This window comes from Thiosulfatihalobacter marinus (assembly GCF_016019955.1).
In the GTDB taxonomy this organism is placed as follows: Bacteria; Pseudomonadota; Alphaproteobacteria; order Rhodobacterales; family Rhodobacteraceae; genus Shimia; species Shimia marinus_A.
The window spans coordinates 456,387-513,173 of the sequence record NZ_JAECRZ010000001.1 but is presented as its reverse complement, the minus strand read 5'-3'; the positions used below and the strand labels follow the sequence as shown (position 1 = coordinate 513,173).

Here is a 56,787-nt window from a genome sequence, read left to right as displayed (position 1 = left end):
TTCACCGCCTCATAGCGCAGCCCGGTCGGCGTCAGACGGCCCACCAGCACCGTGCAGGCGCCGCAATCGCCTTCGGCACAGCCTTCCTTGGTGCCCGTCAAACGCCGGTCGATGCGCAGAAAATCTAACAGCGTGTCCCCGGCCCCGACGGCCTGAACCGCTACGTCACGCCCATTCAGAAGAAACCGGATTTCGTCGCGCGTCTGCATCTCACCCTCACTGCTTGTCACGGGCGCAATGGCCTGTCCTGACACTGTAGTTCAGGGACCGCCTTCAATGAAATGGGGGTTTTCGCTAATCTATTTCAACAAATCCTTGAAAAACGCCGGTGCATTCTGCGCTTATGATACATTTAGTGGCGTTTTGGCGCGTGATGCGGAAAGGACGACATGCCTTATCTTGAAAGCCTCCGGGTGTTCGTGCGCGTGGTCGAGCTTGGGTCCATCACATCCGGTGGGCGGGATCTGCGGCTGACTCCGGCCGTCGCCTCCAACCGGGTCAAGGAACTCGAGCAACGTTTGGGCGTGCGCCTGTTCAACCGGACCACACGCAATCTCAGCCCGACGGAAGTGGGCAAGGTGTTCTATGATCACGCGCGCAAGGTGATCGATGCGCTGGAAGAGGCCGAGGCCGTGGTTGCCGGGTTTTCCGATACACCGCGCGGCACGATTCGGGTCACGGCGCCGCTGGGGATCGGGCGGCGGATCGTGGCGCCGCTGATTCCTCAATTTACCGCCGCCTATCCGCTTGTGGACATCCGGCTGCGCCTGTCGGACCGCAAGGTTGACCTGTTCGAGGACGGGTTGGACGTGGCCTTTGTTCTGGGCGAACTGAAGGATTCCAATCTCAAGCTGCGCAAGATCGCCGATTGCAGACGGGTGCTTGTCGCCGCCCCCGCCTACCTGGAGCACGCCGGAACCCCCCGGCGTCCCGAAGATCTGCTGCGCGGGCACAACTGTCTTCTGCTGCGCTTCCCCCGCTCACCCGAATATTTCTGGACTCTGCAAACCGAGACCGGCCCGCGCAAGATCGAGGCGGCGGGACGCTTTGATGCGGATGATGGCGATGTTTTGACCGAATGGGCGCTGGACGGCGCCGGCATCGCCAACAAGCCCAGGTTCGACGTGGTGCGCCATCTGGCAACCGGCGCATTGGTGGAGGTGTTGCCGGATACCCCGCCGGTTCCGGCCAGCTTTGGCTGCCTTTACCCGCACCGGAAATTTCAGGATCCCAAGATCCGTCTGTTCGTCGATCACATGACCGCCGAGGCGCGCAAGCGGATGGAGGCATTGGCGCAAGGCTGACGCGCGCCGGGCCAACGCCGAAAGGATTACCCTGTCTGCTCGCCTTTGCTGCGCAGATCCGCCGAAAAAATTGTGCTGGTCGCGCGCCCCTTGTGTTTTGAGGCGTAAAGCGCCGTATCCGCATCGGCCATCAACTGTTCGATGCTCACCTCATGCGCGGCCTCGCCGTTGTAGATCGAGATACCAACGCTGGCCGAAATCTTGCAGGTCGCATCGCCAAAGGGCATCGGCGCCTCGACCTCCGAAATGATGCGTTCCGCGATACGTTCCAGGATCTCTGGCTTTGTAATGCCGCGAAACACCAGTACGAATTCATCCCCGCCCACGCGCGCCACACAATCGTCATCGCGGCTTGAATCCACCAATACACGCGCGACACATTGCAAAACGTGATCGCCCGCCGCGTGGCCCATCGTGTCGTTCACCGCCTTGAAGAAATCCAGGTCGATCTGCATCAGGCCAAAGGGCTGCCGTTCCTGCAACAGGCGTGGCAGGATATGTTCCAGCGCGCGCCGGTTCTTCAAACCGGTCAGGGTATCCGTAAAGGCCTGTTCCTCGGCCGCGATCATGGCGCCCTGCAAACGTTGATTGAGCTTGCGCGACGCCTCCATCGCGGCGGATTTCGCCTCGACCAGATACAACATCTCCACGGTCAGGTCCGTGGCCGCGAAATCCGCCGAAGTCAGCGCATAGTCGCGCACCGCATCTATGATCGATATCCCGAAACTCAGGTTCACCACGGCCCCGTCGATGGCGGGCAACGGGCACAGAACCCCCTTGAGCCCTGTCTGCGGTTCACCCCGCGTCTTCAGATGCAGCTTGACCCCCGCCACCGCCATCAACTGCGGCATCGAAGACACCGCCCGCGGGCGGCACAGCTCGAACAACTCCAGGAACCGCTGGCCTTCCAGGGGCCTGTCGCCATGCAGTTTCCGGGCGGTCGGTCCGGCATGGATGATATGCCCCGTACCGTCCAAAACCACATGCATCGGACACAGCGTATCCAGCAGCCCGGTCAATTCGTCGATGCAGGCCATGGGCTACCCGACCCTTGCACCCAGATCGAAACTGCGCCCGCTGGCAAAGGCGGTTTCGATCAGGGTAATGTCTATCACCTCCTGCCCCGGCCCGCCCCCACGATGCTCCAGGAACACGAGCGCGCCATAATCGTCGGCCAATGCGCGCAAGACACCCACCATCACATGGCCAAAGCCGGGTCGGTCGTGCCGACAGTTAAGGCTGAACCTGTTGGGTGCGTGTTCGCGCAGGTCAAGTTCGGGAAGGCGCAGATCCTCCACCGCCAGGCGCGCGCGGTCCGGGAGATCGTCCAGTGAATGCAGGAATTCCACAAATGTGACACCGCCGAACCGCAGCAATCTGCGCAACGCCTCGACATTGGGGTGGGACACCAGATAGGTGCCGATATCCTCCAGAACGGTTTCCTGCGGCGCGCCGATCACGTTGGATGCCGACGCGATAAGGCGGTCGGTCACGTCATCGTCATAATGCAGCATCGCCTCGAATTCCACGGTCTCGACCTCGGCCTGCCGGATGACCTCGGCCCAGCGGGGGTGCCCATAGCTGTCTTGAACAAAGACCTGGATTGCCCTGTTGATAAGCCCATGCATGCCGGGTTCCCTCACGTTTCAGGCAGTATGAACAGAGGGAGCTTAAGAAAACACCAACGCAATCAGTTCTGCGGAGAAATCTCGGTCTCGCCGATCCACAGGGACTTGCGGCTGGAGGGCGCAACGCGGTATTCACCTCGCAGAACAGCGGCAACCTGGGCCTGGTCAAGAACCCCCGCGCCATAATCTCCGATATATTGCCCAACCACCAGCCGCCCTGCGGTGACACGCACGCCAACCGCTTCGTACCCGATGTCGCGTCCCGGCAGCAACAGCACGCCTTCGGTGCCGGGACGGGCGGGATCGAAATCCTCCAGCACCAGAACACATCCCGGATCGGGACGGGCCCGACACAGATCCAGCCACTCTTCCACCCGGTATCCCGGCAAATTCGCCAGCATGTCCAGGCGCAGGGTCTCCCCCTGCGGCACCACCCTGATCAGCGCATGAAGCGCGCCGGCCCGGGCGTCCAGCACCGCCGCCTCGGTGGCCGGCGCCGCCGGCTCCGGCGCGGTTCGTGCCGCGGTAATGGCCGCACGCAACACGTCCCCGCGATCGCCTTCGACCTGCGAAAGCCTTTGCAGCGCCGCTTCTCCCGCTTTGCCCCAGTCATGCGCCATTTCCCACAGCGCGGCCTTGTCGGGGCCAACCCGCCCGTCCAGAAGGCGCGCCGCCTGCGAGTTTGCCGAAATCGACTCGACATTCAGAACGGGCGTCATCCAGATCGCACTGACCAGCAGGATGGCTCCCGCGATCCGCACATTCGCCCGGCGGATGCGTTCCATCCATGGTCCGCGCAAGATCACGGCGCCGCCGTAGCACAGCCCGTACAGCATGACAAAACCCGCAACCGCCACGGACAAAAGCCGCGCCGGCGTCCATCCGTGATCGCCCACGCGCAGCCAGATCGCATAGGCCGCCAGCCCCCCAATGACCGGCAACAGCAAGGCCAGCATCGCGGTTGCGCCCCGCATCCAGCCGATCCGCACCGCATCCGAATCGCGCTTGTCCAACGCCACGCTGACCAAAGAGATCATCCCCAGGGCGACAGCCAGCAACGTCGCCGCGGGGCTGAGATCGCCAAACAGCGCGCCCTGATCACGAAGCACAAAGGCGACGACGAAAACCACGACGACCCCCAGCATGACCGGCACCAACAGGCGCAACAGCCGCAACACCAGAAAGGGTGACACATAGGCCCGCATTTCGTGCACCACGGCCAGACCCAGGCCCAGCATCAGCCCGCTCAGACCGAACGGAACCGGGTCGAAATTCAGCAGGTCCTCAATCAGGGTCAAACCCACGATCTGCAAAAGCGCGTCCGACAGGAACACCACCCCCCAGAACACGGCGACAAACAGCCAGGCGGTGCTGTAGCGCACGACAATACCCCAGGCCGCGTCAAACAGCCGGGAATAGCTGCGCAGCTTGCCGGTATCCTCCAGCGCCACGGCCAGAAACGGCGTTCCAACAAACAACAGGACGCCCCAGGCCAGGATCAGATGCCCCGCCCCGACGAAAGCCTGCAAGCTGTCAAAGCGCAGGCTGGCCCAGCCCAGCAATGCGGCCGCAGGCAGCGCCAGGACCGTCGCAATCGCCGCCCCGCGGCGCAGGTTGGCCGGGCCGCACAGGGCCAGAAGAACGCTGAAAAAACCCGCGACGGCGCTGACAACCGTTACAAACACATGCGGGTTTGTCAGAACATCCTGGGCCTTCTCGATCAGCACCCACATGGCAAGCCCGGCCAGAGCACCAATCAGCGCCATTTCCGCCCGTCCCACCAGCGTCTGGCGATCCTTTGCCCGCATCTGACTCTCCCGCACCTGTTGCCGGGCAGTCTAGGCGCGTTTCACCTGAAAGAACAATGCCCTCCGACCTTTTCAGAAATCGGTGGGGGCGCCGCCCTCCTGCTTGCGGCGCGCCACGAAAGCCGCCAGTTCCTCGCGTATGGCCGCGTCCATCGGCGGTGCTTCGTAATCGTCCAGGATCTGCCGGTACAGGTGATGCGCACGCTCCGGGGTCCACACGCCACCCGCAGCATCCCAGGCCTCGTAATTGCGCCAGTCACTGACAAACGGCTGGTAAAAGGCCGTCGTATAACGGTCCTGGGTGTGTTGAATGCCAAAGAAATGCCCCGCGCCGCCAACCTCGCGAATGGCATCCAGCGCAATTTCATCCGGCCCCGTGGCGCAAAGCTCGGGCTCCATATAGCGCTGGATCATCTGAAGGATTTCGCAATCCATGATGAATTTTTCCGGGCTGGCGATCAGCCCGCCCTCCAGCCAGCCCGCGGCGTGATACACCATGTTGGCGCCCGCCTGTACGGCCGACCAAAGTGAATTCGACGTTTCCCACATCGCCTGCCCGTCCGGCACATTGGCCGCGCAAACACCGCTGGCGCGCATCGGCAATCCGTAAAACCGCGCCATCTGCCCGGTCATCTGCGTGGCTCGCATATACTCTGGCGTGCCAAAGGCCGGGGCGCCGCTTTTCATGTCCACATTGCTGGTGAACGTGCCAATCGCACAGGCCGCGCCGGGGCGGATGTACTGGGCCAGCGCAATGGCGCAAAGCCCTTCGGCCAGCGATTGGGCAACCGCCCCCGCCATCGTCACCGGCGCCATCGCGCCGGCAAGCGTGAACGGGGTGACAACCAGCCCCTGATTGCGCCGCGCCATGCGGATCCAGCCATCCATCATCGGCTCGTCATGCTTGAGCGGCGATGTCGAGTTGATATTGGTATAAAGCTTCGGGCTGGCCTCGAATTCCTCATGGCTCCAGCCACCCGAAATCCGCACCATCTCCATCGCATCCTCGACCCGCTCGGCGCCCAGGCTATAGGTATGGGCCACCTTGTCGGTCAGGGTAAGTTTGTCATACAACACGTCCAGATGCCGGATCGAGGCATGGATGTCCTGTGGTTCCACCGGATAGCCGCCGGCAAAATGGATACAGTTGAAATACTGCGTCAGCCTGAGAAGGTTTGCGCATTGCTCGCGCGTGCCAGGCACCTTGCGCCCCAGCGACAGATCCCAATAGTTCGGCGGTGAAGAGACATTGCCGAACAAGATGTGATTGTCGCCCATGACCAGGCGGTGATCCGGGTTGCGCGGCGTCAGGGTCCAGCTGGACGGGGCCTTGCCGACCATCTCCATCACGAAATCGCGCCCCATGCGCACGCGGTCGCCCTCTACGTTGCACCCGGCCTGTTTGAGGAGGGCGCGCGCCTCGGCATTGAAGAATTCTATGCCGATCTCCTCCAGGATGCGCATGGCCCCGTCATGAATTCGGGCCACACCCTCTTCGCTCAGCGGTTCGGTCGGGCGGTCGATATTGACCGGCAAACGCCAGGGCATCTGTTCAATCGCCCCGGCCTTCTTGCGCCGCGCGGCGTTTCCGGCCCGTCCGCCACCGCGCCGTTTGCGTGTCGCCGTTTCTGCCATGTCGCTCTCCCGTCCGCTTTTGCCGATCAGGAAAACCCAATCCTGCCGTCGAATCTGCGCCTTTCCGACAGTTCTTGTCGTTTTCGGTGACAATCCCATGCTCCGCGCGTTCCCGACGGCACCCACATGCCCCGGCAGGACACGGTGCCTCACGCCGCGAACAAGGCTTCAATGATCGCACATTGGGGCATGTCGCCCTTTGCGCATTGCTCGGCCATTCCCGCCAGAACCCGTTCCATTTCCTTCAGGTGCCGGATTTTCTGCTGTACCGAGCGCAGATGGCCGGTGGTCATTTCATGCACCTTGCTGCAACTCACGCCATTCTGATCCACCATGTCCAGCATGGCGCGTATTTCCTGGATGTTGAACCCAAGCTCCCGGCAGCGCTTGATAAACCCAAGCCGCAGCAGATGGTCGTGCCGGTATTGCCGGTTTCCACCGGGGGTCCGGTCCGGGGTCGGCATCAGTCCGATCCGCTCGTAATATCGGATTGTTTCGATGTTCACCCCGGTTTCGCGCGACATGGCGCCGATCGGATAGCCTCGCGCATTCGTGATCCCGGCCATTTCTGAAACTCCTTGCACCTGTAGCGACTACAGACAGTACACCGGGTAGCAAGGGTGAACAATGCAGGACACGGTCATGTCGATGGAAGAGACCACCACTCACGAACCGAACGGCGACATGGCCGCGAAAGCCGCGACAGCCGGCGGACTGCTGGGCGCGCTGGCCATGACATCCTGTTGTATCCTGCCGCTCGTTCTGGTCAGCTTTGGCGTCGGCGGCGTCTGGATCGCTCAGCTTACCGCGCTTTATGCCTACAAATGGTTCACGTTCTCGATGGCCGTCCTGTTCATCGGATACGGCTTTTACCGCGTGGCCAAGGCCGAAAAAGCCTCCTGTGGCGAGGGCGCGATATGTGCCAGACCGGTGAACCGCAAGCTGATGCGCGGATCGCTTTGGGGCGCCAGCATCGTCACCGCGATCGCCATGATCTTCCCCTACCTCACGCCATACATCCTGTCTTACTGAAAAAAGGTGTCGCCATGAAACGAATGATCCTGACCATCGCCGCCGGACTGGCCGCGACAACAAGCTGGGCCGCAGAACAGGTTATCACGGTCGAAGTGAGCGGACTGACTTGTCCAAGCTGCCCCTATATTGCCGCCGACGCCATCAAGGCGGTGGAGTCGGCGGAAATTCTGAACGTCGATTTCAACTCCGGCGACGAAAGCGCGCGCTATACCGTCCGGTTCGACGACGCGGTCACAACCGCCCAGGCGGTGGCAACCGCATCCGACAGCTATGGATACAGCGGCACGATCGTCACCGACGACAATTCCTGACCTCATCCGCGATCTTTTCGCCCCCCGGAATCCGCCACCATCCAACGATCCAGCCCCCGCGCGGCCGTTCAGAACCTTCGCGTCGCGATTGGACCTGTCGTCCACCGGCCACCACCGGGCACTTGCCCCCAAGGAAAGAAGTCTCCATGCCAGATGGATCCCCAAACAACGCCGCGGGCTATGATCTTGCGGTTCTTGGCGCAGGCTCGGCGGGGTTTTCGGCCGCAATCACGGCGGCACAAGGTGGCGCGCGCGTGGCCCTGATCGGGCATGGCACCATCGGCGGCACATGCGTCAACGTCGGCTGCGTGCCCTCCAAGACCATGATCCGGGCAATGGACATCATGCACGCCCCCCGCGCAGCTCACCGCTTTGACGGGATAAAGGTCACGGCGCAGATCACCGACTGGCCTGCCCTGATACGCCAGAAACAGGCGCTGGTGGATGACCTGAGAGCCGCGAAATACAGCGAGGTTCTGCCGCAGCATAGCGGCATCACCTATATTGAAGGCGCGGCGCGTTTCACCAAGACCGGCGCCTTGCGTGTCAACGGCACCCCCCTTGACGCGAACAGGATCATCATCGCCACCGGGTCGCGGCCCTACATGCCGGCCATTCCCGGCCTGGCCGAAACCGCCTGCCACGACAGCAGCTCGATCCTTCAGCTTCAGCGCCGTCCGGACTCGCTGATCGTCCTCGGTGGCGGATATATCGGTGTCGAACTGGCGCAGGTCTTCGCTCGGGCCGGCACCAAAGTGACCCTCCTGACCCGCCGGGGCCTGATCCCCGAAGCAGAGCCCGAGATCGCCACGGCCCTGACACAGGCCTTCAGGCAAGAGGGCATCGCCGTCGAAACGGTGCAAAGCTATGACCGTGTCGCACAACGCCCGGATGGTGTGGCGCTCAGCGTGACTGCGGACGGGCAGGCGCGCATCGTCAAGGCCCAACACATCCTGGTCGCGGCCGGGCGCGTCCCGAATACCGACCAGCTGGGCCTCGCGCACGCGGGCATCCGCACTGATGCGCGGGGCGGCATCGTGGTGGACGACAGGATGCGGACAAGCCGGGCCACTGTCTATGCCGCAGGCGATGTCACCGGTCGCGATCAGTTTGTCTATATGGCGGCTTACGGCGCCAGGCTTGCCGCGACGAATGCCCTGAACGGCGACACCCTGATCTATGACAATTCGACAATGCCGGCGGTGGTTTTCAGCGATCCGCAAGTGGCCAGTGTCGGGCTGACAGAAGCGGGCGCGCGGGCTGCCGGCCACCAGACCCGCTGCTCGGTGCTGCCGCTCGATGCGGTGCCCAGGGCACTGGCGGCACGCGACACGCGCGGGCTGGTCAAGCTTGTGGCCGACGCATCCAGCAAACGGCTGCTGGGGGCGCATATCCTTGCGCCCGAAGGCGCGGACAGCATCCAAACCGCCGCAATGGCCCTGAAGGCCGGCATGACCTACGAGGATCTCGGCGCCATGATCTTTCCCTATCTCACCACGGTCGAAGCGTTGAAACTCGCCGCCCAGACCTTTGACAAGGACATGGCCACTCTCAGCTGCTGCGCCGGGTGACAGATCGGGTTGGCCCTCGCCGCCGATCTCGCCCTTCACCAGCCAGGTCGGCTGACAACCCACCGCGCATGACCCGTCGCCAAGCATGGCCCGGAATTGTGCGCCCCGGGGGCCCGGCCCCTAGCGGCGCGCGGCCCCGGCCAGTTGCGCTTCAAAGGCCGCCAGGGTCGCATCGCTGACATGATGCTCGATCCCTTCCGCGTCCCGTTCCGCCGTTTCCGCATCGATCCCCAAACTGATCAGGAAAGTCACCACGATCCTGTGCCGGTGGCGACAGGCGTTGGCCAGCGCCTGGCCGGTTTCGGTCAGGAAAACCGCACGATACGGCTCGCGCCGGACCAGCCCCGCGGCTTTCAGGCGGGAAATGTTCTTGGTCACTGTCGGCGGCTTGACGCCCAGACGCTCGGCAATATCCACCGGCCGCGCCTCTCCCCTCGTCTCGATCAGTTCCGCGATCAGTTCGACATAATCTTCCGCCACTTCACTTCCATGTGCCTGACGTACGGTCGCAAACCCGTCTGCCTGGGTTTCCGGGGCGCGGATGTCAGGCGCAAGCGCGCCGGACGAGGATGAAATTCGGCTCGACATGGCCCAACAATGGCCGATGATTTACCGATTGACAACTTGATCCCATCCGGCAGATATATTAGCCACGTCTAACTTTCTGTCAGGAGGCTATCGTGCGCCGCTCTTTCCTTGCCCTGGTGGCAACCCTGCTGCTAGGAGCCGGTCTCGCCGGCGGGTCCGGCACCGCGCTTGCGACCCCCGCAAAAGAAGCCCCCTGGCTGCCCGAAGCGGCCAGCTACCGGCTGACCCTGTTTCTGGGCAACCTTGCGCCGCCACCTTGGGAAGACATCGAAACCGCCTGGTCCGAGCCTTATCGCGGCTCCGAATTCACACAAGGCGCGCTGACCTGGCTGGACTCGCAAAGCGAACTGGCAACAGCCCCCCTGACAGCCGCGATCGGGCGCAAGGACCGCCAGGCGGTTTTCGCCGAAGCGACCCGCCTGGTCGCGCGACGCATCGAGGAAACCCTGGACCGCGCCCTGTCGTCCGAAACCCCCGCCGACGCACAGCGGGCGGTCGCCATGGCGCGCCAGCTTTATCGCGCTTTTGCCGATCACATCTCCGCCGCCGACCCCGACGGCGCGCGCGCGCTCGGACGCGCCTGGCTGGAACTGGCCAGCGCAACCGGGTCAACCGGAGTGCTTGGCGCAGGCGCTGTCGCGCCCGACCGCGATACGATGGAAACGGCACGCGCGGTCATCTCGGACTATCTTGGCGCCAATTATCTTGTCGACAGCTTCGCACCGCGCGCCCGGCTGAGCGCCATCCCGGAATCCGTTGCCCGTAGCGGCGCCGATGTTGACATCCCCAACACGCTGCCCCCCGGTTCGGATATCTTCGATCAGGATCCGCTGCCGAAACTGGTGCTGAACTTCGAGGAACAGGGCATCGACGAGGCCGATCTGCCGCTGATCGCCTATGGCGACATGCTGTTTGACAGCCCCGAGATTTTCAGCGGCCCGGCGCGGGAACTCGGAATCTCCTGCTCCACCTGTCACAACCGGTCCGACATCAACCAGCGGTTCTTCATCCCCGGCGCCAGCCACCAGCCCGGCGCGGTGGATGTTGACGGCGCGTTCTTCAACCCGATGTTCAACGACCGGCGCAATGATCCCATCGACATCCCGTCCTTGCGCGGGCTGCGCTTTACCGGGCCCTATGGCCGTGACGGGCGCTTTGCCAGCCTGCGCGACTTTACCCGCAACGTGATCGTCAATGAATTCGCCGGGGACGAGCCGACACCATTCATGCTTGATGCCATTGTCGCCTACATGACCGAATTCGATTTCCTGCCGAACGCGATGCTGACAGGCGACGGGCAACTGACCGCCGCCGCACCCGATGCGGCCCGGCGCGGCGCGGCCATCTTCAACCGCCCCCTTGCGGGGCTGGGCGGCGCCTCCTGCGCCAGCTGCCATGTTCCCGGCGCCAATTTCCTTGACCGCAAGGCGCATGACATCGGCTCGGTGCAACCAGCCTATGACGGCGCGCGCGCCGGGGCGCTGGACACCCCGACACTGCTTGGCACGGTCTATACCGCCCCCTATTTTCACGACGGTTCCCTGCCGACCCTGGCTGCCGTAGTGGCATGGTTCGACGACACAAAGGCACTGGGCCTGACCGCGACGGAACGGGCTGACCTTACCGCCTATCTCGAAACCGTCGGGGCCGCGGATGCGCCTTACGAAGTGTTTGACGACGAAAATACGCCTTTCCGACTGGCATTTTCGGAACTGACCACATTTGCCTCCACCCTGGATACGCTGTTGCCCCGTAAGGACACCCGCCACATCCTGCTGCTGACCGATACCGTGGCCAGCGATCTGGCCGCGGATGCCAGCACCATGGGCAACCTTGCAGTCCGGCCCGAAATCTATGCGCTGGCCGACCGGCTGGCCCAGGTCGGGACAGCCGTGCGCATGGGGGACTGGACAGCCGCCAATGCACATTGGGCCACTTTCAAAAGCGACGCTGACGCCATTCAAGCAAAGGCATTCTGAGATGAACACCAATCCGACCCGCCGCCGTTTTCTGGCCCTGTCCGCCGCCGCCACCGCGCTGCTTGCCCTTCCCGTTCGCGCGCAAGGCGACATCCTGCGCCTGGCCTTCATCCCACAGGAAAACCCGCAAAAACTTCTGGGAGATATCGGAGAGATCACCGGCTGGCTGTCCCGGGCAACCGGCGTGACGGTCAAAGGTTTCGTAACGATCGACCATGCCGCCGCGGTCGAAGCCCTGCGCAACGGCGACGCGGATATTTCGTTCATGGGCGCGCTGCCCTTTGCCCTGGCCGAGGCCGAAATCGGCGCCGTACCCCTCTTGTCCGAAGTCTACCGTGGTGCCCCAAACTATACCGGGCGCATATTTGTCCGCCGCGACAGCGGCATCAAGACATTGGCCGATCTGCGCGGGCGCGACATCGCGTTTGCCGATCCGATCTCGGAATCCGGCTACCTGTACCCGTTGGCGGAATTCGAAAAAGCCGGGCTGATCGACGGACCGGGCAACGCGCGGGCCTTCTTTGGCCGCATGTTCTTTGCCGGCGGCTACCAACAGGCGATGCAGGCCATGGCCGAAGGGCTGGTGGATGCAGCCGGCGCCAGCCAATACGCGGACCTGCTGCTGTCGCCCGCCCAACAGGCGGAAGTGACCTGGATTGCGGAAAGCGACACGATCCCAAGCCACGTGGTGATCGCCCGCCCCGGTCTCGACCCCGCCCTGCAAGCGCGGTTCGTCGCCGCGATGCTGCGCCTCAATGAACAGGAAAACCGCCACCGGCTGCAATATCTCTATGGGCCGGACGGTTATGTCGCCGCCGATCCGGCCGCCTATGACGGCGTACGCGCCATGGCCCGGCGCTACGGGTTGATGAAATGATACCGGCTGTCCAGATCGACGATCTTGCCTTCTCGCACCCCGGCGACACCACACCAACCATTGACGGGTTGTCACTGACGATTCCCACAGGCGAGTCGGTCGCGATCCTGGGGCCTTCGGGCGCGGGCAAGACAACCCTTCTGACGCTGCTTGACGGACGGCTGCGCCGCTGGCAGGGCCGGGTTTCAATTCTGGGCCTTGCCCTTGATCCCGATGCGCCGCCGCCACTTTCCCGCCGCGCCGACAGCGGGTTCATCTTCCAGGAATTCGCGCTTGTCGAACGCTCGACCGTGCTGCGCAACGTGCTGAACGGGCGTCTTGGGCGCATGGGCGTCTTGCGCGCCCTGCTGGGGCGTCCCTCGGCGCATGATCTGTCCGTGGCACGGGCCGCGATGACCGATTGCGGCATCGCGGATCTGGCCAATCGCCGGGTGGACAGCCTCAGCGGCGGGCAACGCCAGCGGGTCGCCATTGCGCGCTGCCTTGCGCAAGAGCCGCGCCTGATCCTCGCCGACGAACCGATCAGCAATCTGGACCCGGCCCGCGCAACCGAGATCCTGACGCTTTTGACACACGCCGCGCGCAAACGCGGCGCAACCACCATCTTCACCTCGCACCAGCCGGACCTGGCCCGCCGCTTTGCCGACCGGATCGTGGGGCTACGCAACGGACGCATCGTTGTCGCCGCCGCGACGGCGGACCTCACAGAAGACGCGACCGCAGCGCTATACGAGCTGAACGACGCGGCGCGCGCGCCTCAGCTCCAGGTGATCAGTTGATGGGCCGGCGCGGATATGGCGGCTACGCGGCCGGCGCTCTTGTTGCCGGTGCCGTGCTCTGGTCACTGGTCACAAGCGATATGGACCCGTCGCGCCTCTTGTCGGCCGGTCCCCGAATTGCCGATTTCCTGGGACGCATGCTGCCCCCTGACCCATCGGTGATGAAGGAAATCATCCAGGGCAGCGCCGAAACATTGCGCATCGCCATTCTGGGCACGCTGGGTGCGGTGATCCTGTCGCTTCCGCTGGCCATTCTGGCCTCTGAAACCATGGTCCCGGCGGCCGTGCACCGTCCGGTCCGAATGGTCCTGGCCCTGATCCGCGCGATTCCGCTCATTCTTGTCGCCATGTTGATGGTCGGCGCCGTCGGGCTTGGCCCGCTGCCCGGCATCATCGCGATCGCCTTTCATGCCACCGGAATGCTGGCGAAATTCTATGCCGAGGCGGTAGACGGCGTGTCGCGCGCGCCCATCGCCGCACTTGAAAGCGCCGGCGCTGGCCCCCTGCTGCGACTGCGCCACGCGATCTGGCCACAGGTGGCCCCGGTCATTGCGCGGGACACGATCTTTCGCTTCGAACTCAACCTGCGCGAGTCACTGATACTGGGCATCGTCGGCGCCGGCGGGATCGGGTTCTACATTCAAACATATGTGCGATCATTCCAGTACGACAAGGCGGCCAGCGTCACGATTGCGGTGATCGTCATGGTGATCGCGATCGAAACCCTCAACGTCGCGCTGCGCCGCCGGTTCTCCTAGGGGGCGCCCGCAACCCAGCGAACCAAAAGACATCGCAAACCCGCCCCTTGCCCCGTCACTGCGGGCGCGCGCGCCATGGCCGGGTCTGGCCTCAAATCCCTGTCCGCCACTTGGATCCGGCACATTCCCGGCAGAAAATCACCCCGCTCCCGGCATCCTGCCGCCGTAACCATCCGCCATGATGGTCGCCGCAAACCAATCAGGACTTGCCAGGAAAGGAGCCGTCCCATGCCGTATGTCACCCCATCCCAACCGCGCCCCACGCCCAGGCCCCAGGCGCAAAAAGACCCGCAAGGCAACAATCAGCCTCCCCCGTCCAAGCCGATCTTTTCCGACTGGGCGATGATCTGACAATCCCCTTGCCCGGATCGCTCAGCACGCTACCCTCGGGGCCATGTCCGATCCCGTTTCCTCGATCCGCAATCTTGGCCCCGCCTACGAAGCCGCCTGCGCGCGCGCCGGAATACACACGGCACGGCAATTGCGCGATCTCGGGGCCGACGAAACCTATGCCCGCCTGCTGAAAACCGGCATGAAACCGCACTTCATCGGCTATTACGTTCTTGTGATGGGGCTTCAGGGCCGCCCCTGGAACGACTGCAAGGGCACCGAAAAAACCGCGCTTCGCAAACGCTTCGACGCCATCAAGGCCCGCGCCCACGACAAAGGCCGCTCCGATCTCGAAGCGGCCCTCGACAGGATCGGCGTCATCGAAAAACGCCCCTGATTTTCTTTTGGCCCCAAATATCCCGGGGGTGCGGGGGCTGGCCCCCGCCCGGACCGGATCGCATCAGGCGATCCGAAACCGTTTAGCCGACCAGTTCCAGGCCCGAGAAGAAATACCCGATTTCCACCGCGGCCGTTTCCGGCGCATCCGACCCGTGCACCGAGTTCTCGCCAACCGATTCCGCGAATTCCGCGCGGATGGTGCCGGGGGCGGCATCGGCCGGGTTGGTCGCGCCCATCACTTCGCGGTTCTTGGAAATGGCGTTCTCGCCTTCCAGAACCTGCGCCACGATCGGGGCAGACGCCATGAACTCGCACAGCTCGTCATAGAAGGGACGGTCCTTGTGCACCGCATAGAACACACCCGCCTGTTCCTTGGTCAGGTGGATCCGCTTCTGCGCGACGATACGCAGGCCCGCATCCTCGAACTTGGCATTGATCTTGCCCGTCAGGTTGCGGCGGGTTGCATCGGGTTTGATGATCGAAAAGGTGCGTTCCAGCGCCATGAGTCATTCTCCTGAAAATCGGACGCCCTTCGCGGCGGCCTGTGTTCGAATTGGCGCTCCGATAGCATGGTGCGTGCGCCATGAAAAGCGGTGATTGACGCGCGCGCCCGGATCGGCGACACCGCCCCTCATGTTGCGCATTGAAGACATCTCCTATTCCGTCGCGGGCCGCCCGCTGATCGTGAACGCCTCCGCGACCGTGCCCACCGGGCACAAGGTTGGCCTCGTCGGGCGTAATGGTACCGGCAAGACCACCTTGTTCCGCCTGATCCGGGGCGAGCTGGCGCTGGAAACCGGCACCATCACCCTGCCCCAAAGGGCCCGTATCGGCGGCGTCGCCCAGGAAGTGCCCTCCTCGAACGTCTCCCTGCTTGATACGGTGCTGGCCGCCGATACCGAACGCGCCACCCTTCTGCGAGAGGCCGACACCGCCACCGATCCGGCGCGCATCGCCGATATCCAGACCCGGCTTGCCGATATCGATGCCTGGTCGGCCGAGGCCCGCGCCTCGTCGATCCTCAGGGGGCTGGGCTTTGACTTTGCCGATCAATCCCGCCCCTGCTCGGATTTTTCGGGGGGCTGGCGGATGCGTGTCGCCCTGGCGGCCGTGCTGTTCTCCCAGCCCGATCTGCTGCTTCTGGACGAACCCACCAACTATCTCGATCTCGAAGGCGCGCTCTGGCTGGAAAACTACCTGGCCAGATATCCTCATACCGTCCTGATCATCAGCCACGACCGCGGCCTGCTGAACCGTGCCGTCGGCGCCATCCTGCACCTCGAAGACAAGAAGCTCACCTTCTACCAGGGCCCCTACGACCAGTTCGCCCGCCAGCGCGCCGAAAAACTGGCCCAGGCCGAGGCAATGGCCCGCAAACAGGACGCCCGCCGCGCCCATCTGCAATCCTACGTGGACCGCTTCCGCTACAAGGCCGACAAGGCCAAACAGGCCCAGTCCCGCCTCAAGGCGCTGGCCAGGATGCAGCCCATCACCTCCCCGCAAGAGGCCGCGCTGCGCGCCTTTGCCTTTCCCTCCCCCGAAGAGCTTTCGCCCCCGATCATCAATCTCGAAGCCGCTTCCACCGGCTATGACGGCACACCGGTGCTCAAACGCATGAACCTGCGCATCGATCAGGATGACAGGATTGCGCTTCTGGGCAAGAACGGGCAGGGAAAATCCACACTTTCCAAACTCTTGTCGAACCGTCTTGATCTGATCGAAGGGCGCATGACCCGCTCGGGCAAGCTGCGCATCGGCTATTTCGCCCAGCATCAGGTGGACGAGCTGCATGTCGATGAAACGCCACTCGATCACCTGCGCCGCGAACGCCCCGCCAAAACCCCGGCTCAGCTGCGTGCGATCCTCGCGGGCTTTGGCATGGGTGCGGAACAGGCCGATACCCTTGTGGCCAAGCTGTCCGGTGGCCAAAAGGCGCGGCTGTCGCTGCTGCTGGCCACGCTGGACGCGCCGCATCTGCTGATCCTCGATGAACCCACCAACCACCTCGATATCGAAAGCCGCGAAGCCCTGGTCGAGGCGCTCACCGCCTATTCCGGCGCCGTGATCCTAGTCAGCCACGACATGCACCTGCTCAGCATGACCGCAGATCGCCTGTGGCTGGTCGCGGACGGCACCGTCACGCCGTATCAGGGTGATCTGGAAAGCTATCGCGCCGAATTGCTGCAAGGCGACCGGCCAAAACCCAAGGACAAGCCCAAGCCCGCCAAACGCGCAACGCGCGAGGATCTGCTGGCCTTGCGCACCGAGCTGCGCAAATGCGAACAGCGCGTGGAAAAGCTGGGCGACATGGCCGAGAAACTGTCGCAAAAACTGGCCGACCCCACGCTCTACGAAGACGGCAAGATCGGCGAAATGGAAGTCTGGCAACGCAAATACGCCGAAGTGCGCGACGCCCAGGACCGGGCCGAGGATCTGTGGATGCGAGCGCTGGAAAAGCTGGAGACCGCCGAGGGCGCTTGACCTATTTCGTCAGGTTCCCTGGGCCAAGCGACACCGGATCGGCGCTGACCACGATGGATGCCCCGCGCCGGGCCAGACCCATCTTCGCACACACGCTTTCGGATGCCCCGTTGCCCGGCTGCACCCCGGTCATGAACCGGCCATACCCGAATTTTGCGGCCATCTCGTTCATTGCCCACGCCCCCAGGATCAGCGCCAGCTTCTCGCCGCGCCGGTCGGGCGCGGTGGCCAGCATCCCCCACCACGCCTGATCGCCGCAAAGCGGGTGTTCGCGATGGGCATAGGCCGAAGACGCGGCACAGGACACCACGCGCCCCTGCCCGTCCAGCGCAACAAAACAGACCGACGGTTGCAGCAATCCGCGCAAGACATCGCTGCACATCGGCAAAACCCCACAGTCCAGCGCCATGTCCGCCAACGACTCCAGGACCGACCCGGGCGTTCGCGCGTCCACCTGAACCAGCCGAAGATCGCGCGGCATTGCCTGCGTTTCAATGATCCGGCGCGCCGCGTCCCCGTCGCCCTCCCATTTGGCATAATGCAGCGGTGTCAGCCCCTGTTCCTTCAGGGTACGGGCCATCTGCGGCACCGCGTCATCCGGCACTGCGGTGCAGCTTGAATTGCCCTGCACCCGCGCCAGCGCCACCATATCGTCAAGGGTCTCGTCATCCAGGCTGGTGATCCCGACGACGCGCCCGTAATAGCTGTAGCGCGGCCAGGGCGCCAATATGTCCCGCAACGCCCGCCCCCGGCGCAAAATCGCGCGCTGCGCGTCGCTGCCAAAATAGATACAAGTCTCCGGCACGCCCGCCTCCCCGCGATTACATCCCGGCAACGCTAACAGGGTTTTCCGCCTGCCTGTCAACAATCCCGGGCCGCGGCCGGCGGCAAACAGGATGCCGCTGTCATGCCGCATGTTGACATTTCTCCCGCCCCATGATCGCAACGGGGCATGGACAGCCCCGCTCTCATCACCGCTTTTGTCACGCTTTTCGTGATCATCGATCCGATCGGGCTGATGCCGCTATTCGTGGCGCTGACCCAGGGTGTACCAGCCCATAAACGCCGCGCCATCGCGCTACGCGCCTGTATCACGGCCTTTTCCGTGCTGGCGCTCTTTGCCTTCCTGGGCGAGGCGGTGCTGGGCTTTGTCGGCATCTCCATGCCCGCCTTTCGCATCGCCGGTGGCGCGCTGTTGTTCCTGACCGCGCTCGACATGCTGTTTGAACGGCGCACCAAGCGGCGCGAGGACCGGGCCGAAGAAGATGAACATCCCGATCCCTCGGTCTTCCCCCTGGCCATCCCGCTGATCGCCGGGCCGGGCTCGATCGCGACGGTGATCCTGCTGGCCGGGCAGCATCCCGGCCTGTCCGCCACTTTCCTTGTGCTTGGCGTGGCCCTTGCGGTGCTGGGGGTGGTGCTGGGCTTTTTCCTGCTGGCCGGTCCGTTTGAACGGATTCTCGGGCGCACGGGCATCACCGTGGTCACGCGGCTTCTGGGCATGTTGCTGGCCGCGCTGGCGGTGCAATTCATCCTCGAAGGTCTGCGCGACTTCGGATTTGCCGGTTAGCCCTTCCCGACGCCCCCGACCCGCCATATATAAATCCCATGAGCAGCATCGAAATCGGCAATCTCGCCTACCTCGTCCTGCTGACCAGCGCGGTCGGCTTCTGGTTCTTCGTCAGCAATCGCGAAACCCTGGGCAAGACTTTGCAACAGGCGGTTCTGTGGGGATTGATCATCCTCGGAATGATTGCCGCCGTCGGCCTGTGGGACGATATCCGCGCCACCGTGCGCCCCACGCAGGCAGTGTTTTCCGAGGCCGGCCGGATCGAGATCCCGCGCGGTCCCGACGGGCATTACCGGCTGACGCTGGACATCAATGAAACCCCGATCACCTTTATCGTCGATACCGGGGCCTCCGATATCGTGCTCAGCAAACAGGACGCGCGCAAGGTGGGGTTCGATCCCGAAAACCTGCCCTATTACGGGCGTGCGATCACGGCAAACGGCGAGGTGCGCACCGCCCCGGTGCGCCTTGAGTCGGTCACGCTGCAAGGGATCCGGGATCGCAACGTTCCCGCCCGTATCAATGGCGGCGCGTTGCAGCAATCCCTGCTGGGCATGGCCTATCTCCAGCGTTATGAGCAGATCACGATCACCGGCAACCGGATGATCCTGACACGCTGACGGCACCCGGGCAAAGGCGGTACCGCCTTTTCCGGCCCTTTTTCACAGATCGTTAATTGGGTGTGCCGCTACTACTTTCCTGAGGCTCACCGCCGCTGCCGTCGCCGCTTTCCTGAGCCTCACCGCCGCTGCCGTCGCCGCTTTCCTGAGCCTCACCGCCGCTACCGTCGCCGCTTTCCTGAGCCTCACCGCCGCTACCGTCGCCGCTTTCCTGAGCCTCACCGCCGCTACCGTCGCCGCTTTCCTGAGGCTCACCGCCACCGTGGCCCTTCCCTTTGTCGATCCCCTTGCCCTGGCTCTTGCCACGCCCCTTGCCTTCTCCTGGCTTGTCTTCGCCATGTCCAAGGCCACGGCCACGCCCGTTGCGGCCAATGCCTTCGGCGGCGTCGCGTCCCCAGGGGCTCGCATCGGCGGGCGCGGCGCCCAATGTCGCGATTACCGGAGCCGCGTAAACCGCGGTACTCGCGGCCAGCAACTTGCGCAGCAAATGCCGCCGTGTCGGATTTTTGGTCGTCCTGTCCGCCATGTTTCTCTTCCTCCTCTGTCGTGAAACGGTATCATGAATACGCATTAAAATACAGCGACACGTCGAGGAGCAGCCCTTGAACGATCCCTCTTTGGCCCGCATCGATCAATACGGCCGGCCCTCAAAATGGTTCATGGATTACGATCCCGCCTATCTGGATGCTCTGGTGGCCGATCTGAAATCCATCGAACTGATCTTTCAGATCGAATTCGGCCTTCAGATTTTCCTGACCTACGGCACGCTCCTGGGCGCCATCCGCGAGGGCGACCTGATCGGACATGATTACGATATCGATGTGTCCTATATCAGCCGCGCCGACACGCCCCAGGGTATCCTGGATGAGCGCGCCCGCATCTTCAATCTGTTCGACCGCGCCGGCCGGGTCGGCGGCAAGCCAACGCTGGGCCGGTTCATGATGCTCTCGATCCCCGGCCTGTCGGGCGGGCATGATCACGGGATCGAAGTCTTCACCAGCTTCGTGCGTGACGGGCGCTATTATGGCTATACCTCGGCGCCCGGAACCCTGCCCGCCAACGCGGTCGAACCGTTTCGCACGGCCCGTTTGCGCGGGGTCGAATTCTGCGTGCCCGGACGCGCCGAAGACGTGCTGGATGTGATCATCGCTCCGGACTGGCGCATCCCGCGCCTGCCCGCCGATTTCGCCGATCCCGCCCGCAAACACCCCTGTTTCGAGTTTCTCTACCCCAGGGCAGAGCGCAGCAGGCCCAGGTCTTCCAGCTGATCCAGCGCGCGCAGGACATCCGTCACCGGCGGCTGGTCCAGGTCGAACAGATCCTGCATCTGACCGGCAATCGCCGCCGCATCCTGCGTGCCGTCACACAGCAGCAGCACCGCCGCCGCGCTTGGGTTGAGATAATGGGTCACGCCCGCGCTGTCGCGCACCTTTGCCCCCGCCGGTGTGGTCTCGACCTCCAGCGCCTCGGCCATCGCCGGTGCCGGCACCGGCGCGCTCATGTCTCTGCCTTCATTTGCCATGCGCCGCTCTCCTCGGACCAATATTGTGCGCTGCATCCGGCATCCACCAGCGCCTTCCACTGGCCGCGCGCCTGCTGAACCGCCTCCGGATCATGACCGTCAAACAGGATGCAAACCCGCTGCGTGGCGTTCACTTCGTCGGGCGCCACCTCGGCCCCGTCCACCGCCATCACGCATTCGGCCCCGTTGGCACGTTCAGGACCGGTGGTCAGCAACACCGGCTGCAAGGCGTCATGCGCCCCCCCCGCCAGCCCGTGCGGCAGAAAACTGTCCGGCCCCTGAAGCCACAATTTCCTGTCCAGCAAGTCCATGCGCCGGGGATCGCGCCCGCGCACCACAATGGCCCAGCCCGCGCCGCGCGCCTTGTCGATCAGGCGCGCCAGGGTCTCTTCCAGCGGCGCGCGTGTCAGGTGATAGAAATACGCCGCGCCCAACGCCCCTACTCCGCCGCTTCGAACTGATCCGCCACCAGCCGGTTCAGCGCCATCACGCCCCAGCCCGTCGCGCCCTTGGGGGCAAAGGCGGTGTCTGTCTTGACGCTGGCCACACCGGCAATATCAAGGTGAATCCACGGCACACCCTCCTGCACGAACCGGTGCAGGAACTCGGCCGCCGTGACCGATCCGGCGGGGCGCCCGCCCGTGTTCTTCAGATCGGCGATCCGCGATTTCAGCTGGTCCGCATAGGCCCGGCCCAACGGCATCCGCCACGCGCCTTCACCCTCGGCGGACGCGGCCCGCAGGAACTGGTTGCAGAACTGTTCGTCGTTGGAGAACACACCGGCATTCTCATGGCCCAGCCCGATGATGATCGCGCCGGTCAGGGTGGCCAGATCCACCATCGCCGCCGGGCGAAACCGTTCCTGGGCATAATGCATCACGTCACACAGCACCAACCGCCCCTCGGCATCGGTGTTGATCACCTCGATCGTGTCACCCTTCATCGAGGTGACAACGTCGCCCGGACGGGTGGCCCGCCCCGAGGGCATGTTCTCGACCAGCCCGACCAGACCCACGACATTCGCCCTGGCCTTGCGCAGCGCCAGCGCGCGCATTGCCCCCGCCACGACACCGGCGCCGCCCATGTCCATGGTCATGTCTTCCATGCCCGCCGCCGGTTTGAGCGAAATGCCGCCGGTGTCAAACACCACGCCCTTGCCCACCAGCGCCAGCGGCGCGGCGTCCCTGTCGCCGCCGTTCCATTGCATCACCACCACCTTGGACGGGCTGTCCGATCCCTCGCCCACCGACAACAGCGCGCCCATGCCCAGCTCGGCCAGGGCACCTTCCTCCAGCACCTCCACTTCCAGCCCGATCCCGCGCATGGCCTCCAGCCGGGCGGCGAATTCGGTCGTGGTCAGCACATTGGCCGGCTCATTCACCAGATCGCGGGTGAAAAACACGCCCTGCGCCACCGCCAGAAGCGGCGCGGCGGCGGCCTCGATCTCGGCGGATTTGCTGACCATCATGCGCACCGCGCGCCCGTCCTCTGGTGTCTTGGCGGTCTTGTGATCGTCAAACCCATAGTCGCGCAACGCCAAACCCATAGCGATTTCAGCGGCTTTGGGATGATTGCCCGCCAACACCAGCATCGGCTCCCGGCCCCGCTGCATGGCCAGCGTGGCGCCGGCCTTGCGCGCCTCGTCCACGCTGCACCGGCGCGGCAGGACCACCACGTCCACCGCCCGCGCCGCCATGCCTGCCGGCCAGGCCAGCGTGCGCAGATCTCCGGTCTTCAACCCGTCCTCGGCCTCGCGCATCCGCGCAATCGCGCCGCGCGTCAGCCGGTTCACACGCCGCGCCTCCTGGCCCAGGTTGCCCTCATCGGGCACCAGTACGCACACCCGCCCCGCGGCGGCGGCAATGGCATCCAGATCACAGTCTTCAAAGCGAATGGTCACAGGTTCCGACACGTCTTGAACTCCCCAATATCTGCCCCAGTCCTATCGCGCGCCCCCCGGCTTGGCCAGATAGCAGTTTTCCCAGTGATCCAATTCCTCTAATGTCCGCTAAAAGAAGAGTTGGGGGATTCTTGGGCGGTGCGCAGATTCGACAGATATATCCTGTCGCAGCTCCTGACTTTGTTTGGCTTTTTCGCACTGGTTCTGGTGTCGGTCTATTGGGTCAATCAGGCGGTGATACTGTTCGACACGCTGATCGCCAGCGGTCAGAACATGACGGTGTTTCTGGAACTGACGATCCTCAGCCTGCCCAACGTGATCCGGCTTGTGCTGCCCATGGCCGCTTTTGCCGCCACCGTCTATGTCATCAACCGCCTCAGCAATGAAAGCGAACTGACCGTGATGCAGGCCACCGGCTTCAGCCCCTGGCGGCTGGCGCGTCCGGTTGTGTATTTCGGCTTTGTCGTGGCGCTGATGATGTCGGTTCTGACCCAGTTTCTCGTGCCACTCAGCCTGGTGCAGCTCAGCGAGCGCCAAAAGGAGATCACCGAAAACGTCACCGCCCGCCTGCTGACCGAGGGCACCTTTCTGCACCCGTCCTCGGGCGTCACCTTTTACATCCGGGAAATTACCCCCGAAGGTGTGCTGCGCGATGTCTTCCTGTCGGATCGCCGCTCGCCGTCGCGCACCACGACCTATACCGCCGAAGAGGCCTATCTGGTTCAGGACGCCTCCGGGCCAAAGCTGGTGATGGTCAACGGCCTGGCGCAGGTGCACGACTCGCGCACCAACAAGCTGGTCACAACCAATTTCTCGGATTTTTCCCATGATATCGGCGGCCTGGTAAACCGCGACGCCCCCCAGAGGCGCGCAGTCAAGCACTTGTCCACCCTGTCCCTGCTGACGAACAGCCGCGACGTGGCCCAGGAACTGCTGGTCGGACGCGGATGGGTGCTTTACGAAGGCCACGGTCGCTTTGCCCAGGCATTGATGCCGATCGTGTTCTCGCTGATCGGCTTTGCCATGCTCCTTGTGGGCGGATTCAGCCGGTTTGGTGTCTGGCGCCAGATCCTGTTCGCCTTCGTGCTTCTGGTGCTGCTGGAAATGGTGAAAAGCGCCGTTACCGAACCGGTCCGCAACAATGCCGATCTGTGGCCGCTGATCTATCTGCCCGCACTGATCGGGACGGCGCTTGGCGCCCTGGTTCTGCGGCTGGCGGCGCGCCCGCTGCAATGGCGCCGAAAGGTGGCCATATGACCATTCATTTCTACTTCGCGCGCAAGTTCTGCTGGATTTTCCTCGGCATCCTGGCGGTATTTTTCGTGCTCATGGCGCTGGTCGACCTGATGGAACAGCTGCGCCGCTTCGATGTCGAAGAAGTCGGGTTTTCCTCGGTGGTGCTGTTGACCATCCTGAAAACCCCCGAGGGTCTGTATCAGTTGTTGCCGCTGATCGTGATCCTGTCCACGATCGCGCTGTTCATCACGCTGGCGCGCACATCCGAACTTGTCGTGGTGCGCGCCGCCGGGCGTTCGGCCATTCTGGCGCTGCTGTCGCCGGTAACGGTGGCGTTGTTTCTGGGGATCTTCGCGGTGACAACGCTCAATCCGATCGTCGCCGCCACAACGGTGCGCTATGACGAGATGTCCGAAAGCATGCGCGCCGAAGGGCGCAGCGCCCTGTCGCTCTCCTCCGAAGGTCTCTGGCTGCGTCAGGGCAGCGCGCGGGGCCAGGCGGTGATCTATGCCGCCCAGACCAATGCCGATGCCACCGTGTTCCTGGATGTCACCATTGTCAGTTACCCGCGCGACGGCGGCCCCAAGACCCGGATCGAGGCCGAAAGCGCCCGCCTGGTGGAAGGCGCCTGGGAACTGACCAACGCCAAGTCATGGCCTCTGGTGAACGGACTCAACTCCGAAGCCGCCGCCCAGAGCCACAACCTGTTGCGCCTGGAAAGCTCCCTGACCCCGGAACGCATCCGCGACCGGTTCGGCACCCCGGCGGCGATCCCGATCTGGCAACTGCCGGAATTCATCGAGGAACTGAAAGTCGCCGGTTTTTCGGCCCGCCGCCATATCGTGTGGCTGAACATGGAACTGGCCCAGCCGCTGTTCCTGGTGGCCATGGTGCTGATCGCCTCGGCCTTTACCATGCGTCACACGCGGTTCGGCAATACCGGCATCGCAGTGCTGGCTTCGGTACTGATCGGCTTTGCGCTTTATTTCGTGCGCAACTTTGCCCAGATCCTTGGGGAAAGCGGCCAGATTTCGGTGCTGCTGGCCGCCTGGGCGCCGCCTGTGGCAAGTGTCATGTTGGCTCTTGGATTATTGTTGCATATGGAGGACGGATGACCGCTGCCGCCCGAGTCCTTTCCGCGCTTCTTGTGCTGCTCGCAACCACCCTGCCGGCGCTGGCCCAATCCGTGCCGGCCCAGGGCAATATCATGCTTGTCGCGGATCGCGTCTATGTCACCGGCGAGGACAAACTGACCGCCGAAGGCAACGTCGAGGCGCTGATGGACGGGTCGCGCCTGCTGGCCTCGCGGATCGACTATGACGTTCGCGCCAACAAGATCACGCTGACCGGCCCGATCCGCATCGTGCAAGGGTCCGAAACCACAATCATCGCCGACTGGGCCGAGCTGGACAGCGAGTTTCAGAACGGAATCCTGCGCAGTGCCCGCATGGTGCTCGATCAGCAGGTCCAGCTGGCCGCCAATCAACTGGATCGTGTCGACGGACGCTACAATATCCTGACAAAGGCCACCGCCTCCTCCTGCCGCATCTGCAACGTTAACCAGGCGCCGCTCTGGCAGATTCGCGCGCGCCGGGTTGTGCATGATCAACAGGAACGCCAGCTATACTTTGACCACGCCCAGCTTCTGATCCGCGACGTTCCGGTGCTCTACTTTCCGTATCTGCGCCTGCCCGACCCGACCCTGGATCGCGCCACCGGCTTTCTGATCCCCACGATCCGCACCACATCTCAGCTCAGCTACGGGATCAAGGCCCCCTATTTCATCACCATGGGCCAAAGCCGCGACCTGACGCTGACTCCCTATGTTTCGTCGGAAACGAAGACGATGGAGTTCCGCTATCGCCAGGCTTTCCGCAAAGGGCGGCTCAATATCGAAGGCGCGGTTTCGGACGATACCATCCTGCCCGGCGAAACCCGCGCCTACACATTCGTCAACGGCTGGTTCGACCTGCCCCGCGATTACAAGCTGACCTTCGATCTCAAGGCCGTCACTGACGACGGCTACCTGACCGATTACGATTACTCCGACGACGACCGCCTGGTCAGCTTCATCACCGCCGCCAGGGCCAAACGCGATGAAAACACGATACTCACCCTTCGCCACTACAAATCGCTGCGCGCCGGAGAAGACAACGCCACCCTGCCCACCATGGTGGCCGCCGCGGAAACCGAGCGGCGCTATTTTCCCTCCCTGATCGGCGGCGAACTGCGCTCCAACCTGGAAATCCACAAGCACGTTCGGGAATCGGATGCCGATGTCGACGGGCGCGATGTCGGTCGGGTCAATGCCAACCTGCAATGGCGCCGCAACTGGACACTCACGGGTGGCTTGCGCGCCGGTGTCACCGGTGAACTGGCCTTTGATGCCTATCGCACCGAGAATGACAGCACGGTCGATGATTTCGCCACCCAGATTACCCCCACATTCGCGGCGCATTTCCGCTACCCGATGAGCAGGAGCGGCGCCGACGGGGCCACCTATCTTCTCGAACCCGTGGCTCAGATCGGCTTTTCCGGGGGCGACAATCTTGACGTTGCCAATGACGAAAGCACCCGCGTTGAATTTGACGAGGGCAATCTTCTGTCCCTGTCGCGCTTTCCCTCCTATGACCGCCGCGAGCGCGGGCTGAGCGGCGCGGTCGGCCTGAACTGGGCACGCTACGCCCCCGACAGCTGGCAGGGCAACTTTACCATCGGGCAGGTGTATCATCAGGACGTGCAAGCCGATTTCACGCAATCCTCGGGCCTTTCCGGGCGCGAGTCCGATATTCTTCTGGCTGGCCAGATCAAGACCAGAAACGGCCTCAACCTCTCGGCGCGCACCCTGTTCGACATGAATAGCGGCGTCGACAAGGCCGCGGCCCGCATCGGCTGGAACAACAAGGATCTGTGGCTCGATGCCAGCTATGTCTGGCTGGCCCCGGACGCGGCCGAAAATCGCACATCGGTCCTGTCGGAATGGGCGCTGGACAGCCGCTACCGGATGAGCCGCCACTGGACCGGCCTGCTGGACTGGCGCTATGACGCGGGCAGCGGACGTACCGCCGAGGCCGGTCTGGGGCTGGAGTACCGCAATGAATGCGTCAAAGTCGAACTTTCGGTCTCGCGCCGCTTCTCTACTTCCACTACGGTGCAATCCAGCACCGATTTCGGTCTGACAGTGGCCCTGCTGGGCTTTTCGGTCAATGCCGGTGACAAAAGCTATGCCCGCACATGCGGCAAAACGTGACGATGAGCAGAATGACACGCATCCGACCCACGCGCTTCCTTTCCGGCCTCGCCGCCGGGGCCCTTGCCCTCATGGCCGCCAACGCGGCCCTGTCCCAAAGCGCCTTTTCGCCGGCCATCACCGTGAATGACCGCGTCATCACCTATTACGAGATCGAACAGCGCGCCCTGCTTCTGGCGATCATGAGCACGCCGGGCGACGTGCGCGATCTGGCCCGCGAACAGCTGATCGATGACCGGCTGAAACTCGAAGCTGCCGAAATCGCCGGTATCACGCCCAGCGAGGACGGCGTCCAGGCCGGAATCGCCGAACTGGCCCAAAGGGTCAATCTCCCGCCCGAGGAATTCATCCAGGCGCTCGCCGCCGAAGGTATCGACGAAGAAACCATGCGCGATTTCACCTATTCGGGCATCTCCTGGCGCGGTGTCGTCCAATCGCGGTTCGGCGCCCAGGTGCAGATCAGCGAAGAGGAAATCGACCGCGCCATCATCGCCAATAGCGGCGCGGGCGGTGTGCGCGTGCTGCTCTCGGAAATCGTGATTCCCGCCACCCCCCAAACCCGCGAGGAGGTCACAAACCTCGCCGGAACATTGTCCGACATTCGCGGCTTTGAAGCCTTCGCAGACGCCGCGCGCACCTATTCCGCCGCCCAGACCAAGGACAGCGGCGGCCAGATCGACTGGATGCCGATCACCAATCTGCCGCCACAGCTGCGCCCCCTGATCGTGGCGCTCGGCCCCGGCGACATCAGCGAGCCGGTCCAGTTGCCCAACGCCGTCGCGCTGTTCCAGATGCGCGATATCGAGGAAACCGGCCGCCGCGCGCCCAGCTATGCCGCCATCGACTATGCCATGTTCTACATGTCCGGCGGGCGCAGCCCCGAAACCCTTGCCCGCGCCGGCGAACTGCGCGGCAGGATCGACCGCTGCGATGATCTTTACGGCGTCGCCAAAGATCTCCCGCCCGAAGTTCTGGTCCGCGCTTCCAAGGCACCAGGAGAGATCCCGCACGACATCGCCCTGGAACTTGCCAGACTGGACGACAACGAAGTCTCGACCGCCCTCACCACAAGCAACGGCCAGAACCTGATCTTCCTCATGCTCTGCGGGCGCACGGCGCAACTGGATGAAGAACTCTCGCGCGAGGACGTGGCACAGGCGCTGCGCAACCAGCGGCTGCAATCCTTTGCCGAAAGCTATCTCGCCCAGCTGCGCGCCGACGCCACGATCGTCGAAAAATGACCACCCCGCCGATCGCGCTCAGCTGCGGCGAACCGGCCGGGATCGGGCTTGAACTGGCCGAAAAGGCCTGGACCGTCCTGCGCGACGAACTGCCCTTCTTCCTGATCGCCGATCCCGATCACCTGCCCGGATCCGTGCCCCACCACATCATCCAGTCGCCCGCGGAAGCGGCGCGCGCCATGGCCACTGGCCTGCCGATCCTGCCCCACCCCTTTTTTGGCGCCGCCACGCCCGGACACCCCGATCCCGAAAATGCCGAAGGCGTCATCGAGACCATCGCCCGCGGCGCCGATCTGGCGATGTCGGGCGCCGCCGGCGCACTCTGCACCCTGCCCATCCACAAAAAGGCGCTCAAGGACGGGGCCGATTTCCCCTGGCCCGGCCACACGGAATATCTCGCGTATCTCGGCGGCGTGTCCCGTGTCGTGATGATGCTGGCCAGCCCTCAGCTGCGCGTCGTGCCCACCACCATTCACATCCCCCTCGCCAGGGTGCCCGCCGCCCTCACCCCCGATCTCCTGGCCGACACGATCCGCATCACCGCCGACGCCCTCACCAACCGGTTTGCCATTGCCCGCCCGCGCCTGGCCGTGGCCGGTCTCAACCCCCATGCCGGCGAAGGCGGCGCCATGGGCGAGGAAGATGCGCAAACCATTGCCCCGGTGATCGCCGAAATGGTGGCCGAAGGATTTGACGTGACCGGCCCCTGGCCCGCCGACACGATGTTCCACGCCGCCGCGCGCACCCGCTATGACGTGGCCATCTGCGCCTATCACGACCAGGCGCTGATCCCGATCAAGACACTCGATTTCGACCGGGGCGTGAATGTCACCCTCGGTCTGCCCTTCATCCGCACCTCGCCCGATCACGGCACCGCCTTTGACATCGCCGGTCAGGGCATCGCCAACCCCTCCAGCACCATCGAGGCCCTGCGCCTCGCCCATCACATGGCCCGCACGCCCTAGCTTCTTTTGGCCCCAAATATCCCCGCCGGAGGCCTCAAATCTTCCGCATCTCCCACACCACAGGCCCCACACCGACCCCATGAGCGCCATCGACACCCTCCCCCCGCTGCGCGACGTGATCGCAACACACGCGCTGTCGGCCCGCAAATCGCTGGGCCAGAACTTCCTGCTCGATCTCAATCTCACGGCCAAGATCGCCCGACAGGCGGGCGACCTGACGCAATGCGACGTTCTGGAAATCGGCCCCGGCCCCGGCGGTCTCACCCGTGGCCTGCTGGCCGAAGGCGCCCGCAAGGTACTCGCCATCGAGAAGGACAGCCGCTGCATGCCCGCGCTTGCCGAGATCGCCGCCGCCTGTCCGGGCCGGTTGCAGATCATCCAGGGCGATGCGATGGACATCGACCCGCTGGTGCATCTCACCCCGCCGATCCGGGTCGCGGCCAACCTGCCCTACAATATCGGCACCGAACTCCTCGTGCGCTGGCTCACACCACCGCAATGGCCGCCCTTCTGGCAAAGCCTCACCCTGATGTTCCAGCGCGAGGTGGCCGAACGCATCGTGGCCCGCCCCGGAAGCAAGGCCTACGGGCGGCTGGCCATCCTGGCCCAGTGGCGGGCCGAGGCGCGTATCGTGATGTCGCTCCCGCCCGGCGCCTTCACCCCGCCCCCCAAGGTCAGCTCCGCCGTGGTGCATCTCACCGCCCTGCCCGAGCCGCGCTATCCGGCGGATGCCGCCACGCTCAGCCGCATCGTCGCCGCCGCCTTCAACCAACGCCGCAAGATGCTGCGCGCCGCACTCAAGGGACAGGCCCCCGATATCGAGGATCGCCTGCGCGCGGCGGGTATCCAGCCCACCGAACGCGCCGAACAGGTCGGTCTCGAACAATTCTGCGCCCTTGCCCGCAGCTTCGGGAAATGAAAAAGGCCCGGTCCACTGACCGGGCCTTCCCAAAATCCTGCCGCGTGCGCGCCTATTCGGCCGCCGCGCCCCCTTCGGGGGTCGATGCCGCTTCGGCTGCCGCCGGGGCGTCCTCATCCGATTTCTTGCGACGCGGCGATGAGCTTGAGCGCTTGCGGGTCGACGGTTTGCGGGTCGATTTGGACGGCTCTTCCTCGGCCCTGTTTTCCGGTGTCTCCACCAATCCGCTCTCGGGCGCGTCCACGATCACGTCCGGCTGATCGCGTTCGGACGGATCGATCACCAGATCCGGCTGTTCACCATCATTGCCATTGGCTTCGCGTTCCTGCCGGTCCATGCGATCGCGCCGCTCGCGGTCCCGCTCGGCCTGACGCTCGCGGTTCACCCGCTCCTGTTCCTCGCGGCGCGTGTCCTGTTCGCGCTGCGCCTCGTTCAACATGCGCAGATAGTGTTCTGCGTGCTGCTGGAAATTCTCGGTCGCGACACGGTCATTGCCCAGCTGCGCATCCCGCGCCAGCTGATTGTACTTGTCGATGATCTGCTGTGGCGTACCGCGCACCTTGCCCTCGGGGCCCGAGCTGTCAAACACGCGGTTGACGATATTGCCCGAAGGACGGTTGCGGTTCGACTTGTTCCGCGAACGGGATTTGGATGATCTCATGGTAAAGCTGTCCAGCCCTGGTCTGCTATTATCTGCGGAGCCCGTTTCGCGCCTCTTGCGCTCTCAAAAAAATCCGGAAACTCGACTTTGTGGCTTGGTGTCCAGCGGGACCGCCCTCGCGGGCATCCATCATCAGGACACCCCCTGACTAATTCGCTTCGTTGCGTCGCACAAGGGCTAAAACCCGCACGACAGTGGTTTTTCCGCGTCAGTTCGGCGCATTTGTCACTGTTTTTGCCCCGCGACAACCCGGTCGCGCCCGTCCAGATCGCACAACACCCGCAAATTGCCCAAACCCGCCGCCCTGAACATTGCCGCCACATCGGCCCCCTGACGCCAGCCGATCTCCACCATCACATGCCCGCCCGCGTTCAGATGCCGCGCCGCCTGCGCCGCAATGGCCCGGTAGGGCGCCAGCCCGTCGCCCCCCGGCGTCAGCGCCTCATGCGGGTCATGATCGCGCACCTCGCGCGCCAGGTCCTTCATTTCCCGCGCCGAAATATAGGGCGGGTTGGACAGGATCAGATCGAACCTTCCAATCTCTTCGGGCAGCCACACACCCGCCTTGCCAATGCGCAGAAACTCCAAACGCTGGCGCACATCCTGATCAGAGGCATTCTGCTCGGCCACGGCCAGCGCCGCGCCGCTGATATCCGTCGCCAGCGCGGTCGCGCCGGGCCATTCGCCCAACAACGAAACCGCGATGATCCCGGTTCCCGTCCCCAGATCGGCAAACCGGGCCACCGGCCCGATGTCCAATGCCGCCGCAATCAGGGTCTCGGTTTCCGGGCGCGGGTCCAGCGTGTCGCGCGTCACCGTGAAATCACGCCCCCAGAACTGGCGCCGCCCCAGTATCCTGGACACCGGTTCGCCCGCGGCGCGGCGCGCGATCAACGCCCGGAACCGGGCCGGATCGGGCAGTACCATATCCGCTTCCAGCATCACCCGGCCCGGCGCGATTCCCGCCGCTTCGGCCAACAATGCACGCGCATCCCGTGCCGCGCCGTCAATCCCCGCCGCCTTCAGCCGCGCGATCCCCTCGGCAAGCCCCTGGCGCAGGTTCACCCCTGCATCTCCGCCAGCATCGCCGCCTGCGCATCCGCCGTCAGCGCGTCGATCACCTCATCCAGATCGCCCTGCATCACCTGGTCCAGCTTGTACAGCGTCAGGTTGATCCGGTGATCCGTCATCCGGCCCTGCGGAAAATTATAGGTGCGGATCCGCTCCGACCGGTCCCCCGATCCCACCTGCCCGGCACGATCCGCGGCGCGTTCGCTGTCGATGCGCTGGCGTTCCAGATCATAAAGCCGCGTCTTGAGCACCTGCATCGCGATCTCGCGATTGCGGTGCTGCGATTTTTCCGAGCTTGTCACCACGATCCCACTTGGCACATGCGTGATCCGCACCGCCGAATCCGTGGTGTTCACATGCTGCCCGCCCGCGCCCGAGGACCGCATCGTATCGATCCGCAGATCATTGGCATCGATCTGGATATCCACGTCCTCCGCCTCGGGCAGCACCGCCACCGTCGCCGCCGAAGTATGGATCCGCCCGCCGCTTTCGGTGGTCGGCACTCGCTGGACGCGATGCACACCGGATTCGTATTTCAGTCGCGCAAAAACGTTCTCACCCTTGATATGGGCCACCACTTCCTTGACACCGCCCAGCTCCGTCACCTGCTCTTCTAGGATCTCCAGCTTCCAGCCCCGCGCCTCGACGTAACGCTGGTACATGCGCAGCAGATCGCCGGCGAACAGCGCCGCCTCGTCGCCCCCGGTTCCGGGCCGGATCTCAAGGATCGCCGGGCGCGCATCCGCCGCGTCCCGGGGCAACAGCGCCAGTTGCAGCGCCCGCTCCGCCTCGGGCAGCGCCGCACGCAAACCGGGCAGTTCCTCTTCGGCCAGTTCCTTCATGTCCGGGTCGCCCAGCATCTCTTCGGCCTCGGCCATATCGCTCAGCAGCCGGCGATAGGCGGCGATCTGCGCCACCACCGGCTTCAGCTCGGAATATTCCTTGGCCAGCACGGCAATATCGCTGCCCCCGCCCTCGGCCATCTGCGCTTCAAGATACTCGAACCGCCGGGTGATCTGTTCTAGTCGCTCTATCGGAACCATGAGGCTAAGTGGGGCAATCTGCGGAGTTGGTCAAGAGGCGCGGACAGTGTATCATGCCGGTATGAAACGCTTGGCCGCCCTGCTTCTTCTGCTCGCGCCGCCCGCCTATGCGGACGGCTTCATGAACGGCGTCCCGATAGAATGCTACTGCACCGACAGCGCGGGCGAACGCAAGGAGATCGGCGAAACCATCTGCCTTCAGGTCGACGGGCGCATGTTCATGGCCCAGTGCCAGATGTCGCTGAACGTCCCGATGTGGCGCGAGGTCGCCCCCGGCTGTCTCAGCTCAGAACTAGAAGGCGGGCAAAGCCTCGATCCATCGCTCGATCCGCGCGGCATTGACCCCGAAATCGCGCCGCCCAAAGCGTGAGCGCGCCAGAATGCCAAGGTCTTCGCCGTCCTGAATGGCCGTGGTGTAATCGGGAAACCCCACCACGCGCGTGCGGGTGACAAAGGTGATCATGCCGTCCTGCACCGATCCGGCCAACACATATGTGCGCGGGTCCGCCTCGGCCACCGCCGCCAGCCGCTTCAACCCGTCCTTGCCGATGGTCACGCGCCGCGTCGCGCCGTTTCCAAAGGTCTTGTCGCCCACAACGTTTGGGGGCTGATGCCAGCGCGCCGGGTCCGAGGGGGCAAACCGCACATAGCCAAGCCCGGCCAGAAACAGCCCCAGAACGATCCAGAAATACACCATGAAACGCACAATCCTTGTCTCCTGCCCCCGGCAGCACCTCGGCCGGGTTGGCGAACAAGACCGGCTCGGGGACGAAAAATCAAGACCGCTTCCAGCTCAGGGCGTCGCGCGACGCCGCGTCCACCCCCACAGGCAGATCAGCTCGGTCGCCACATGCGCCCCCGCAATCGCGGTGGCGCCGGTGGTGTCATAGGGGGGGGACACCTCGACAATATCACCCCCCACCAGGTTGATCCCCGCCAGATCGCGCAGGATGATGCTGGCCTGCCCGCTGGTTAGCCCGCCCCAGACCGGCGTGCCGGTGCCCGGCGCAAAGGCCGGGTCCAGCCCGTCAATGTCGAAACTCAGATAGACCGGATTGTCCCCCAGGATCGATCTGATCTTGCGGGCCACGGCCACCGGACCGGTTTCATGCACCTCGCGCGCGTCGATGATATTGAACCCCAACGTATCGGGATTCTCCGTGCGGATACCCACCTGCACCGATGTCGCCGGGTCCACCAGCCCCAGCTTGACCGCCTTGTAGAACATCGTTCCGTGGTCGATCCGGTCCATGTCGTCATCGGCCCAGGTGTCGGTATGGGCATCAAACTGCAACAGGCTGACCGGCCCGTATTTCTCGGCATAGGCTTTCAGGATCGGAAAGCTGATATAGTGATCGCCCCCCAGCGTGATGCTGGCCGCCCCCGCGTTCAGGATGCCCCGGATATGTTGGGTCAGCGTGTCGGGAAAATCGCTGATCCGCGCATAATCGAACGCCAGATCGCCATAATCGACGATGGTCAGCTCCCGGAGCGCATCATAGCCCCAGCCGTAGGGCGGATCGAAAGCCTGCAACGCGCTGGCCTCGCGAATGGCGCGCGGACCCAGCCGCGTGCCGGGGCGGTTGGTGACGGAATGATCAAACGGGATGCCGGTCACGGCAATATCCACACCCTCCAGATCCTTGGAATACTTGCGCCGCAGGAACGAGTTCGCGCCCCCGAACGTATTCTCAAAGCTCGGGCCCCGCAGGGTTTCGCGCGTAAAGGCCGTGTCCACCTGATGCTTTGCGTCTTCCAGCGCCATGCCGCCCGCTCCCCCTGTGTGAAAATTTGATCAAATTTCCCGCAACCCCGCCCAAAGGTCAAGCCCCCACAAGCGGCGGCGCGATTTGCATGGCGGATCGTGGGCGGACGGGTGGGCGATCTGCCCTGCAAATCGCCCCTGCCCTCACACCGGCTGCGCGGTCTCCACCAGCCGGGCAAAGAACGAGGCGCCAATCGGGGCGATTTCGTCGTTGAAATCGTATTTCGGATGATGCAGCCCGGCCCCCTCGCCCGCGCCCAGGAACAGATAGGCGCCGGGGCGCCGCTCCAGCATATAGGCGAAATCCTCGGCGCCCATCTCCATGCGCGCCGCCGGCTCCACCGCCGCCGCCCCCACAACCTCGCTGGCAACCTGTACGGCAAAGTCGGTCTGCCCGGCATGGTTCACCGTCGCCGGATAACCCAGCTCGATCTCCAGCCGCGCCTCCAGCCCATAGGCCGCCGCCGTGCCCGCCACGATCTCTTCCAGACGCTGGTGCACCATCGCCTGCACCCCCTTGTCAAAGCTGCGGATCGTGCCGTTCAGATAGCCCGTATCCGGGATCACATTGTTCACCGTTCCGGCATGGATCTGCGTCACCGACACCACCACCTCGTCACGTGCGTCATGGTTTCGGCTCACGATGGTCTGGATCGCGTTCACCATCGCCACCGCCGCCACCACCGGATCCAGCGTGTCCTGCGGATAGGCCCCGTGCCCGCCGCGCCCCTGAATATGCACCTCGAACGTGTCCACCGCCGCCATGATCGGCCCCGGCGTGGTCTGGAACCGCCCGAACTCCACCCCCGGCACATTGTGAATGCCATAAACCTCGCCGATGCCGAACCGCTCCATGATGCCCTCCCGCACCATTGCTTCGGCCCCGGCCCCCTCTTCCTCGGCGGGCTGGAAAATCAGCGCCACCCGCCCGGAAAACTTGCGGGTCTCCGCCAGATAGCGCGCCGCGCCCAGCAACATCGTGGTATGCCCGTCATGCCCGCAGGCATGCATCATGCCCTCAACCTTGCTGGCATGATCCAGCCCCGTCATCTCTGCCATGGGCAGCGCGTCCATATCGGCGCGCAACCCGATCGTCGCCCCTTCGCCCTGCCCGGTCTCGCCCTGCCCGTTGATGATTGCCACAATCCCGGTGGTGGCGATTCCCTCATGGATCTCGTCCACCCCGAATTCCCGCAAACGCTCGGCCACGAATCCGGCCGTCTTGTGACAGTCGAACATCAGCTCCGGCATGGTGTGCAGATGCCTGCGCCAGGTTTTCATATCTTCCGCGTAATCTGCAATCCGGTTTACGACAGGCATGTCTGGACTCCCTTCGCGACTTTCCCTTTGATGCAGCAGACCCCAAAAAGGAGCCCTCCGCAATGGCCGAAGATCCCCTGATCCTTGATCCCCTCGGCGGGATGCCGCGCCTTCTGGAAATCATGCGCCGCCTGCGTGATCCCGAAACCGGCTGCCCCTGGGACATCGAACAGGATTTCGCCACCATCGCGCCCTACACGATCGAAGAGGCCTACGAGGTCGCCGACGCCATCGAACGCCAGGACTGGGACGACCTGCGCGGTGAACTGGGCGACTTGCTGTTCCAGTCCGTGTTTCACGCCCAAATGGCCGCCGAGGCCGGGCTGTTCACCTTTGACGATGTGGCCAACACCATGTCGGACAAGATGGTGGCCCGCCACCCGCATGTGTTCGGCGACGAAACCCGCGACAAATCGGCCGAACAGCAAACCCGCGACTGGGAAACCGTCAAGGCCGCCGAACGCGCGGACAAGGCCCAGAACGGCACGCTGGACGGTGTCGCGCTTGGCCTGCCGGCCCTGTTGCGCGCGGTCAAGCTCCAGAAACGCGCGGCCCGTGTCGGGTTCGACTGGCCCGATATCGGTCAGGTCGTGGACAAGATCATCGAAGAGGCGGGCGAACTGGCCGAGGCGCGTGAAACCATGACCCAGACCGAGATCGAGGAAGAATTCGGCGACATGCTGTTTGTCATTGCCAATCTTGGCCGTCACCTGAAAATCGATCCCGAAGCCGCCCTGCGCGCCACCAATGCCAAGTTCATCCGCCGCTTCGAGGCGGTCGAAGCCCGGCTCGCCGCGATGGGCAAAACCCCCGGAGAGTCTGACCTGAAGGAAATGGATGCCCTGTGGGACGCGGTAAAGGGCGAGGAAAAGCAACAGAAAAATACCTGACTTCTTTATTCGGGTATTGACCCTAGTTTTTCACTCAGGTATTTGCGGATCAATCGCAACTGCAACCAAAGAGCACATTCAATGACATTCTCCCTGAAATCCTCTGTCTTTGCCGCCGCCGCCCTGTCCGTCGCGGCCCCCGCCATCGCGCAAGAGGTCAATATCTACTCGTATCGCCAGCCCGAACTGATCGCGCCGCTGACCGATGCCTTCACAGCCGAGACCGGGATCAAGGTCAACGTCGCCTATCTGTCCAAGGGCATGATCGAGCGTCTGCAATCCGAGGGCGATCGCTCGCCCGCCGATGTGGTGCTCACGGTCGATATTTCGCGCCTTGCCGCCATTGTGAACGCCGGCCTCACCCAGCCGGTGTCCAGCGACACGCTCAAGGCCAATGTGCCCGCGCAATACAGGGATCCCGACGCAAACTGGTACGGGCTCACCACCCGCGCGCGGATTGTCTATGCCTCCAGGGATCGTGTGGCCGATGGCGAAGTCACCACCTACGAGGATCTGGCCGATCCGAAATGGCAAGGGCGCATCTGTACCCGTTCGGGCACCCATGCCTATAACGTGGCGCTCACCTCGGCCGTGATCGAACATCTGGGCGAAGACGGCGCGAGGGACTGGCTTGAAGGCATCAAATCCAACCTCGCCCGCAAGCCGCAAGGCAACGACCGGGCGCAGGTCAAGGCGATCTGGGCCGGCGAGTGCGACGTGGCCATCGGCTATACCTATTACATGGGCAAGATGCTGTCCGACGAAGAGCAAAAGGAATGGGCCGAAAGCGTGAAGGTTGTTTTCCCGACTTTCGAAAACGGCGGTACCCACGTGAACATCTCGGGCGTTGCCATGACCAAAGCCGCCCCGAACAAGGAAAACGCCCTCAAGCTGATGGAATTCCTGACCTCGCCCACCGCACAGGAAATCTATGCCAAGGCCAATTTCGAATATCCGATCGCGCCCGGCTCGCAGCCCGATCCGCTGGTCGCAAGCTGGGGCAGCTTTACCGCGGATGATGTCAACCTGATGACCCTGGCCGGCCACCGCGCGACGGCGCTCAAACTCACGGAAGAAGTTGATTTCGACGGCTGATGCACAGGCGAATCGTGCACAAGATCATGGGCGGTCCCTTGCGGGGCCGCCCTTTGCGTTAAGGGGCCGGAATCTGGCACCCGAACCGGCGCGATACCGACGTGATACCGACGCGATGCCGAACGCGGTTTTCCGCCCTTAACCCGCACTGTACTTGCCATTGAGTCGAACCATTGACACTGTGCCTTCAACGCCGAAGAGGAGCAGAAATGAGCGCGCGCAAGATCATCATCGACACCGATCCCGGCCAGGACGATGCCGTGGCCATCCTGCTGGCCCTGGCCAGCCCCGAGGATATCGACCTGCTGGGCATTACCGCCGTCGCGGGCAATGTCCCGCTGACCCTTACAAGTAAAAATGCGCGTATTGTCTGTGAGTTGTCTGGCAAACCTGATGTAAAGGTCTTTGCCGGATGCGACCGCCCTTTGGGGCGTGATCTGGTGACGGCAGAGCATGTCCATGGCAAGACAGGCCTGGACGGGCCCAGCCTTCCGGACCCGCAGATGCCGCTTCAGGAACAGCACGCCGTGGATTTCATCATCGAAACGCTGCGCGCGCATCCCTCCGGCACCGTCACGCTCTGCCCGCTCGGCCCGTTGACCAACATTGCACTGGCCTTTGAGAAAGCCCCGGATATCATTGAAAAGGTTCAGGAAATTGTCCTCATGGGCGGGGCCTATTTCGAGGTGGGCAACATCACGCCCGCGGCCGAATTCAACATCTATGTCGATCCCCAGGCCGCGCATATCGTATTCCGCGCCGGAGCGCCGATCGTGGTGATGCCGCTGGATGTCACCCACAAGGCGCTGGTCACTCAACCGCGCAATGACGCGTTCCGCGCCCTGGGCACGCCGGTTGGCAAGGCCGTCGCGGAAATGACTGATTTCTTTGAGAGATTTGACAAAGAAAAATACGGCTCGCTGGGCGCGCCGTTGCATGATCCCTGCGTCACCGCCTATCTGATCCGCCCGGATCTGTTCTCGGGCCGCCATATCAATGTCGAGATCGAAACCCATTCCGAACTGACCATGGGCATGACCGTGGCCGATTGGTGGGGCGTCACCGACCGCGCGCCCAACGCCATGTTTATCGGCGACCTGGACGCAGATGGCTTCTTTTCCCTTTTGACACAAAGACTTGGCCGCCTATGAGCAGCGCGATGCACCTGGCCGGCCCCGAGGATCTGGCGCCGCTCACCCGGCTTGTCGCGGCGTTCCATGCGGAAACCGGCATCGCCCAGGACGAGCCAACCCGCGAAGCGGCCCTGAAACCGCTGCTTGCGGGCTCACCCTATGGCGCGGCCTATCTGCTTGGCCCGCGCCGCGCTCCCATCGGCTATGTCATCGTCGCCTTTGGCTGGTCGATCGAATACGGCGGGCTTGACGCGATTGTGGACGAGGTGTTCATCCGCCCCGGCGTGCGTGGGCGCGGCGTGGCCAGCGGCGCGCTCGCCGCCCTGCCCAGGGCCCTTTCCGGCGCGGGCATTCGCGCGGTGCATCTGGAGGTCGCCCGCGATGACGACGCGGCACAGCGCCTGTATGCCCGCGCCGGGTTTCGCCCGCGCGACCGCTACATGCTGATGTCGCGCAAGCTTGTGTGAGCCGCGCTCTTTCGCTCTGGATTTCCTGTATTTCCAGCTTATCTTTTGCCCATGAGCCTGCACATCCCCTTTGACAACAGCTATGCCCGGCTTCCGGCACAGCTTTTTGCCAGCCACGCGCCCACTCCGGTCGCGACCCCCCGTCTGGTAGCTTTCAACCATGCGCTTGCTGCCACCCTTGGCCTCACCGGAACCGATGAAGAGGATACGCTGGCCCAGGTCTTTTCGGGTTCGGTCATTCCGCCTGGCGCAGAGCCACTCGCCCAGCTTTATGCCGGGCATCAGTTTGGTCACTGGAACCCAAACCTAGGGGATGGCCGCGCTATTTTACTTGGAGAAGCAAACGGTTACGATATACAGTTAAAGGGCGCGGGCCGCACACCTTATTCGCGAAGCGGCGACGGGCGCGCATGGCTTGGCCCTGTACTTCGCGAATATGTGCTGTCCGAGGCCATGCACGCGCTTGGTGTTCCCACCACCCGGGCGTTGGCCGCTGTAGAAACCGGCGAAGAGGTCTTTCGCGAAACCGCACTTCCGGGCGCTGTGCTCACCCGCGTGGCCACCAGCCATATCCGTGTCGGCACGTTCCAGATCCTCGCCGCCCGCCAGGATATTACCGGCCTCCAGGCACTCTTTGAACACACCCTCACCCGCCACTTCCCGGACGCGACTGGCCCCGTGGACTTGCTTGACGCCGTCATCGCCCGCCAGGCGGAACTGATCGCGCACTGGATGTCGATCGGGTTCATCCATGGCGTGATGAACACCGACAATTGTGCGATTTCCGGTGAAACCATCGATTACGGCCCCTGCGCCTTCATGGACAGCTACCACCCGAACACGGTGTTCTCCTCGATCGATCGTCAGGGCCGGTATGCCTATGCCAACCAGCCCGACATCGTCGTGTGGAACATGGCGCAACTGGCCACCGCGCTGGTTCCGCTGATGCCGGACCAGGACGCCGCGATTAAGGCCTTTACCCGCTCCATCCACGCCATGCCCGCCCTGATCCACCACAGTTGGCTGCGCCGTTTCCGCGCCAAGATCGGGCTAAATACCGCCCGGGACGGTGACGAAACCCTGATCACCGGCCTTCTGACCCTGATGGCCCAGCAGGGGGCGGATTTCACCAACACGTTCCGCGCCCTTGTCAACGATTCGGCCGGGGATCAGTTTGTCGACCGGCCTGCCTATGAAGACTGGGCGCGGCCCTGGCGCGACCGACTGGAGCAGGAGCCGGGCGATCCGCAGGCCACCATGCGCGCGGCCAACCCGGCGCTGATTGCGCGCAATCACCGCGTCGAGCAAATGATACAGGCAGCCGTTGCAGGCGATTACACCCCCTTCACCCGCCTGATGACGGCTCTGGCCACGCCCTATGACGCGCCCGGCGCCTTCAGTGACCTCGCCCGCCCGCCCAGCGAGGACGAGCGCGTTCAGCGTACTTTTTGTGGCACGTAAGGCCTGGCAGCGACACTAAGGGCCATGGCAACTCCGCAGCCGCCGCTGCATTATCGGCGGGCGAAACCGACGGGCCACCATGACCAGACTGCGCATTGCCAGCTACAATCTTCAGAAATGCGTCGGTCTGGACATGCAGCGCCGCCCGGATCGTTCGATGCTGGTGATCCGGGCCTTGCGGGCCCAGGTCGTGGTGCTGCAAGAGGCCGACAAACGCCTGCCGCCACGCCCCGCGGCGCTTCCCTTTGACCTGATCGAAACCCATGGGTTTCACGTTGTCGATTTCGGGCAACCCGGCGGCTCTCTCGGGTGGCACGGCAACGCCATGCTGTTGCGCGACGGCGTTGACATCCGCCAGACCGCGCGGATCGAGTTGCCCGGGCTGGAACCGCGCGGCGCGATCCGGGCCGAATTGAGCACGTCACTTGGCCCGCTGCGGGTGATCGGCGTGCATCTGGGCCTGTTACGCCGCTACCGCCTGATCCAACTTTCGGCGATCACACGTGCCCTGCGCACCCTGCCCCCGTGTCCAACCGTACTGGCCGGGGATTTCAATGAATGGGGCCCCAAACACGCGCTGGATGCCGCCACACCGGGGCTGGATTTTGTCGACCCCGGCCATTCCTTTCCGGCGGCGCGGCCCATCGCGGCGCTGGACAGCTTTGCCCTCAGCGCCGGCCTTGCCGCCGTGGATCGCGGTGTCCTGGCCCGCCGCCCCGCCGCCGTGGCATCGGATCACCTTCCGGTCTGGATCGATCTCGTCGCCCGCTAGCCAAGTCCCGATCCTCATGCTAGCCCTTGGGCCAAAATCATCGGGACCGGCATCATGAACTTTCTTCAGATCACGTCGCTGCTTATCGTGCTTGCGGGCGCGTTTGGTGCCATCAACTATCTGTTTTTGCGCCTGCCTTCGGCCATTGGCATCCTTGTCGTCGCGCTGTTTGCCTCTTTTGGCGTGCTGGCGATCGATCTTGCCTGGCCACAGCTTGCCATCGCCGATACCGCCCGCAGCCTGATCCTTGGGATTGATTTTTCCGACGCGTTGCTTGAGGGCATGTTGGGCCTGTTGCTGTTTGCCGGTGCGCTGCATGTCAAACTGGCCGACCTGCGGGCGCAGTGGATGCCGGTGGCGCTTATGGCCACCCTGGGCGTCGGGCTGTCCACGGCCATTGTCGGTTTTGGCTTCAGCTGGATCACCGGGATGCCGCTGATGATCGCGCTGGTGTTCGGTGCGCTGATTTCTCCGACCGACCCGGTCGCGGTGCTGGGTGTCCTGCGTCAGGCCAATCTGCAAAAAAGTCTGGAGACCAAGATCGCCGGGGAAAGCCTGTTCAATGACGGTGTTGGCTATGTCGTGTTTCTTGTCTTGTCCGGCATCGCGTTTTCCGCAGGCGCCACGGGCAGTTCCGGGTCCGGCGCGTCGGAGCTAGATGACGCGGCGATCCTGTTCGTGCAAGAGGCGCTTGGCGGCGCGGTGCTGGGTATTGTGCTGGGGTGGCTTACCTTTCGTGTCATGCGGCTGATTGACGATCCGTCGCTTGAGGTACTGCTCACGCTCGGGTTGGCGTTTGGCGGTTATGAACTGGCCGTTGCCCTGCATGTATCCGCGCCGATCATGGCGGTGTGTGCGGGCCTGCTGATCGGCGAGATCGGCACCAAGCACGGCATGTCGGCGCAAACCCGCGAATATGTCGATGCCTTCTGGAAACTGATCGACGAAATACTGAACGCGGTCCTGTTCCTTTTGATCGGGCTGGAGGTGTTCGCCGTGGCCTTCGACATGGCGTTTCTTGCGTCCGGGGTCATGGCGATCGCGCTGGCGCTGGTCGCCCGGCTGGCGGCGGTGGCCGTGCCGGTGATGATTCTGGAACCGTTCCGGAGTTTCAGCCGGGGCGTGATCCCGATCATGACCTGGGGCGGTCTCAAGGGGGGTATCTCTGTTGCCCTTGCCCTGTCGCTGCCGCCGAATGAGTGGAAGCCCCTCATCCTGACCGCCACCTATGTCGTGGTGATCTTTTCGATTGTCGTTCAAGGCCTGACCGTCGCGCCTCTGGCCCGCCGCGTCGGACGCGAACCCGATCTGGTGTGAGGCCATGACCGATTTTGTTGTCTATGATGTTTTTTCGGAAAAGCCGTTTGGTGGCAATCAATTGGCCGTCATTCCTGAGGCTTCGGATCTACCCGAGGCGGACTTGCAGCGCATCGCGCGCGAGTTCAATTTTTCGGAAACCACGTTTGTCTATCCGCCATCGGATGCCACCAGCACGGCGCGTGTGCGCATCTTCACCCCAACCATGGAAGTGCCCTTTGCCGGCCATCCGGTGATCGGTACAGCCGTTGCGCTGGCCGAACGCGGCCATGGGCCGGACATGGTGCTGGATCTGGGTATCGGCCCGCTGCGATGCCACGCACAAGACGGCGCCGCGCGTTTCACAACCACGGCTGCGCTGGAAATAATCTGCCACCCGGCGCCGGATCTTGTGGCCGCGGCACTGGGCATTGCTCCCGACAGGGTCCAGTTCGAATCTCATGCCCCTGTCATGGCTTCGCTCGGGCTTGCCTTCACCATCACCCAACTGGACAGCCGCGCGACGCTGACTGCCCTGGCGCCGGATGTGGCGGCCTTTCGCAAAGGCAACGCCGCCTACCCCTCGGGGCTGGACTTTGCCCAGTTCGCCTATGTTCGCGAGGGCGATACGATCCACGCCCGCATGTTCGCGCCGCTGGACAATATCCCCGAGGATCCGGCCACCGGCAGCGCCTGCGCCACGCTGGGCGCGCTGCTTGCTCGGATCGACGGGCGCGATCTGTCGTTGACAGTCCACCAGGGCGACGACATGGGTCGCCCCAGTGTGATCGGGCTTGAAACCAGCGGTTCCGCGGTCACTGTGTCGGGCCAGGCGGTGCAAACCATGCGCGGCCGCCTGACCTATCCCGCCTGACCCGTTCCGAATGGCCGGGATCAGGCCGCTTTTTTCTGGCGGCGCCCACGCGGCGGACCGCTGCGCCGACGGCGCTGTCCGTTTCCACCACCGGGTTTGCGATTGCCGCCACGTCCTTCGGGACGCTCTTCCAGCCCTTCCCAGGGACGCCCCGAGGCCACGGGGATGGTGAATTTCATCACCTTCTGAATGGCACGCAGCTCGCCCACCTCGTCGGGGGCACAGAATGCCGCCGCGGCGCCATCCATGCCGGCGCGCGCGGTGCGCCCGATCCGGTGGATGTAGTTTTCGGGCACATTGGGCAACTCGTAGTTATAGACATGGCGCACTTCGGGAATGTCCAGGCCGCGTGCCGCCACATCCGTGGCCACCAACACCTTGGTTTCCCCGGCCCGGAATCCCCGGATCGCGCGTTCGCGCTGGCCCTGGCTTTTGTTGCCATGCACCGAATCCGCCGAATATCCGGCCTTCTGCAACGCCTTCATCAACCGTTCGGAACCGTGTTTCGTGCGCGCGAAAACGATCGCCGCCTCGTCGCGATGCCCGTTCAGCAACTCGATAAGCAGCGCGGTCTTCTCGGCCTTGGCGATGAAATGCACCGCTTGCGTGATCTTGTCGGCGGCCTTGCCCGGAGGCGACACCTGCACCTTGACCGGATCGTTCAGATAGGTGGCGGCGATTTCGGCCATCTGCTTGGGCATGGTGGCCGAAAACAGCATGGTCTGCCGCTTTTCGGGCAACCAGGACGCGATCTTGCGCAGCGCGTGGATAAAGCCCAGGTCCAGCATCTGGTCAGCCTCGTCCAGCACCAGAAATTCGGTGGCATCCAGCGTCATTGCCTCGCGTTCCATCAGGTCGATCAGCCGCCCCGGCGTGGCCACAAGAATATCGGTGCCCCGCTCCAGCCGTTTGATCTGTGGCCCCAGGCCAACGCCGCCAACCACAAGCCCCACCTTTGTCGGCGTGCCCTGCACCTGATCGCGCAGCGTCGCGTTGATCTGGTTGGCCAGTTCGCGCGTCGGTGCCAGCACCAGCCCGCGCACGGTGCGCCGCTCCGGCTTGCAGCCAAAGTTCTGCATCGCCGTGATCAGCGGCAGTCCAAAGGCCAGCGTCTTGCCGGTGCCGGTCTGCGCCAGCCCCATCACGTCGCGCCCTTCCAGCGCAAGGGGAATCGCCCCATCCTGAATCGGAGTAGGTGTGGTCAGGCCGCTCTGTTCCAGACGGGCCACCATTTTCGCAGGCAGGCCCAAGTCAGTAAATGTCGTCAAAATATCGTCTTTCCGGCCCCATGCCCCTGCACGACGCCATTGATTATGCCCGCATCGCGCGGGCGTTTGGTGGTCGGCCCCGATCCCAACCGCCTGCCTTTTGCAGAAACGGCCGATCCGAACCCTGGCCCCACGCGTGATTTTGGGATCAATCTGTTGCCTTGTTGGGGGGCCGTGACATCAGCCACAAAGGCCCCGCTGCTCACGCGGCAGAAGGCATCGGGGGCTACATGAGGGTTCGCGCCCGCGCTGTCAAGGGCGATACGGCCCAAAACAGCCGGCAAAAACCGGTGGTCTGCACGGGCCGGTTTGGATACAGAAGGGTGTCACAGATGAAAAGATCAGGACGGCAATGGGCAAGACCGACACCATCCTTGAACGATGCGGGGCCAAGGGGCTGCGCATGACCGGGCAGCGCCGCACCATTGCCGCCGTGCTTCAGGACAGCGATGACCACCCCGATGTGGAAGAGCTTTTTGCCCGCGCGGCTTCGCGCGATGCCGGCATTTCGCTGGCCACTGTCTATCGCACGGTCAAACTGTTCGAAGAGGCGGGCATTCTGGACAAGCTGGAATTCGGCGATGGCCGCGCCCGATATGAAGACGCCGAACGCGAACATCATGACCACCTGATCGATCTGCATACCGGCGACGTTATCGAATTTGTCGACCCCGAGATCGAGGCCCTCCAGGAAAGAATCGCCGAAAAACTTGGCTATCGCCTCAAAGGCCACAGGCTGGAACTTTACGGAGTTCCGATCCGCAAATAGCGGCGCCTCAGGCCCGCAAGCGGGCGCCAGTCGGATCAAATGGCGGCGCGTGCAGGATCCGGGCCTTGTGCGGGCGTCCCAGCACCATCACCTCCACTGTGTCCCCGGGTTCGGCGTCCTTCACGAAGCCAAGCGCAAGGCTCATGCCAACGCTGTATCCATAGGCTCCCGACGTAACGCGCCCGATCCCCACGCCATCCTTGAAAATCGGCTCGCCCCCTGTCGCATCCGCATTCGATGCAGTGACATCCTCCTCATCCAGATGCAGCAACACCAGCCTTTCCCGCGCCGGTTTCTGCAAGACCCCGGCAACAGCGTCCTTGTTCAGGAAATCCTTGTCCATCTTGCACAACCGCTCAAGCCCCACTTCCTGGGGCCAGTATTCCGGCGAATATTCCCGGCTCCAGCTGCCATACCCTTTTTCAACGCGCAGGCTCATCAGCGCCCGCCCGCCCACAGGCCCGGCACCCAGCGCGCGCGCGGCCTCCAGCAATGCCTCGTATAGCTGCAACTGATCCCCGACCGCGCAATGCAGCTCCCAGCCCAGATCGCCGGTAAAACTGACCCGCAGCGCCAACACCTCGACCCCGGCCAGCTCGATCCGCTTTGAGCGCATAAAGGGGAAATCCTCGGTCGCCAGCGACGCGTTTGTCAGACGCTGCAACAGCTCGCGCGATTTCGGCCCCGCCACATTGAACCCGCACACCGTATCCGTGAGGCTTTCGAATGTAGTGCCCTTCGGAAGCGGCACCGCATCAAAGAACCGCTTGTGGTATCTCTCGGCCATGCCCGAGGACACGATCCAGAATTCATCTTCGGCCAGCCGCGTCACGGTGGCATCCCCGGCGATCCCGCCGCGCACCCCGATCAGCGGTGTCAGACAGGACCGGCCCACGGCGCGCGGCATCCGGTTGGCAAAAACCGCGTTCAACCAATCCTCGGCCCCCGGTCCCCTGACCCGGTATTTGGCAAAGTTCGAAATGTCGATGATCCCGGCGCGATCGCGCAGCATCCGGCATTCCGCGCCCACCGGCGCCCACCAGTTCTGGCGCGTGAACCCGTTGGTGTCTTCCGTTCCCGGCGCATCCGCGAACCATAGCGGATGCTCCCACCCATAGTTCAGACCAAATACCGCGCCCATTTCCTTTTGCCGCGCGTATACCGGACGTGTGCGCAGCGGCCGCCCCGCGGCCCGTTCCTCGTTGGGAAAATGAATGGCAAACCGATGCGCATAGACATCCCGCACCTTTGCCTTGACGAACTGCCGGTCATTCGCCCATTCGCCAAACCGCGCCACGTCCCACGCGAACATGTCATAGCGCATTTCGCCCTCGACAATCCAATCCGCCACCATCAGCCCCATCCCCGCCGACTGGCTGAAGCCCGGAATGATGCCGCCGCACATGAAATAGTTCCTCAACTCCGGCACGGGACCCAGGATCACGTTGCTGTCCGGCGACCAGATCATCGGCCCGTTGATCACCCGCTTGATCCCGGCCTCGCCGACGACCGGTACCCGGTCTATCGCGCGCAACATGTTGTCCTCGATCCGCTCCAGATCGTCGGGAAACAGGTCATGCGCGAAATCCAGCGGCGTGCCCTCTTCGGCCCAGAACCGCATGTCCCTTTCATAGGCCCCGATCAGCAGGCCCTTGCCCTCCTGACGCAGGTAATATTCGCCATCCCGGTCCGCGACCGAAGGCAGACGCCGGTCCATCGCGGCGATCCGGGCAATGGTTTCGGTCACGAAATACTGATGCTCGGTCGGTTGCAGCGGCACCTCTACCCCTGCCAGTTTCGCAACCTCGCGCCCCCACAGCCCGGCGGCATTGATCACCCATCCTGTCTGGATCTCCCCCTCGGGCGTGCGCACGATCCAACTGCCATCGGCCTGCTGCTCGGTGCCCGTCACAGGCGTAAACCGATGGATTTCCGCGCCCCGCTGGCGCGCGCCGACGGCATAGGCATTGGTCACGCCGGACGGATCGACATTGCCCCCGTCCGGCTCCCACATGATGCAGCGGATGCCGTCGAAATTCACCAGCGGATGCAGCCGTTCGGCCTCGTCCCGGCTGATTTCGTGGAAATTCATGCCATAAAGCCGGGCCTTGGCCGCTTGCAGCCGCAACTGATGTTCACGGTTCTCAGTCTGCGCCAGATACAAGGAACCAGGCCGGAACACACCACAGCTTTGCCCGGTCTCCTCTTCCAGCTCGTCATAAAGCCGCATCGTGTAATGCTGCAACCGGCTGATATTGGCGCTGTCGTGCAGCCCGTGAATATTGGCCGCCGCGTGCCATGTGCTGCCACTGGTCAGCTCGTTGCGCTCCAGCAGCACGACATCGGACCAGCCAAGCTTGGTCAGGTGATACAGGATCGAGCATCCGATTACGCCGCCGCCTATCACGACAGCCTGGGCTTGGGTCCGCATCTGGGCCTCCAATATAACTTTCCCGCAGATTGGCGGTCGCCCACCCCGGCCGATTGCCCATTTGCGACACATTCCGTCGCCCGGCCACAAACACCACCCGAAATCCGACACGGATTTCGTTCGGTTTTCCACGCAGGAAAACGATCCCGCCCGCATGCGGCACCACATGTCGTTTTTGGACTTGCTGGCGGATGCAGAAACCGGAACCCTGCCCGCACCACACCAACCCCGGAGGCATCTCATGCAAACCACCACCCGAGTGGCCGTAATCGGCGGCGGCGTTGTCGGCTGTTCCGTGCTTTATCACCTCACCAGGCTTGGCTGGTCCGATGTGATGCTGATCGAACGCTCCGAGCTGACATCCGGCTCTACCTGGCACGCGGCGGGCGGGTTTCACACGCTCAACGGCGATACCAACATGGCCGCGCTTCAGGGCTATACAATCCGCCTTTACAAGGAGCTTGAAGAGATCACCGGCATGTCCTGTGGATTGCACCATGTCGGCGGGGTGACATTGGCCGACAATCAGGACCGGTTCGACATGCTCGTTGCCGAGCGCGCCAAGCATCGTTTCATGGGGTTGGAAACCGAAATCGTCACCCCCGAAGACATCCGCAAGATCGCCCCCGTCACCAATATCGACGGCATCATCGGCGGGCTTTACGATCCGCTGGACGGCCACCTTGACCCCTCCGGCACCACCCATGCCTATGCCAAGGCCGCGCGCATGGGCGGCGCGACGATCCGGACCCACACCAAGGTGCTTGAAACCAACCAGCGCCCCGACGGGACATGGGACATCATCACCGACAAAGGAAACATCCACGCCGAACACGTGGTCAACGCCGCCGGACTTTGGGCGCGCGAGGTGGGGGCCATGGCCGGGGTGTATTTCCCGCTGCACCCGATGGAACACCAGTATATCGTCACCGACGAAATCCCGATGATCGCCGAAATCATCGACGCGGGCGGCGAACATCCCCACGTGATGGACCCGGCCGGCGAAAGCTATCTTCGCCAGGAGGGGCGCGGCCTGTGCATCGGATTCTATGAACAACCCTGCCGCCCATGGGCGGTCGACGGCACGCCCTGGGATTTTGGGCATGAACTCCTGCCCGACGATTTCGACAAGATCGAGGACAGCATCGCCTTTGCCTACAACCGCTTCCCGGCGCTGGAAAAGGCCGGCGTGAAATCCGTCATCCACGGCCCCTTCACCTTCGCGCCGGACGGCAATCCGCTGGTTGGCCCCGTGCCGGCAATGCGCAATTACTGGTCCGCCTGCGCCGTGATGGCGGGCTTTTCGCAGGGCGGCGGTGTTGGCCTGATGCTGGCGCAATGGATGGTCGAGGGCGAATGCGAACGCGACACGTTTGCCATGGACTGCGCCCGTTTTGGCGACTGGATCACCCCCGGCTATACCCGCCCCAAGGTGATCGAGAACTACCAGAAACGCTTTTCGGTCTCCTATCCGAACGAGGAATTGCCCGCCGCGCGCCCCTTCCGCCAGACCCCCATGTATGACGTGTTTGACAAGATGGGAGCCGTCTGGGGCCAGCAATACGGGCTGGAAGTGGTCAATTATTTCGCCACCGGCGACGAGCCACGTTTCGAAACCCCGTCTTTCCGCCGCTCCAACGCCTTTGACGCCACCGCGCGCGAGGTCCGGGCCGTGCGCGAGGCCGTGGGCATCAACGAAGTGCATAATTTCGGCAAATACCTCGTCACCGGCCCCGGCGCGCGCGACTGGCTGGACAGGATCATGGCCGGCCGCATCCCCAAACCGGGCCGCCTGTCACTCACGCCCATGCTGTCTCCCAAAGGCCGCCTGATCGGGGATTTCACCGTGTCCTGCCTTTCGGACGAGGCGTTTCAACTGACAGCCTCTTACGGCTCCCAAGCCTATCACATGCGCTGGTTCGAACAGAACGAAGCATCCGGCGTGACCGTTGAAAACATCTCTGACCGCCTCAACGGCTTCCAGATCGCAGGCCCCCGGGCGCGCGAGGTCTTGCAGGCCTGCACCCGCACCGACATGTCCGACATGCGCTTTATGGATCTGCGCCACGTAACCGTCGGCATGGTCGATTGCCTGGTTCAGCGCGTGTCCTATACCGGCGATCTGGGTTTTGAAATCTATTGCGATCCGATGGCCCAGCGCAGCCTCTGGAACACGCTCTGGGGTGCCGGCGAACCGCTTGGCATGATGCCCTTCGGAATGCGCGCCATGATGTCGCTCAGGCTCGACAAGTTCTTCGGCTCGTGGCTTAGCGAATTCTCGCCCGATTACACGGCGGCGGAAACCGGGCTGGACCGGTTCATTTCCTTCACCAAGAACACCGATTTCATTGGCCGGGCGGCGGCCGAGGCCGAACGTGAAAATGGCCCCGCGCGCAGGCTGTGCGCCTTCGAGGTGGACGCACAGGATGCCGATGTCCATGCCTATGAGCCGATCTGGCTGGATGGGGCGGTCGTGGGTTTCTGCACCTCGGGCGGCTACAGCCACCATGCGCAAAAATCCATCGCCCTGGGGTTTGTCCCGGCCGAACGCGCAAAAGACGGGCTGAACGTCGAGATCGAAATCCTTGGGGACATGCGCAAGGCGCGGCTGATCACAACGCCGCTATTTGACGCCGACGGCGCCCGGATGCGGGGCTGACCGGCTCAACGCCGCTCCAGCCGCAAACGGATCCCATCGCGCGAGCGCACCGTCAGATAGGCCACCGGCACGGGCGGTGGCCCCTGCGGCGTGATGCGGAAATGCTTCACGATCATCGACAGGATCAGCGGCCCCTCGACCATGGCAAATCCGGCGCCCGTACACACGCGCGGCCCGGCGGAAAACGGCATATAGGCCTCACGCGCGCATTGTTTGCCATTCTCCGTACCCCAGCGCGCCGGATCGAACGCATCCGGATTTTCCCAAAGCCGTTCATGGCGATGCAGGTGCCAGGGTGACAGAACCATCTGCGCGCCCGGCGCGATGTCCCGGTCCCGAAACCGTTCCGGGCAGGTTGACTGGCGCACCATCATCGGCACCGGAGGGTAAAGCCGCAACGCCTCGCGAAACACGTCACGACTGATTTTCAGGCGGCTGACAGCGCCGAAATCCTCTTGCAGATCAGCAGCTTCCGACGCGATCTTCTCCTGCCAATCGGGGTTTGCCGCCACCAGGTACAAGGCCCAGGCCAGGGCCGAGGCGCTGGTTTCGTGCCCGGCCAGAAAAAAGATCGCCACCTGGTCCACCATCTCGGCGGAATCGAACCTGTCGCCGGTTTGCGGATCGCGGGTGGTCATGATCTTGGTTGCCAGATCATCCGGCGCGGTTCCGGCCCGGATCGCAGCCATCCGCTCTTCGGTCAACTGCCGGATCAACCCGCGAATGGCCGCCGCCGTTGCCTTGGTCTCGCGCCGGAAAAACCTGGGGAACCAGCGCGGCAACGGCACAAAGGCGGCCAGGTTCAGGATCGGCTGACTGCGCTGATAGGCGCGGAACTGGTCAAACACCTGCGACGCGATGTCATGCTCGATCGGAATGGAAAACAAGGTTCGGAAAATCACGTCCGCAGCGGCGTGGCTGGTCTCTTCCTCGATCTCCACCACACGCCCTTCATGCGCCTGCAACCGACGCACCGCCGCTTCGCTCGCGGCCCACATGGCCGCAAACGTATCGCGCAGCCGCCCGCCTTCAAAGGCCGGGTCGATGATCCGGCGCTGCCGTTTCCAGGTCTCCCCGTTGGTCAGAAACACCGAGTTTCCCAACAGGGGCCGCAACCCTTCGCTGATCCGGCTGGATTTCGGAAAATCATCCGGGCGGTCCTTCAGCACGGTTTTCAACAGATCTGGCTGATTGAGCAGGTAAGACCGGAAGAATGGCGTGCGGAACTCGGCCATCCACGCCCGATACAGCCGCGCGGGCTGGGCCGACAGAATATCCTTGCGAAACAGCCTGACATATTGGCGCAGCGATACATTGTCCGGTCTTGCGGCGGGTTTGGGGGGCAGCGTCATGGTGTCACCTGCGGGTACTTGTTCACCGGGTCCTGCTTGCGCGACCCCGAGGCTTTGCGCCCCTCATAGCGTTGCGCCAGCGTTTCCGGCCCGGCGGTAATGCGGAAATAGTCATAATCTCCGGGGCGGTCAAAAGCGCACAGATACTGAAAATGCAGCCGGAAAAACCGCCAGCGCAGTTCCTTCCAGCGTTCCGGGCTCAGGGTCTGGGTGAATGCCGCCGAAACCACCAGCGGCCAGCGCTTGTCCGCAGGCGCCACCCCCGTCACCGACACCGGATCACACAAGGCAAAGGCGCACCCGTCCCCCGGCGCGGTCACATCCACCCAGGTCAGTTCCCGGCGTGCCGACAAAAACGCAAGATCGGCCCGTAACCGGTACGCCCCGGGCAGAAAGGACACCATCGGCACCACCTGCCCCAACGACAAGAACCCCAAAACAGGCCCATCTTCGGGCACCCGGCCTTGCCGAATCAGATCGGCCAGGATCGACACGGCCAGATGCGCGCCCGACGAGTGCCCCACCACAAGCACTTCGTCCACATCGTCCTCGAACGCCGCGGCGATACGGTCAGCGAATTCCGCAATTCGTGCTTCCAGCTCGGGCGGATTGGCGCCCCTGCTGGCGGCCGAATAGGCATAATCATGCATCAGGTAATAGGCGAAAAACTTGCTGTCCTGCTTGCGAAACCACATCAGGATCGGCGGCACCACCGCCAGCCCGGCCAACCCCATCCAACCGGGCAGAAATGCCGCGATCGCACTGCCCAGACCCCAGGCCGCCAGCAACGCCACCAGCAACTGCACGCTCAGGAACACCACCGGATAAAGCGCGGCAATCACCGGCCCCTTGCGCAACCGCATCAACCGCCCCAGCGCGCCGCTGCCGATATAGGTCCAGGCGGTGCGCGCCAGTTGCAGATAGGTCGCCGCGATCCCCAGATCCATGCTGTCGCGCACGATGTCCGACCATACCAGAACCTCGAAATCGGCTTTGGTTTCTGTCCCGTCCATCCTTGCACCGACATGCCAGCCATAGGGGCCGGCCCCCGGCGTCTTGGCCGACAGAGCCACCTCATAGCCGGATATGGCGGCCTGCGCCGCGCCTTCCTTGCGATAGAGTTCGCGATAGCGTCTGGGATGAATCGGATCATAGCCGGGAATGTAAAACACCCGGCGGCGGCGCACTTGCCTGTGGCTGCTCTTGCCCATCTTGCCTGCCCTTTCCTTGTTGGCAGACGACCTCATTTCCTGGACAAGATTATGCCGCGAACCGATCATTGCCAAGGCCGGGATCTTGATTGCGCGCGTGCGTGCGCCTTGGTGGAAGTCTCCGATGACGGACGACACCAGACATGCGGCACCTGTCGCACAATTTATCCGCTCCCGCCACGCCACTCTTGCGGCGTCACGGCGTCAAAATGTCCACAACCCTGTGGACAGCCGACCGGCGCGCTTTTATGTCATTGCCATGGATACGGAAATCGATGCCATCGGGCTATTGTGCCCCCTGCCCGTTCTGCGCCTGCGCAAACGCATGATGCCTTTGCCACAGGGCACGCGCATCACGCTTCTGGCGGATGACCCGGCTGCGATCGTGGACGTACCGCATTTCTGCAACGAGGCCGGACATACCCTGATCAACATGACCGAGGCAGACGGGCACATCGTCTTTGTCGTGGAAAAAGGCTGATCCCGCCAAAAGCAAACGCCGGGGCAGACCCCGGCGTTGCGTTCTTCATCGACCGGCAGACCACCAGCCACGCCGTTTCGGCTTGGGCGGTTCCGCGGGCGCTTGCGGCTCTGGCTGGGCGTCATCCATAGCTTGCGCCGTGTCTTCCTCGGGTTCGGGTGCGGCAGCCGCCTCGATTTCGGCCTCAATCGGCGCCGCCGCCTCTTCCACCGCGACGGGCGCTGTCACAGGGGCCCGAGGGGCCTCCTCCGCAACGCTCCCGTCAATGTCTTGCGGCGCGGTCGCCTCGGCGTCATCAGCGGACGCGCCCTCTTCTTGCGGTGCGGCAGGTTCGGCAACCGGCGTGGCCTCTACCGCCGCAACGGTCTCGTCGGTTTTCTTGGAACTCGACCGGCTTCGCGAACTTCTGCTGCGCGAACGGGATGATTTCGGCTTTTCCTCGGACTCCTGCGGGCTGGCCTCGGATGTTGCTTCAGACTCGGGCTGCGCATCCTGCTCTGAAGCGGCGGTCTCATCGCCCGAATCTTCATCGCTGTCTGACCCATCCCTGCCGTTTTCATAAGATCCCGAGGACGACTTGCTGCTGCGGCGCCGACGACGCCGACGGCGCTTCTTCGGTTTGGTCTCGTCTTCCACGGCGTCTTCTGCCGCGTCGACCACGTCCGCTTCCTCGACCGCGTCCAGTTCGTCGATCTCATCCATGATCGACGTGTCCACCGACACCACAGGCGCGGTCGGCTCTGCCACGACACGGGTGGCCGTCTTGAACTTCTCCAGCGTGAATTCGGGCGAGATCAGATGCACATCGCCTTCGATCCGCACCGACAGACCATAGCGCGCCTCGATCTGGGCCACATGTTCGCGCTTTTGGTTCATGATGTAATTGGCAATGGCCACCGGGCAGGTCAACAGAACCTCGCGAGACCGGCGGCGGGTGCCCTCTTCCTCGATCTGGCGCAGGATCGACAGGGCCAGATTGTCTTCCGACCGGATCAGCCCGGTGCCATGGCAGGCCGGGCATGGCTGTGTGGTGGCCTCGATCATGCCGGGGCGCAGCCGCTGACGGCTCATCTCCATCAGGCCAAAGCCGGAAATCCGGCCCACCTGGATGCGGGCGCGATCCGTCTTCAGCTTGTCCTTCATGCGCTTTTCCACGGCGGCGTTGTTCTTGCGCTCGTCCATGTCGATAAAGTCGATCACGATCAGCCCGGCAAGGTCGCGCAGACGCAGCTGGCGCGCCACCTCCTCGGCGGCCTCCAGATTGGTCTTGAGCGCGGTTTCCTCGATCGAGCCTTCCTTGGTGGCCCGGCCCGAGTTCACATCGATCGCCACAAGCGCCTCGGTCACGCCGATCACGATGTAACCGCCGGACTTGAGCTGTACCGTCGGGTTGAACATCGACGACAGGTAGCTTTCCACCTGATACCGCGCGAATAGCGGCAACGAATCGTGGTAGTTCTTCACGTTCTTGGCGTGGGACGGCATGATCATCTTCATGAAGTCCTTGGCGATCCGGTATCCGCGCTCGCCCTCCACCAGAACTTCGTCGATTTCTCGATTGTACAGGTCACGGATCGACCGTTTGATCAGGTCGCCTTCTTCATAGATCTTCGCCGGCGCGATGGATTTCAGCGTCAGTTCGCGGATCTGCTCCCACAGGCGCTTGAGGTAATCATAGTCGCGCTTGATCTCGGTCTTGGTGCGCTTGGCGCCCGCCGTGCGCACGATAAGCCCCGCACCCTGCGGCACTTCGATTTCCGAAGCGATCTCTTTCAGCTTCTTGCGGTCAGCGGCATTGGTGATCTTGCGGCTGATGCCGCCGCCACGCGCGGTATTGGGCATCAACACGCAATAGCGCCCGGCCAGCGACAGATAGGTCGTCAGAGCGGCGCCCTTGTTGCCGCGCTCTTCTTTGACCACCTGCACCAGCATGATCTGGCGCACCTTGACCACTTCTTGAATCTTGTAACGGCGCGGGCGTGGCTTGCGGGGGGGGCGAATGTCTTCGCTGTCATCCTCTTCGGCCACGGATTCGATGCTGTCATCCTTGTCCGATGCTGTC

The 56,787-nt window shown here is 63.6% G+C and carries 55 protein-coding genes (2 of these 55 running past the window's edge); 31 read left to right on the top strand and 24 right to left on the bottom strand.

Translation table 11 applies throughout. From position 1 onward, the window contains the following. On the bottom strand, positions 1–209 hold the start of the coding sequence (gene xdhA, locus I3253_RS02455) for a xanthine dehydrogenase small subunit (RefSeq protein WP_197916030.1). Its footprint begins 1,243 nt before the window's first position; the window shows 209 of its 1,452 coding nt (coding positions 1–209); the start codon lies at positions 207–209; the stop codon falls past the left edge of the window. Between the two features lie 180 nt (positions 210–389). Between xdhA and I3253_RS02450 the strand changes: the two genes are divergently transcribed. Further along, on the top strand, positions 390–1,304 hold the full coding sequence (locus tag I3253_RS02450; protein ID WP_197916029.1) for a LysR family transcriptional regulator: 915 nt from the start codon (positions 390–392) through the stop codon (positions 1,302–1,304). A gap of 26 nt (positions 1,305–1,330) precedes the next feature. Here I3253_RS02450 and I3253_RS02445 read toward each other — a convergent pair whose 3' ends face one another. The 5 genes from I3253_RS02445 to I3253_RS02425 all read right to left on the bottom strand — a co-directional run bounded on the left by I3253_RS02445 (position 1,331) and on the right by I3253_RS02425 (position 6,941). Next, the gene (locus tag I3253_RS02445; RefSeq protein WP_197916028.1) at positions 1,331–2,341 is read right to left on the bottom strand and encodes a GGDEF domain-containing protein; all 1,011 of its coding nucleotides are present in this window, start codon (positions 2,339–2,341) and stop codon (positions 1,331–1,333) included. Between the two features lie 3 nt (positions 2,342–2,344). Further along, positions 2,345–2,932 carry a heme NO-binding domain-containing protein gene (locus I3253_RS02440; protein ID WP_197916027.1) on the bottom strand — a complete coding sequence of 196 codons (588 nt, stop codon included), beginning with the start codon at positions 2,930–2,932 and terminating at the stop codon, positions 2,345–2,347. A 62-nt stretch (positions 2,933–2,994) separates the two neighbouring features. After that, positions 2,995–4,740 carry a DUF4153 domain-containing protein gene (locus I3253_RS02435; RefSeq protein WP_197916026.1) on the bottom strand — a complete coding sequence of 582 codons (1,746 nt, stop codon included), beginning with the start codon at positions 4,738–4,740 and terminating at the stop codon, positions 2,995–2,997. Positions 4,741–4,812: 72 nt separating this feature from the next. Beyond that, positions 4,813–6,375, bottom strand: coding sequence for a trimethylamine methyltransferase family protein (locus I3253_RS02430; RefSeq protein ID WP_197916025.1), 1,563 nt, complete (start codon positions 6,373–6,375; stop codon positions 4,813–4,815). 149 nt (positions 6,376–6,524) lie between these two features. Continuing rightward, positions 6,525–6,941: a MerR family transcriptional regulator gene (locus I3253_RS02425; protein WP_197916024.1), complete on the bottom strand. Its 417-nt coding sequence runs from the start codon at positions 6,939–6,941 to the stop codon at positions 6,525–6,527. 61 nt (positions 6,942–7,002) lie between these two features. Here I3253_RS02425 and I3253_RS02420 point away from each other — a divergent pair, with 61 nt between their 5' ends. The 3 genes from I3253_RS02420 (at position 7,003) to merA (ending at position 9,292) form a co-directional block, all read left to right on the top strand. After that, complete coding sequence (locus I3253_RS02420; protein ID WP_408647771.1) at positions 7,003–7,407, top strand: mercuric transporter MerT family protein; 405 nt, start codon at positions 7,003–7,005, stop codon at positions 7,405–7,407. Positions 7,408–7,421: 14 nt separating this feature from the next. Then, positions 7,422–7,721, top strand: a complete 300-nt coding sequence (locus tag I3253_RS02415) for a heavy-metal-associated domain-containing protein (protein ID WP_197916023.1) — start codon at positions 7,422–7,424, stop codon at positions 7,719–7,721. A gap of 146 nt (positions 7,722–7,867) precedes the next feature. Then, complete coding sequence (gene merA / locus I3253_RS02410) at positions 7,868–9,292, top strand: mercury(II) reductase (RefSeq protein ID WP_197916022.1); 1,425 nt, start codon at positions 7,868–7,870, stop codon at positions 9,290–9,292. Between the two features lie 120 nt (positions 9,293–9,412). Here the strand turns inward: merA and mntR are convergent, their stop codons facing one another. Further along, a complete protein-coding gene (mntR, locus tag I3253_RS02405; RefSeq protein WP_197916021.1) occupies positions 9,413–9,880 on the bottom strand; it encodes a manganese-binding transcriptional regulator MntR in 468 nt (155 codons plus the stop codon). A gap of 92 nt (positions 9,881–9,972) precedes the next feature. Between mntR and I3253_RS02400 the strand changes: the two genes are divergently transcribed. The 5 genes from I3253_RS02400 (at position 9,973) to I3253_RS02380 (ending at position 15,000) form a co-directional block, all read left to right on the top strand. Beyond that, positions 9,973–11,859 carry a cytochrome c peroxidase gene (locus tag I3253_RS02400; protein WP_332255654.1) on the top strand — a complete coding sequence of 629 codons (1,887 nt, stop codon included), beginning with the start codon at positions 9,973–9,975 and terminating at the stop codon, positions 11,857–11,859. A 1-nt stretch (position 11,860) separates the two neighbouring features. Beyond that, a complete protein-coding gene (locus tag I3253_RS02395) occupies positions 11,861–12,736 on the top strand; it encodes a phosphate/phosphite/phosphonate ABC transporter substrate-binding protein (RefSeq protein ID WP_197916020.1) in 876 nt (291 codons plus the stop codon). Next, positions 12,733–13,515, top strand: a complete 783-nt coding sequence (locus tag I3253_RS02390; protein WP_197916019.1) for a phosphonate ABC transporter ATP-binding protein — start codon at positions 12,733–12,735, stop codon at positions 13,513–13,515. Before I3253_RS02395 ends, I3253_RS02390 begins: the two co-directional genes overlap by 4 nt. Further along, a complete protein-coding gene (gene phnE, locus I3253_RS02385; RefSeq protein WP_197916018.1) occupies positions 13,515–14,273 on the top strand; it encodes a phosphonate ABC transporter, permease protein PhnE in 759 nt (252 codons plus the stop codon). The genes I3253_RS02390 and phnE overlap by 1 nt, the downstream gene beginning before the upstream one ends. Positions 14,274–14,667: 394 nt before the next feature. After that, positions 14,668–15,000 (top strand): TfoX/Sxy family DNA transformation protein, encoded by a 333-nt coding sequence (locus tag I3253_RS02380; RefSeq protein WP_197916017.1) that lies wholly within the window; start codon positions 14,668–14,670, stop codon positions 14,998–15,000. A gap of 82 nt (positions 15,001–15,082) precedes the next feature. Here the strand turns inward: I3253_RS02380 and ndk are convergent, their stop codons facing one another. Continuing rightward, complete coding sequence (gene ndk / locus I3253_RS02375; protein ID WP_197916016.1) at positions 15,083–15,505, bottom strand: nucleoside-diphosphate kinase; 423 nt, start codon at positions 15,503–15,505, stop codon at positions 15,083–15,085. Positions 15,506–15,635: 130 nt separating this feature from the next. Between ndk and I3253_RS02370 the strand changes: the two genes are divergently transcribed. Continuing rightward, entirely contained in the window at positions 15,636–17,483 is a 1,848-nt protein-coding gene (locus I3253_RS02370; RefSeq protein ID WP_197916015.1) for an ABC-F family ATP-binding cassette domain-containing protein, read from the top strand. A 1-nt stretch (position 17,484) separates the two neighbouring features. Here I3253_RS02370 and I3253_RS02365 read toward each other — a convergent pair whose 3' ends face one another. Next, the gene (locus I3253_RS02365) at positions 17,485–18,288 is read right to left on the bottom strand and encodes a GNAT family N-acetyltransferase (protein WP_197916014.1); all 804 of its coding nucleotides are present in this window, start codon (positions 18,286–18,288) and stop codon (positions 17,485–17,487) included. Between the two features lie 147 nt (positions 18,289–18,435). On the opposite strand from I3253_RS02365, the gene I3253_RS02360 reads away from it, so the two are divergent. Further along, a complete protein-coding gene (locus I3253_RS02360; RefSeq protein ID WP_197916013.1) occupies positions 18,436–19,053 on the top strand; it encodes a MarC family protein in 618 nt (205 codons plus the stop codon). Between the two features lie 38 nt (positions 19,054–19,091). Then, a complete protein-coding gene (locus tag I3253_RS02355) occupies positions 19,092–19,673 on the top strand; it encodes a retropepsin-like aspartic protease family protein (RefSeq protein WP_197916012.1) in 582 nt (193 codons plus the stop codon). Positions 19,674–19,725: 52 nt separating this feature from the next. On the opposite strand, the gene I3253_RS02350 is transcribed toward I3253_RS02355, so the two are convergent. Continuing rightward, entirely contained in the window at positions 19,726–20,199 is a 474-nt protein-coding gene (locus tag I3253_RS02350) for a hypothetical protein (RefSeq protein ID WP_197916011.1), read from the bottom strand. Positions 20,200–20,275: 76 nt separating this feature from the next. Between I3253_RS02350 and I3253_RS02345 the strand changes: the two genes are divergently transcribed. After that, a complete protein-coding gene (locus I3253_RS02345; RefSeq protein ID WP_197916010.1) occupies positions 20,276–20,941 on the top strand; it encodes a hypothetical protein in 666 nt (221 codons plus the stop codon). On the opposite strand, the gene I3253_RS02340 is transcribed toward I3253_RS02345, so the two are convergent. From I3253_RS02340 to I3253_RS02330, 3 genes are read right to left on the bottom strand one after another with little or no spacing between them, the layout of a single operon-like run. Then, a complete protein-coding gene (locus tag I3253_RS02340; protein ID WP_197916009.1) occupies positions 20,899–21,195 on the bottom strand; it encodes a PqqD family protein in 297 nt (98 codons plus the stop codon). The genes I3253_RS02345 and I3253_RS02340 overlap by 43 nt on opposite strands. Continuing rightward, entirely contained in the window at positions 21,171–21,629 is a 459-nt protein-coding gene (locus tag I3253_RS02335) for a DNA polymerase III subunit chi (RefSeq protein WP_197916008.1), read from the bottom strand. The genes I3253_RS02340 and I3253_RS02335 overlap by 25 nt, the downstream gene beginning before the upstream one ends. A gap of 5 nt (positions 21,630–21,634) precedes the next feature. Further along, a complete protein-coding gene (locus I3253_RS02330; RefSeq protein ID WP_197916007.1) occupies positions 21,635–23,107 on the bottom strand; it encodes a leucyl aminopeptidase in 1,473 nt (490 codons plus the stop codon). 126 nt (positions 23,108–23,233) lie between these two features. Between I3253_RS02330 and lptF the strand changes: the two genes are divergently transcribed. The 6 genes from lptF to rsmA all read left to right on the top strand — a co-directional run bounded on the left by lptF (position 23,234) and on the right by rsmA (position 30,706). Next, positions 23,234–24,352 carry an LPS export ABC transporter permease LptF gene (gene lptF, locus I3253_RS02325; RefSeq protein ID WP_197916006.1) on the top strand — a complete coding sequence of 373 codons (1,119 nt, stop codon included), beginning with the start codon at positions 23,234–23,236 and terminating at the stop codon, positions 24,350–24,352. Beyond that, entirely contained in the window at positions 24,349–25,446 is a 1,098-nt protein-coding gene (gene lptG, locus I3253_RS02320) for an LPS export ABC transporter permease LptG (RefSeq protein ID WP_197916005.1), read from the top strand. Before lptF ends, lptG begins: the two co-directional genes overlap by 4 nt. After that, positions 25,443–27,581, top strand: a complete 2,139-nt coding sequence (locus I3253_RS02315; RefSeq protein WP_197916004.1) for an LPS-assembly protein LptD — start codon at positions 25,443–25,445, stop codon at positions 27,579–27,581. The genes lptG and I3253_RS02315 overlap by 4 nt, the downstream gene beginning before the upstream one ends. 11 nt (positions 27,582–27,592) lie before the next feature. Continuing rightward, positions 27,593–28,822 (top strand): peptidylprolyl isomerase, encoded by a 1,230-nt coding sequence (locus I3253_RS02310; protein ID WP_197916003.1) that lies wholly within the window; start codon positions 27,593–27,595, stop codon positions 28,820–28,822. Further along, the gene (gene pdxA, locus I3253_RS02305) at positions 28,819–29,787 is read left to right on the top strand and encodes a 4-hydroxythreonine-4-phosphate dehydrogenase PdxA (protein ID WP_197916002.1); all 969 of its coding nucleotides are present in this window, start codon (positions 28,819–28,821) and stop codon (positions 29,785–29,787) included. Before I3253_RS02310 ends, pdxA begins: the two co-directional genes overlap by 4 nt. 79 nt (positions 29,788–29,866) lie before the next feature. Further along, complete coding sequence (gene rsmA / locus I3253_RS02300; protein WP_197916001.1) at positions 29,867–30,706, top strand: 16S rRNA (adenine(1518)-N(6)/adenine(1519)-N(6))-dimethyltransferase RsmA; 840 nt, start codon at positions 29,867–29,869, stop codon at positions 30,704–30,706. 52 nt (positions 30,707–30,758) lie between these two features. Here the strand turns inward: rsmA and I3253_RS02295 are convergent, their stop codons facing one another. From I3253_RS02295 to prfA, 3 genes are all read right to left on the bottom strand, one after another. After that, positions 30,759–31,367, bottom strand: coding sequence for a DUF4167 domain-containing protein (locus tag I3253_RS02295; protein ID WP_197916000.1), 609 nt, complete (start codon positions 31,365–31,367; stop codon positions 30,759–30,761). 225 nt (positions 31,368–31,592) lie between these two features. Then, positions 31,593–32,432, bottom strand: a complete 840-nt coding sequence (prmC, locus tag I3253_RS02290) for a peptide chain release factor N(5)-glutamine methyltransferase (RefSeq protein WP_197915999.1) — start codon at positions 32,430–32,432, stop codon at positions 31,593–31,595. Further along, positions 32,429–33,481 carry a peptide chain release factor 1 gene (prfA, locus tag I3253_RS02285; protein ID WP_197915998.1) on the bottom strand — a complete coding sequence of 351 codons (1,053 nt, stop codon included), beginning with the start codon at positions 33,479–33,481 and terminating at the stop codon, positions 32,429–32,431. The genes prmC and prfA overlap by 4 nt, the downstream gene beginning before the upstream one ends. 61 nt (positions 33,482–33,542) lie before the next feature. Between prfA and I3253_RS02280 the strand changes: the two genes are divergently transcribed. After that, positions 33,543–33,851, top strand: a complete 309-nt coding sequence (locus I3253_RS02280) for a hypothetical protein (protein WP_197915997.1) — start codon at positions 33,543–33,545, stop codon at positions 33,849–33,851. On the opposite strand, the gene I3253_RS02275 is transcribed toward I3253_RS02280, so the two are convergent. The 3 genes from I3253_RS02275 to I3253_RS02265 form a co-directional block, all read right to left on the bottom strand. After that, the gene (locus I3253_RS02275) at positions 33,774–34,178 is read right to left on the bottom strand and encodes a DUF1499 domain-containing protein (protein WP_197915996.1); all 405 of its coding nucleotides are present in this window, start codon (positions 34,176–34,178) and stop codon (positions 33,774–33,776) included. The two genes, I3253_RS02280 and I3253_RS02275, sit on opposite strands and share 78 nt — an antisense overlap. Before the next feature lie 96 nt (positions 34,179–34,274). After that, complete coding sequence (gene speB, locus I3253_RS02270; RefSeq protein ID WP_197915995.1) at positions 34,275–35,246, bottom strand: agmatinase; 972 nt, start codon at positions 35,244–35,246, stop codon at positions 34,275–34,277. 144 nt (positions 35,247–35,390) lie between these two features. Continuing rightward, a complete protein-coding gene (locus I3253_RS02265) occupies positions 35,391–36,566 on the bottom strand; it encodes a M20 aminoacylase family protein (protein ID WP_197915994.1) in 1,176 nt (391 codons plus the stop codon). 62 nt (positions 36,567–36,628) lie between these two features. Between I3253_RS02265 and mazG the strand changes: the two genes are divergently transcribed. From mazG to I3253_RS02225, 8 genes are all read left to right on the top strand, one after another. Then, complete coding sequence (gene mazG, locus I3253_RS02260) at positions 36,629–37,456, top strand: nucleoside triphosphate pyrophosphohydrolase (protein WP_197915993.1); 828 nt, start codon at positions 36,629–36,631, stop codon at positions 37,454–37,456. Positions 37,457–37,537: 81 nt separating this feature from the next. Continuing rightward, a complete protein-coding gene (locus I3253_RS02255) occupies positions 37,538–38,551 on the top strand; it encodes a Fe(3+) ABC transporter substrate-binding protein (RefSeq protein ID WP_197915992.1) in 1,014 nt (337 codons plus the stop codon). A 209-nt stretch (positions 38,552–38,760) separates the two neighbouring features. Next, complete coding sequence (locus tag I3253_RS02250; protein ID WP_197915991.1) at positions 38,761–39,702, top strand: nucleoside hydrolase; 942 nt, start codon at positions 38,761–38,763, stop codon at positions 39,700–39,702. Next, positions 39,699–40,151 carry a GNAT family N-acetyltransferase gene (locus I3253_RS02245; RefSeq protein WP_197915990.1) on the top strand — a complete coding sequence of 151 codons (453 nt, stop codon included), beginning with the start codon at positions 39,699–39,701 and terminating at the stop codon, positions 40,149–40,151. Before I3253_RS02250 ends, I3253_RS02245 begins: the two co-directional genes overlap by 4 nt. 51 nt (positions 40,152–40,202) lie before the next feature. Continuing rightward, positions 40,203–41,612 carry a protein adenylyltransferase SelO gene (locus tag I3253_RS02240; protein ID WP_197915989.1) on the top strand — a complete coding sequence of 470 codons (1,410 nt, stop codon included), beginning with the start codon at positions 40,203–40,205 and terminating at the stop codon, positions 41,610–41,612. A 79-nt stretch (positions 41,613–41,691) separates the two neighbouring features. Further along, positions 41,692–42,384 (top strand): endonuclease/exonuclease/phosphatase family protein, encoded by a 693-nt coding sequence (locus tag I3253_RS02235; RefSeq protein WP_197915988.1) that lies wholly within the window; start codon positions 41,692–41,694, stop codon positions 42,382–42,384. 54 nt (positions 42,385–42,438) lie between these two features. Further along, positions 42,439–43,701 carry a cation:proton antiporter gene (locus I3253_RS02230; protein ID WP_197915987.1) on the top strand — a complete coding sequence of 421 codons (1,263 nt, stop codon included), beginning with the start codon at positions 42,439–42,441 and terminating at the stop codon, positions 43,699–43,701. Positions 43,702–43,705: 4 nt separating this feature from the next. Further along, on the top strand, positions 43,706–44,554 hold the full coding sequence (locus tag I3253_RS02225; protein WP_197915986.1) for a PhzF family phenazine biosynthesis protein: 849 nt from the start codon (positions 43,706–43,708) through the stop codon (positions 44,552–44,554). Between the two features lie 20 nt (positions 44,555–44,574). Here I3253_RS02225 and I3253_RS02220 read toward each other — a convergent pair whose 3' ends face one another. Further along, positions 44,575–45,822 carry a DEAD/DEAH box helicase gene (locus I3253_RS02220; RefSeq protein ID WP_232236850.1) on the bottom strand — a complete coding sequence of 416 codons (1,248 nt, stop codon included), beginning with the start codon at positions 45,820–45,822 and terminating at the stop codon, positions 44,575–44,577. A gap of 352 nt (positions 45,823–46,174) precedes the next feature. Here I3253_RS02220 and I3253_RS02215 point away from each other — a divergent pair, with 352 nt between their 5' ends. Then, a complete protein-coding gene (locus I3253_RS02215) occupies positions 46,175–46,591 on the top strand; it encodes a Fur family transcriptional regulator (protein WP_197915985.1) in 417 nt (138 codons plus the stop codon). Between the two features lie 7 nt (positions 46,592–46,598). On the opposite strand, the gene I3253_RS02210 is transcribed toward I3253_RS02215, so the two are convergent. Then, positions 46,599–49,022, bottom strand: coding sequence for a GcvT family protein (locus I3253_RS02210; RefSeq protein ID WP_197915984.1), 2,424 nt, complete (start codon positions 49,020–49,022; stop codon positions 46,599–46,601). A 241-nt stretch (positions 49,023–49,263) separates the two neighbouring features. Here I3253_RS02210 and I3253_RS02205 point away from each other — a divergent pair, with 241 nt between their 5' ends. After that, positions 49,264–51,681 carry a GcvT family protein gene (locus I3253_RS02205; protein WP_197915983.1) on the top strand — a complete coding sequence of 806 codons (2,418 nt, stop codon included), beginning with the start codon at positions 49,264–49,266 and terminating at the stop codon, positions 51,679–51,681. Between the two features lie 5 nt (positions 51,682–51,686). Here I3253_RS02205 and I3253_RS02200 read toward each other — a convergent pair whose 3' ends face one another. Beyond that, on the bottom strand, positions 51,687–53,033 hold the full coding sequence (locus I3253_RS02200; protein WP_197915982.1) for a cytochrome P450: 1,347 nt from the start codon (positions 53,031–53,033) through the stop codon (positions 51,687–51,689). After that, a complete protein-coding gene (locus tag I3253_RS02195; protein WP_197915981.1) occupies positions 53,030–54,244 on the bottom strand; it encodes a hypothetical protein in 1,215 nt (404 codons plus the stop codon). The genes I3253_RS02200 and I3253_RS02195 overlap by 4 nt, the downstream gene beginning before the upstream one ends. A 124-nt stretch (positions 54,245–54,368) precedes the next feature. Between I3253_RS02195 and I3253_RS20680 the strand changes: the two genes are divergently transcribed. After that, complete coding sequence (locus I3253_RS20680; protein ID WP_332262112.1) at positions 54,369–54,725, top strand: sulfurtransferase TusA family protein; 357 nt, start codon at positions 54,369–54,371, stop codon at positions 54,723–54,725. A gap of 45 nt (positions 54,726–54,770) precedes the next feature. Here I3253_RS20680 and I3253_RS02185 read toward each other — a convergent pair whose 3' ends face one another. Beyond that, on the bottom strand, positions 54,771–56,787 hold the 3' portion of the coding sequence (locus tag I3253_RS02185; RefSeq protein WP_197915980.1) for a ribonuclease E/G. Its footprint extends 932 nt past the window's final position; the window shows 2,017 of its 2,949 coding nt (coding positions 933–2,949); the start codon falls outside the window, past its right edge; it ends in the stop codon at positions 54,771–54,773.

What these genes read in the sequence shown, in the direction of transcription:
- mazG (WP_197915993.1), top strand. Translation starts at nt 36,629, where the DNA reads ATGGCCGAAGATCCCCTGATCCTTGATCCCCTCGGCGGGATGCCGCGC.
- I3253_RS02350 (WP_197916011.1), bottom strand. Translation starts at nt 20,199, where the DNA reads ATGGCGGACAGGACGACCAAAAATCCGACACGGCGGCATTTGCTGCGC.
- rsmA (WP_197916001.1), top strand. Translation starts at nt 29,867, where the DNA reads ATGAGCGCCATCGACACCCTCCCCCCGCTGCGCGACGTGATCGCAACA.
- phnE (WP_197916018.1), top strand. Translation starts at nt 13,515, where the DNA reads ATGGGCCGGCGCGGATATGGCGGCTACGCGGCCGGCGCTCTTGTTGCC.
- merA (WP_197916022.1), top strand. Translation starts at nt 7,868, where the DNA reads ATGCCAGATGGATCCCCAAACAACGCCGCGGGCTATGATCTTGCGGTT.
- I3253_RS02310 (WP_197916003.1), top strand. Translation starts at nt 27,593, where the DNA reads ATGACACGCATCCGACCCACGCGCTTCCTTTCCGGCCTCGCCGCCGGG.
- I3253_RS02265 (WP_197915994.1), bottom strand. Translation starts at nt 36,566, where the DNA reads ATGCCTGTCGTAAACCGGATTGCAGATTACGCGGAAGATATGAAAACC.
- pdxA (WP_197916002.1), top strand. Translation starts at nt 28,819, where the DNA reads ATGACCACCCCGCCGATCGCGCTCAGCTGCGGCGAACCGGCCGGGATC.
- I3253_RS02450 (WP_197916029.1), top strand. Translation starts at nt 390, where the DNA reads ATGCCTTATCTTGAAAGCCTCCGGGTGTTCGTGCGCGTGGTCGAGCTT.
- I3253_RS02340 (WP_197916009.1), bottom strand. Translation starts at nt 21,195, where the DNA reads ATGGCAAATGAAGGCAGAGACATGAGCGCGCCGGTGCCGGCACCGGCG.
- I3253_RS02240 (WP_197915989.1), top strand. Translation starts at nt 40,203, where the DNA reads ATGAGCCTGCACATCCCCTTTGACAACAGCTATGCCCGGCTTCCGGCA.
- I3253_RS02255 (WP_197915992.1), top strand. Translation starts at nt 37,538, where the DNA reads ATGACATTCTCCCTGAAATCCTCTGTCTTTGCCGCCGCCGCCCTGTCC.
- I3253_RS02360 (WP_197916013.1), top strand. Translation starts at nt 18,436, where the DNA reads ATGGACAGCCCCGCTCTCATCACCGCTTTTGTCACGCTTTTCGTGATC.
- I3253_RS02215 (WP_197915985.1), top strand. Translation starts at nt 46,175, where the DNA reads ATGGGCAAGACCGACACCATCCTTGAACGATGCGGGGCCAAGGGGCTG.
- I3253_RS02280 (WP_197915997.1), top strand. Translation starts at nt 33,543, where the DNA reads ATGAAACGCTTGGCCGCCCTGCTTCTTCTGCTCGCGCCGCCCGCCTAT.
- mntR (WP_197916021.1), bottom strand. Translation starts at nt 9,880, where the DNA reads ATGTCGAGCCGAATTTCATCCTCGTCCGGCGCGCTTGCGCCTGACATC.
- I3253_RS02445 (WP_197916028.1), bottom strand. Translation starts at nt 2,341, where the DNA reads ATGGCCTGCATCGACGAATTGACCGGGCTGCTGGATACGCTGTGTCCG.
- I3253_RS02275 (WP_197915996.1), bottom strand. Translation starts at nt 34,178, where the DNA reads ATGGTGTATTTCTGGATCGTTCTGGGGCTGTTTCTGGCCGGGCTTGGC.
- I3253_RS02430 (WP_197916025.1), bottom strand. Translation starts at nt 6,375, where the DNA reads ATGGCAGAAACGGCGACACGCAAACGGCGCGGTGGCGGACGGGCCGGA.
- ndk (WP_197916016.1), bottom strand. Translation starts at nt 15,505, where the DNA reads ATGGCGCTGGAACGCACCTTTTCGATCATCAAACCCGATGCAACCCGC.
- I3253_RS02195 (WP_197915981.1), bottom strand. Translation starts at nt 54,244, where the DNA reads ATGGGCAAGAGCAGCCACAGGCAAGTGCGCCGCCGCCGGGTGTTTTAC.
- I3253_RS02415 (WP_197916023.1), top strand. Translation starts at nt 7,422, where the DNA reads ATGAAACGAATGATCCTGACCATCGCCGCCGGACTGGCCGCGACAACA.
- I3253_RS02380 (WP_197916017.1), top strand. Translation starts at nt 14,668, where the DNA reads ATGTCCGATCCCGTTTCCTCGATCCGCAATCTTGGCCCCGCCTACGAA.
- I3253_RS02230 (WP_197915987.1), top strand. Translation starts at nt 42,439, where the DNA reads ATGAACTTTCTTCAGATCACGTCGCTGCTTATCGTGCTTGCGGGCGCG.
- I3253_RS02245 (WP_197915990.1), top strand. Translation starts at nt 39,699, where the DNA reads ATGAGCAGCGCGATGCACCTGGCCGGCCCCGAGGATCTGGCGCCGCTC.
- lptG (WP_197916005.1), top strand. Translation starts at nt 24,349, where the DNA reads ATGACCATTCATTTCTACTTCGCGCGCAAGTTCTGCTGGATTTTCCTC.
- I3253_RS02420 (WP_408647771.1), top strand. Translation starts at nt 7,003, where the DNA reads ATGCAGGACACGGTCATGTCGATGGAAGAGACCACCACTCACGAACCG.
- I3253_RS02395 (WP_197916020.1), top strand. Translation starts at nt 11,861, where the DNA reads ATGAACACCAATCCGACCCGCCGCCGTTTTCTGGCCCTGTCCGCCGCC.
- I3253_RS02210 (WP_197915984.1), bottom strand. Translation starts at nt 49,022, where the DNA reads ATGCGGACCCAAGCCCAGGCTGTCGTGATAGGCGGCGGCGTAATCGGA.
- I3253_RS02370 (WP_197916015.1), top strand. Translation starts at nt 15,636, where the DNA reads ATGTTGCGCATTGAAGACATCTCCTATTCCGTCGCGGGCCGCCCGCTG.
- I3253_RS02355 (WP_197916012.1), top strand. Translation starts at nt 19,092, where the DNA reads ATGAGCAGCATCGAAATCGGCAATCTCGCCTACCTCGTCCTGCTGACC.
- I3253_RS02425 (WP_197916024.1), bottom strand. Translation starts at nt 6,941, where the DNA reads ATGGCCGGGATCACGAATGCGCGAGGCTATCCGATCGGCGCCATGTCG.
- I3253_RS20680 (WP_332262112.1), top strand. Translation starts at nt 54,369, where the DNA reads ATGACGGACGACACCAGACATGCGGCACCTGTCGCACAATTTATCCGC.
- I3253_RS02225 (WP_197915986.1), top strand. Translation starts at nt 43,706, where the DNA reads ATGACCGATTTTGTTGTCTATGATGTTTTTTCGGAAAAGCCGTTTGGT.
- I3253_RS02440 (WP_197916027.1), bottom strand. Translation starts at nt 2,932, where the DNA reads ATGCATGGGCTTATCAACAGGGCAATCCAGGTCTTTGTTCAAGACAGC.
- I3253_RS02435 (WP_197916026.1), bottom strand. Translation starts at nt 4,740, where the DNA reads ATGCGGGCAAAGGATCGCCAGACGCTGGTGGGACGGGCGGAAATGGCG.
- I3253_RS02235 (WP_197915988.1), top strand. Translation starts at nt 41,692, where the DNA reads ATGACCAGACTGCGCATTGCCAGCTACAATCTTCAGAAATGCGTCGGT.
- prfA (WP_197915998.1), bottom strand. Translation starts at nt 33,481, where the DNA reads ATGGTTCCGATAGAGCGACTAGAACAGATCACCCGGCGGTTCGAGTAT.
- I3253_RS02390 (WP_197916019.1), top strand. Translation starts at nt 12,733, where the DNA reads ATGATACCGGCTGTCCAGATCGACGATCTTGCCTTCTCGCACCCCGGC.
- I3253_RS02250 (WP_197915991.1), top strand. Translation starts at nt 38,761, where the DNA reads ATGAGCGCGCGCAAGATCATCATCGACACCGATCCCGGCCAGGACGAT.
- I3253_RS02205 (WP_197915983.1), top strand. Translation starts at nt 49,264, where the DNA reads ATGCAAACCACCACCCGAGTGGCCGTAATCGGCGGCGGCGTTGTCGGC.
- I3253_RS02315 (WP_197916004.1), top strand. Translation starts at nt 25,443, where the DNA reads ATGACCGCTGCCGCCCGAGTCCTTTCCGCGCTTCTTGTGCTGCTCGCA.
- I3253_RS02200 (WP_197915982.1), bottom strand. Translation starts at nt 53,033, where the DNA reads ATGACGCTGCCCCCCAAACCCGCCGCAAGACCGGACAATGTATCGCTG.
- speB (WP_197915995.1), bottom strand. Translation starts at nt 35,246, where the DNA reads ATGGCGCTGGAAGACGCAAAGCATCAGGTGGACACGGCCTTTACGCGC.
- I3253_RS02295 (WP_197916000.1), bottom strand. Translation starts at nt 31,367, where the DNA reads ATGAGATCATCCAAATCCCGTTCGCGGAACAAGTCGAACCGCAACCGT.